We start from the raw sequence: 57,671 nt of genomic DNA on the forward strand, positions 1-57,671 counted from the left end.
ACGTGGTGCTGGCTGTCGCGACTGCATTGTTAAAGCGCGTGTCGGTGTAAAGCGCGCCTAGTGTCGTCGCACCGAACTGATAGTTGCCGCCCATACCGAGGGTCTGCATGCTGTGCGCGGTGGCATAGCCGCTGTAGATCGGGTTCGTCACCGGGTTCGTAAACGCCCCACCGGCTGTCGCCCCCGTGGCGCCGTCAAAACGCGTCACCGCCGGGTTGTTGACGTAGAGATACGCGGCCGCCAGCTTCAGCGGACCGTTCGCATAGCTCAGGCCGAAGCCGTACTGCCGCGACGCGCCGACCGAACCCGCCACGCCGCCAAAGCTATAGAGCGCGCCCGCCGTGATACCGTGATACGTCGGGCTCACATACTTGACCGAGTTGCTGACGGGATACGTGCCCCAGATTCCGTCCACGTCGCCCGCATGCGACGACAGCGAGCCGCCGAACGCCAGCGAAGAAGTCAGCGGCTGCAGATTGGTCACCATGAAGTCATACTGCCGCCCAAGGCGCACGCTGCCGTAGTTGCCGGACAAGCCCACATATGACTGACGGCCGAACAGCCGGCCGTTATAGCCGAGCTTGCCGCTGTTTACGTCATAGCCGCTCTCGAGCTGGAAGATTGCACTCGTGCCACCGCCCAGATCCTCGCTGCCCAGCAGGCCGAACTTGCTTCCGCCCAGACCACCGCTGAAAGTCTGGTAATTGGCATGTCCGCCCTGATTGTTGGTGTAGGTAATGCCATCGTCCGCGACGCCGTACAGGGTCATGCTGCTTTGCGCCTGAGCTGCCTCTGCAAGGCAGGTCATCGCCATTAGGACAACTATTTTTTTGCTCACGAGAATTCCTGTCGAATGAAAAATGGATCTGATCAAACGCTGAACTACAGAACGAACAAGGTTGCCACTGGAATGGCTTGTGATCCACGCGCAGCGCGCTCACGCATTGCAGCGCCGAGGTTCCTTACTTCTCGAAGCGGTGCCCGGTCTGCACGCAGGCCGGGCACCACCATCGCGACGCGGACCGTCAGGCCGCGTGCCCAATCAAAAATCCCACCAGCAATCCGAGCAGACCCGAACCTGCACCGACCAGCCAGACCCGCAGACCCGGTGTCGGGCCAGGTTTGGGCGTGACGGTGGACGGCTTCGTCCCGCCGTGCGCCTGACGTTGCACGCCGCCGGTCAGTGGCCCGTCGTCCGGCTGTGCCTGCGGCGCCGGCTCGATGACTTGCAGGGAGTCCACGAGCGCCGCCTCCTTTTCGATGTGCGCCTTCAGCGCGCCGAAGAAAGCGTCGAGATTCTTGCCCGCTGCGGACTGAATCAGGCGGGACCCCACGCTCATGAGCTTTCCGCCGATTTCGACATCCGCGTCGTACACGAGCACGGTTGCCTCGGCTTGCGGTTCGAGCTGCACGCGCGCAGTGACCTTGGCAAAGCCAACCGCGCCCGCGTTGCCCGTGCCGACAATCGTGTAAGCCCTGGGCGGATCAAGGTCCGACAGCTCCACATTGCTTTTAAAGGTCGCCGCCACCGGACCCACGCGAATCTGCACGGTCGACTCAAAATGCCGCTCGTCCAGCATCGCAAGCGATTTACACCCGGGCAGACACGCCTCGAGCACGGCAGGATCGTTCAGCGCACGCCACACGGCTTCGGGCCGTGCAGGGAGAATGCATTGATCAGCTAGCTTCATCGCCACACCTCAGCGCTCGTAGAGTTTGAACAGCGCCTGGGTGCCGTTGCGCGTAAAGCCTTGCTCAGCGAGTTTCTGATAAAGGCTGCGCACCAGATCCAGACCCGGCAACTCACGTCCCATGTGAGCGGCTTCCTCATGCGCAAGCCGCATGTCCTTGATGAAATGCTCGATAAAGAAGCCTGGCGCGAAATCGCCTTTCGCGATGCGCGGCCCCAGGTTATTCAACTGGAAGCCGCCCGCCGCGCCGCCGCCGATCGCGCTCAATACGGTCTGCGCATCCAGTCCGGCGCCGTGCGCATAGGCCAGGCCTTCGCACACGCCCAGCATCGTCGATGCGATCACGATCTGATTGCACAGCTTGGTGTGCTGACCCGCGCCCGGCCCGCCTTGCAGCACGATGTTCGTGCCGAGGCAGCGCAGCATCGGCTCGACGCGCGCGAGCACGTCGGCCGCGCCGCCCACCATGCTGGACAGCCGCCCCTCGCGCGCGCCGACATCGCCGCCCGAAACCGGCGCGTCCAGCATGTGCACGCCGCTGGCTGCAGCGTGCGCGGCTAGCTCTTCGGCCAGTTGCGGACTCGAGGTCGTCATGTCGATCAGCACGGCATCGCGCCGCGCGTTCACGATCAGACCGTCGTCGCCGAGGTACAGCGCGCGCACGTCGTCAGGCATGCCGACGATCGTGATGACCACGTCGGACGCTTCAGCGAGCGCCTTCGGGGTGGCGTGCCAGGATGCGCCCGCCTCGATGAGCGGCTCGGCCTTCGCACGCGTACGGTTATAGACGTGCAGCGGATAGCCGGCTGCGGCGAGTCGCGCCGCCATCGAGGCGCCCATGATGCCGAGGCCGATAAAGCCGACAGCGGGTTTGCTTGCAGATTGATTCATGATTGTCTGATCCGGTCAGATTTTGTCGCGCAACAGGTCGCGCAATAGCATGGGAGTCAAAGGATGACGGTCGGCGACCACGCCGAATGGCGCTAGCGCGTCGTTCACGGCGTTGGTCAAGGCACCGAGCGCGCCCATCACGCCGCCTTCGGCCATCCCTTTGATGCCCGCCGCCGTCGCGCGGCTAGGTGTATGCAACGGGATGATTTCGAAATTGGGTAATTCGGTCGAAGTGGCGATCAGGTAGTCGGCAAGCGAGCCGGTCACGTTCTGTCCCGTTTCGTCGTAGCGCGTATGCTCGAACAACGCGCCGGACAATCCCATCGCCACTGCGCCATGTTGCTGCCCCGTCACCACGGTGGGATTGAGCAGCGTGCCGCAGTCTTCGGCGATCACGTAGCGCGCAAAATGGATCGCACCGGTGGCTACGTCCAGCTCGATCTCGCATCCGTGCGTCGAATTCGAGTAGGTCATCGGCGGCGGATCGTAGGTCAGGTGAAACTCGAGGCCAGGCGTGAGGCCCTGCGGCAGCGAAGTAGGATCCATATAGGCACTCCGCGCCACCTCGGCGAGCGTTAGACCCGCGTCGACCCACGTGTCGCGACTACGGCGCTCGACGCGAGCATCGACAAGGCGCAGCGAGTCGCTATCGGGCAGGTCGAGACGACCGGCGGCAATTGCGAGCACTTTGCGGCGCGCATCGAGCGCGCACAAATAAAGCGCGCCGCCGCCCGCCGTGCCGCTACGGGCGCCGCGGCTGCCCATCCCGTATGGCGCGATATCGGTGTGGCCCAGATGAATACGCACGCTCGACGGATGCACGCCCAGGCCTTCGGCCACCGCATTGGCCATCGCGCTTTCGTAGCCCTGTCCGCTGGGGCCGAGACCCACCGACGCGTTCACGGCACCGCTCGGCTCGATACGGATCCAGCTTGCCTCGTGTCCCGAACCCGGAATGCCGGCTGATTTATAAAAGCGCGAACCGTACGTCGTCGGCTCGACGACATTGCACAGTCCAAGCCCAAGATAGCGGCCGGCCGCCCGCGCCGCTTGCTGGCGTGCGCGAAACGCGTCGTAGTCGAAGGCCGCCAGCACCGCCTCAAAGGTCTGCGATGGCGTGATGTCGGCCAGCAATTCACCGGTGGCCGTGCGGTACGGCAGTTCTTCCGGCGTCAACAGGTTGCGGCGGCGCACGTCGACCGGATCCAGCTTCAGTTCGCGCGCAATCGCTTCCAACGTGCCTTCCATGACCCAACTGGTGATGGACATCGGCGCGCGCATGGGTGCATTGCCGCATTTGTGACTGAGCACGACCTTCACGTCGAACGCATAGTGCTGCAGCCGGTACGGTCCGCTCAACACCATCGCGACGACGCGCGCGAGATAGTTCGCCGGAAAGAAGCAATACGCGCCGAAGTCTTCGCGGATCTCCAGATCGAGCGCGAGCAGCGTGCCGTGCTCATCCACCGCGGCGCGCGTGCGGCAGAAGTCTTCGCGCGAATTGGCCGCCGCGGTCAAGTTCTCGAGACGGTCTTCGCGCCAGCGCACCGGCCGCTTCAGATGACGCGCGAGTGCAGCGACGGTCAGCTCTTCGCGGTACAAGGCGATTTTCTGGCCGAACGAACCGCCGACATCAGGCGAAATCACCGTCACCTGCGATTCGCTGAGCCTGAGCCGTTGCGCGAGCTGAGTGCGCAAAGGATGTGGCACCTGGGTGCCGATGTGGAACGTCAGGTGGTCGCGCCCGGCGTCCCAGACTGCTGCGCAACCGCGCGTTTCAATGGGCACATGGGTCTGCCGCTGCTGCTGAAAGGTCGCCTCGACCACGCGGTAAGCGTGCTGGCTCACGCTCTGCGGGTCGCCGTTCGAGTACGTCTGGTGCGACACCAGGTTGCCGGGCACCCCGGGGTCGACTTGCGCAGCATCGGCTTCGAGCGCCCGCCACATATCGGTCACCACAGGCAACGGCTCGAACTCGACCATGACCTGCTCCGCCGCGTCTTCCGCGAGGTACCGGTTCGTGGCGACCACACACGCCACAAGATCGCCCTGAAAGCGCACGATGTCCGTCGGCATCGTCGCGAACTCGACCGGCAACAAGCCCTCGACCGGCGCGGCGACACGCATCGGCGTGGTCCACTGCGCCAGCTCCCGTCCGGTGACGACGGTTACGACACCGGGCATGCCGACAGCCGCCGCGGTATCCACCGAAACGATCCGCGCATGCGCATGCGGCGAGCGCACGAAGCTCACGTGCAGGGCGCCCGCGATGTCGATGTCGTCGAGATAGCGGCCATAGCCCGTCAGCAGGCGATAGTCTTCGGTGCGCGGCACCGCCTTGTTGAGATAACGAAACGATTGCTCAGACATCGGCGCTCTCCCCCCGCATCCGCGCGGCCGCGAGCAGGATCGCCCGCACGATGTTCTGGTACCCGGTGCAGCGGCACAGGTTGCCGGAAAGCGCCTCGCGCACCTCGGCCTCAGATGGGCTTGGGTGCTCGCGCAGATAAGCCTCGAAGGTCATCACGATGCCCGGCGTGCAAAAGCCGCACTGCAGACCATGACACTCATGCATCGCCTGCTGCAGCGGAGAGAGGCGGCCGTCCTGCGCGACAGCTTCGATCGTGGTGATCTGCACTTCGTCCAACTGAACGGCGTACGCGAGGCACGAGCGCGCCGGACGGCCGTCGATCAGGACGGTGCATGCGCCGCATACGCCGTGCTCGCAGCCGACGTGCGTGCCGGTCAGACGGCAGTCTTCACGAAGCGCATCGGAAAGGAGCTTGCGAGGCTCGCAATGCACTTCGTGACGGGTGCCGTTCACACTGAGATAAATTGCTTTCTTTTTCATGACTCACTTCGAGGTCGTGTTGGCAGACTGCGTCGCGCGTTGCAACGCGCGCGCCATGAGCGCCTTGACGAGATCGCGCCGGTAAGCGGCACTGATGTCCGGTTGGTCGTACGGATCGATAGCGCCGGCCACCGCGTCGGCGATTGCGGCAAGCGTCGGCGCATCGACCGGGGCGCCGGCGAAGTCAGCTGCGAGTTCGTCCAGCACAAGCGGGACGTCCGCCACGCCGCCGAGGCCAATGCGCAGGCTGGAGAATCTGTTGCCGTCGAGCACGGCGGTGAGTGCGCAAGCCGCAATCGCGAAGTCGCCGTGCCGCCTGCTAAAGAGTTCAAATGCGTGCCGCTCGCCCGGGCGCGCGACCGGGAAATGCACGGCACGGATGATTTCTTCAGCGGCGAGATCGGTCGTCATCACCGAAATCAGGAACGCTGCGGCCGGCACCTCGCGGCTGCCGTCCGGTCCGGCAATCTCGATGCGAGCGCCCAGCGTGCTCGCGATGAGCGGCATTTGCGCAGCAGGATCCGCATGCGCAAGGCTGCCCCCAAGCGTGCCGCGCTGGCGGATCGCGTAGTGCCCAATGGTCGCGGCCGCTTCCGCGAGCAGCGGACAAGCGGCGCGCACCGTGCTGCTGGTGGCCACCTCGTGATGGCGCGTCATCGCGCCAATGGATAGCGAATCACCCGCAAGCGTCACGCCGCTGAGTTGCGGCAACGCGTTGAGGTCGATCAGATGCGCCGGCTGCGCAAAGCGCATGTTCATCATCGGCGCGAGGCTTTGCCCTCCCGCGATGACTTTGGCGTCGAAGCCGTGCAGCGCGAGCAGCGACAGCGCATCTTCAAGCGTGTGAGGCCGGTGATACGAAAATACCGCGGGTTTCATGCGTTCTGCGCCTTCAGGTTCACACCGCTCGCCCGATCGAAAAGGTGCAGACGGCGGCGGTTGATCGACAGGGACACGCGTTCACCGACTTTGCAGGAACGCTCCTTGCCAACACGAAAAAACATCGACTGTCCCAAACATTGCAGGCCGATAAACTGATCGGAGCCGACCGGCAGCAACGAGGCTATGTCGCCTGTCAGCGAGCAATCGGTCGAGTCGCCATGCTCGTCGATGTCCTCGGCACGAATACCGGCCGACACTGCCCGGCCACTGCATCCTGCGAGCAGGCGCTGTGTCTCTTCATCGAGGGCGAGCGAAAGATCGCCGCTGCGAAAATGCAAACCGTGGTCGCCTTGCATCAGCACGCCGTCTATAAAGTTGATCGGCGGGCTGCCGAGGAAATTGGCGACGAATTTATTGGCTGGCCGTTCGTAGATGTCGTCGGGCGAGCCGATCTGCTGCACGACGCCCTGGCGCATCACGACGATGCGATCGGCGAGCGTCAGCGCTTCGGCCTGATCGTGCGTCACGTACACGAAGGTCGTCTGCATCGACTGATGCAGTGCCTTGATGCTCGCGCGCATCGACACGCGCAGCGCCGCATCGAGGTTCGACAGCGGTTCGTCCATCAGAAAGACGGCGGGCTGGCGCACCATTGCGCGGCCGAGCGCGACGCGCTGGCGCTGCCCACCCGACAGTTGCCCGGGCCGCCGGTCCAGCAGATGCTCGATTTCAAGCGACTGCGCGGCCGCGCGCACCCGCGCATCGATCTCCTGTTGCGGATATTTGCGCATCCGCAGGCCGAAGGCGATGTTGTCGTACACGTTCTTGTGCGGATACAGCGCGTAGCTTTGAAACACCATCGCCACGTCGCGCCGGTGCGCCGGCAAGCCGTTTACTTCGACGTCGTCGAACCGCAAGCTGCCCTGAGTGACCTCTTCCAGTCCGGCGATCATGTTGAGCGTCGTCGACTTGCCGCAGCCGGACGGTCCGAGCAGAACGAGAAACTCCTTGTCCCTGATCTGCAGATTCAGGTTCTCCAATGCGACATGCCCGTTCGCATACTGCTTGCCCACCTGCTGAAATTCGATTTGAGCCATGGCCTTTCCCTTTATCCCTTTACCGCACCGGCAGTCAGACCCGACACGATGTAACGCTCGAACACCACGGCGATGATCACCGGCGGCACGATCGCGACCACGCCGGCTGCGTTGATGAACGAAAAACTCGTCGTGAAATCCGACGTGAACGACGCGACGATGATCGGGACGGTCTGCGACGCGGCGGTTTGCGTAAACATCAAGGCGAACAGGAACTCGTTCCAGCTGGTCAGGAACGTGAACATGATGACGGCGACGAGCGACGGCACCGCGAGCGGCAAAAACACCTTCAGCAAAGCCTGAATCCGCGAGCAGCCGTCGACCCGAGCCGCCTTGTCGAGCTCGTCCGGCAGCGATTCGAAATAGCTAAGCAACATGAAGACGCTGAACGGCACCGTAATCGCCAGATAAGTGATGATCAGCGACCCGACGCTGTCGAGCAGGCCGAGCTTGCGCACGAACAGAAAGAACGGCACGACGAGTGCGATATCGGGAATCACGCGGGTAGCCAGCATGAAATACACCGACAGATCGCGGCCGATATAACGGATCTTCGCCATCGCATAAGCGGCGGGAACGCTGACGAGCAGATTCAGCAACACCACCGCAGCGGCGACCACCAGGCTATTGCGCAGCGCCGGCAACAGGTACTGCGCGGTGGACGGAATGAACGCGGCGTTGCCGTCGTCCGGCGCTGTGCCGGTGCTTGCCGCGACGATTGCCTTGAAGCTGGACAGCGTCGGCGGATGGGGAATCCAGTGTGGCGGAATCGACGTGATATCCGCTTCGCGCTGCAACGAAGACGACAGCAGCCACGCAACCGGTGCCAGCACATACAGCAACATCACGATTGAACCGGCCAGCAGCGCCAGGCGTTTGGCAAAGAGAGAAGACGACATCGCTTAGAGCCTCTTGCCGAGTAGACGAATGATGGTGTACGACATCGCAAACGTGGCAAGCGCGAGCACATACGCGACCGCCGCACCGGTGCCGAACGACAGGTTGCGGAACGTCTCGACGTAGATGTGCCAGGAGAGCACGTGAGACGCGTCGGCCGGACCGCCCTCTGTCAGAATGAAGAAGAGGTCGAAGTGCCGCACCGCCATCATCGCTTCGTAGATCATCACGAGCATGAAGCCGGGACGCATCGCCGGCAGCGTCACGTGCACGAATCGGCTCCACAGGTTGGCGCCGTCTACGCGTGCCGCCGCGTACAGGTCCGACGGAATAGACTTCATCGTCACAAGCAGCAGGATGGTCGCGAGCGGCACTTCCTTCCACACGAATGCGTTGCAGATCAGCGCCAGCGTCTTGTTCGTATCACCCAGCCACACCATGTACTGGCCGATCACGCCAAGCTGCAACAGCAGTCCGTTGAGCGCGCCGTAGCCTGAGTCGTAGATCCACTTCCACATCAGACCGTCGACCACATACGGAATAGCCCATGGAATCAGCAAGGCGGTCGACAGGATGCGCCGGCCGCGAAATTCCTGATTCAGCAATAGCGCCATCAGCGTCGCGACGACCATGATCGCGAGGACCGACACGACGGTGAACCACGCAGTGCGCTCGACCGCAGCCCAGAACATCGGGTCGCGGAAGGTCTGGATGTAGTTGCCCAGGCCGACGAACGACACGCGGTTCATCCGCGTCAAATGAATGTCGAACAGGCTCGTCCAGAACGAATAAAGCACCGGAAACACGGCGACTGCGAGCAGCACCAGCATCATCGGCGTCAGCAGCAGCATCGCGCTACGCTGATCGGAAGGCGCCACGGAATGTCTGGCAAGCCAGCGGCGGCCCAGGGCTTGAACGCTCATATCGACCTCAGGCTTTGCTCAACGCGGTCCACTTCTGCGCGGACGTCTTAAGCGCATCGGCGACGCTCGATTGACCGAGGATCGCGGCTTGCCATGCCGTCCCGTTGGTCTCGTCCCACTCGCCGAACCAGCGCGTGATCACATCCTTCTTGCGGGCCAGATCCTGCTGCTTCTGGAACATCGCGAAGTCGCCGTACTTTTCATATGCGGTGCGGACTTGCGGGTCGTTAAAGAGCGGCTTCACGCCGAATGCCGTGCCGGTGTCCAGGAACATCGCTTTCTGGAACGCGTACTGGCCGTCGAATCGTCCGCCGAACGCTTCGATCAGGCGCGTCGCCTCAGCGGCCCGCGTCTTGTTGGCGCCGGCGGCAGCGCTCATCGCGTGCATGCGCATCCACGCAACCGTGGCGTGCGAACCGTTCGGGCCGGCCGGCATCAACGCCTGTTTGATATGGCCCGCGACACGCGACTGGCGCGGATCGTTAAGTGCCTGAATCCGGTAGCGCGGCAACAACGCGAACGCGTGATTGCCCGACGCCACGGCCTTGAAGCCGTTCAATTCGCCCAACTCGACGCAGGCAGGCGAAACGATGTGGTGCTTGTTGACCGCATCGGCGACCCATTGCAGCGACGTGAGCGCGCCGTGCTTCGGATCGTCCATCACCGCCTTGCCGCTGTCGTCGACAAATCGGCCGCCGTTGGAAAACACCAGCGACGACATGAACTCGATAAGCCAGCTTTCGCGTGCCATCGACAGCATCAGCGGGTATTGCGAGAGACCCGCATTCTTGATCTTCAGCGATTGGGCGACCAGTTCGTCCCACGTTGCAGGAGGCGCCGCGATGCCCGCCTTTGCGAGCTTGTCCGCGTCGTACAGAAACGCCATGTAGTCGGTGTAGTACGTAAGACCGTACTGACGACCCTTGTAGCGCATCGATTGGGTGCAGAAGTCCTGCACGTCGCCGTTGTATTTGAGCAGTTGCGGATAGCCGTCGAGCGGCGCAAGCCAGCCCGCGTCGGCCCACTCGGGCAGCCAGCCGTCGGACACCCACAGCACGTCGATCGGCGCCTGGCCGACGAACTTCGTCACCATCGCCTCGCGATACTGTGCGAACGGAAGGTTGTTGTAGTTGACGTTCAGCCCCGATTCCTTCTGAAACGGTACGAGCATGCGCTTCACCGTATCGACGCCGGCCGACCAGGTATGGAGATTCACGCTGTCGGCAGCGAAGGCCCGTGACATCCCGCCCATCAAACCGGAAGCAGCGAGCCCGGCGCCCGCCGACAACTGTAGAAATCGACGACGACCGTTCCCGAATCTATTGACGACGTTACTCATGGTTCGCTCCGACCGCCTGCGCGGCGCTGTTCACACGTGGCGTAGCCGCTGATTCGGCTACCTCTTGAGACGCGAAGATATTCCCGAGAAAATAAATCGTCAACTGACGACATATGTTTGTTGTAAAAAATTTTCAATCGGCAGATGCCGCGGACCTGATGAGCACATCTCACTGTTTCGTCGGACTTTTCCAGCCATTTCATCCGATGAATTTCCCGGCTCGATCGCATCAACCATAGTCGTCGAACGGCGGATGACTGGACATACCTTGATGGCGGGCGACGCCGCGAAACCGCGATTTGACGGGGGTTCTGGCGAGGTCGGGCACGCGCAGAGGGCTGCCCAGGAAGAACGCGCGTGCTTCGCATACCCGATGAAGGTACGTCAGAAAGTGTCGGGCTGGCCGGGCGAATCCAGCGGACTGGCGGACTGCCCAGCGCGTCGCGCTCAGGCGTGTTCCAGCGCCGGCAGCAGCGAAGGCATGCTGGCCAGAAAGGCACGGACGTGCATCGCAATCACTGCGCCGGAAGGCATCGTATTGTCGTTCGAGTAGATACGGCGGCGAATCGCGAGGTGCGACACCGCCCCGTGCAGCAGCCAGCCCAACTCTGTCAGGTGTGCAGGCGCTGCGGCGCCTATCATTTAAAAAATATATCTTCACGTGACGACTTATGATTTGGTAGAGTATATCGTCAAGGCGTGAAAAGCAGCCCCGCCTGCCACCCGGCAGAGCCAGGTCTGTTTCAGGCTGTCGCGAAGCGAGCCCCATCTTTGACTGCTGACGACCGCATGCACGTCGACCGGCGGTGTCTGCGGGTCTGTCGATCAACGCCCGCTTCCGGTTCTTTGCCCATGTCTTTGTCAACCCGCCAGTCAGTCATGCCCGGCTTCAAGCGGTTCAGCAACGCGGCAGTGGTCATTGCCGGCGCCAAGCCGGCGCACCGCATCCGCAAAAGACAATTCGACTTTGTGGAACTGGGCTTCACGGAATCCGTGGTGCCCGCCGTTTTTGAGAGGCCCTGCCTACTGCACGATGAAGTGACCGACAGGCCGCTTCTCACATAGACCAGATATTTAAACCGGAACCCACCATTCATGTACTTCCTCTCTGCCTTCATCTTCAAACTCGCCACCGGGCACGCCTTCACTCGTGCGGAGTCGAGCACCACAGCAACGCGCAGAAAGAAATCGCGCTTTCCATGGCTTTAGTCGTCGATAGCGTTTCCGCTCGCGACGATGCGTTGAATTAGTTTGTTTTCCTCATCAACAGCCGAAGTTCGAATGCGACACCGGTGCGACCTTCGATTCGATACCGAAACGGCGCACTTCTTCGACTGTCATGATCGTGATCTCGGCAAGCTGCGTTGTAACCGCCATCGACGCACCCATCGACTAGCGTTGTGGTTGGCCGGTCATGGTGTCAAGAAACAACCTGGAGTTCCGAGGTGAGCCGAAGTCGAACATGTTATTGATTGTGCCGGCCATGACATCGAATGAACCTTGTCCAACGCGCACCCCGTTCAGCCAGTTGTCTTCGATGAAGCGCAGAATAGAGGTTTGGTCGGTCAGCGTATGGTCGACATAGTTTTCCTTCGCGTACGGCGAGACCACAAGCAGCGGCAGACGCGGACCATACCCGCAGCGGCCCTGCACCGGCACACCCGCTAGCCCATCGAGCGGTGTACCTCGGCCGCAAGTATTCGGACCGTTGAGCGCGTCCTGCGCGCTTGTCGATCCATTGACGACGTGAGATACATGGTCATACCAGCCGTCTGAATCGTCGTAGGCGAGCACGACTGCCGTGCTCTTCCAGTCGTCCTGTTGCTGGAGAAAGTTGACTACCTTCGTCACGAATGCCTGCTCATCGAGGGGGTCCGAATTGCCCGCGTGCGCATCCTGGTACGCCGGCGCCTTAAGGAAACTGACGGCAGGAAAATTCCCCGCGCTCACTGCCGCGTAGAAGTCATCGATGTCGTATTGATGGTTTGCGCCGCCGTCGCTGCTGGTGCCGATTGCCGCAACGGATGCAGGACGCTCGTGCCTCGGATTAGCGGTGGACGCGTAATACTGGAACGGCTGATGGTGCGGCACGTAGTCGGCCTTATAGCCCTGCACCACCGGTGAAAATGAGCTACGCGCGCAGTCCGTCGTTCCGTTCGCATTCTTCGCGCCGAGGTCGAAGCCGCCTTCAAACCAGCCCCACGAGATATTCTTCGCGTTCAGCAGGTCGCCCACATTCTTCCCCTGCATACTGATTGTCGTGCCCTTGGAGCAGACGTCGCCCGTCGGATCGAGGTCACCGACGATTGTCAGGCCGCTGGCGCCGTCGCTGACAATGTTCCGATTGTCCGTATTCGTGGGTGCCACCATCGCCCCATTCGTCTGCCCGGAGATCAGGTTCAGCGCGCCAGGCGTGGATGGGCCAAACGTCGTGTCGAACGAGTTGTCGTTTAGCGCGAAATGTTGCGCATAGTTCCACAGCGCGGTAACGGTGTTGCCGTCGTAATACCCCATCACGAGCCCCTTTGTGTACAAGGCACTCGAACCGCCTGTTGCCGAGGTGCGGCCGGTGTATTTTGGAAACAGGTCCATCGCGCCATTATCGAATGCCAATTGCTCCGGCTTGTAGGCGTGATCTTGTGACGCCGTAAGCGCCTGCGAGCGATCGAGACGGAATGGATCTGCCGCGTCGGAGCCGTTGGCGGCGTTCGTCGAATTCGGATTGGCCCTGAGTAGCCCGTCCAGCAACCCGTTGATCCGTCGCGTATTGGGCAATGCGCTGAAGGCCGGCTCACCGGCCGGGTTCAGCGCATTCGGATAGGTTCCAAAGTAGTGATCGAACGAAACGTTCTCGCCGAATATCACGACAAGATGTTTGATCGGGGTAGCCGTCTGCACTCCATCTTGGGGCCGCGGTACCGAGGCAGTTGCGACGCTCGATGTGACGCCGGCCTCACCATATGCTCCGAGCGAGATAGACAGACAAAGCGCTAGTGCAGTTGCCAAGGAAAATTGCCGACGAACGAACATCATGTCTATGTCTACCTGTTGAAGTGTTTCTCAATGCATCGCATTTCGAACGGAACACGCCCATTCTCGCTTGCACCGGTGTCGTGACTATGATCGTCACATGAAGATATATAGCGTACACAATTATTCGAATTTCATGTTGAAGTCGCATCAAAACAACATTAAATCGGCTGTTTTTTACAGCTCTTACGCCATAAAACAGAGCACACGTCGGCAAAAAAATGGTGTCGTCACATGACGACTACATTTCTATCCACATTGCCGTGATGACACGCTAGCGTCACAGTATCTCCGTAAAACGTCTCCCGCGTCGAAGGTGAACGCATCGGACATGCGATTCACGATGTCGATCCGGTCAACGCGGTGAGTACCTGCGCCAGTTAGGCGGCTTGGACCATTTTTAGTCATCCTATCTAGTTGTTACACGGCGCAATTTTCGATAAGGTGCCGAGATTTTCACAGTCCTGACACTACGAACGTGGGTAACCAGTCGGGATGTTTGCAACGATTGACGGAGAATCAACATGCCGCACAGGCATATGGCAGGGTTGTTGGTGGGATTGATGAGTAGCGCAACTTTGACCGTCGCACATGCAGCGGATATGGCGACATTGCGGGGTCACGTTTTGTCGAGCTCGGACAAGCGTCCGCTTGCCGGCGCTAAAATTCAGATTCGTGAGACGGGAACGAGCACCGTCACCTCGTCTGACGGCGCTTTTCGTTTCACCCGGCTTCCAGCGGGCCAATACACACTGGTCATCACGCCTACCCGCTCATCCGCGGTCGAACGGACTGTGGTGGCGCGCGCGGACAACACCACAAACAACGACGTCATCGTGGACGCACCCGTTGCCTCGCTCGACCACGTGACCGTCGCGTCGCAGCGCACCGCGAACGTCGTCGCACGCGCGACCCAGCAGAGCGCTCCGAACATGGTGACCGTCCGGACCGCCGACGACATCCGCAAGGCCCCCGACGTGAGCGCCGCTGAAGCCGCTGCGCGTATGCCGGGCGTATCGCTCGAGACGGACTCCGGCGAAGGCCGCTATGTCAACATCCGCGGCCTCGACACCAACCTGAACAGCACCACGTTCGGTGGCATCCACCTGCCGCCGACCAACCCGGCTTCGGCCCAGAACGGGGGACGTGCTGTCGCGCTCGATACGATTCCGGCCGGCATGATCGGGCAGATCCTCGTGACCAACACCAACAAGCCCGAACAGGATGCCGATGCGCTCGGCGGCACGATCGACATTTCGCCCCGCACGTTGCCCCCTTCGGGCAAGCCGTTCCTGGATGCCAAGCTCGGTTCAGGTGTCGAAACGCTGCGCGGGAGCACAGTTTCGGATGTCGAGATGACAGCGGGTGCGCGCTTCGGTGCGCACGGCATTGCCGGTCTCGGTTCGGGCATCACGTCATATTCCGACGCGCCGTTCACCTTCATCGGTACCTTTGCCTATAACCAGGACCACCGCGGCGTCGACGACGAAGAAAACGCCTATGTCGATGCGCCTGGCGTACCGAACAAGGCCTACGCGCAAACCGACCCGCGCTACTACAACTATCATCGCAAGCGCCTGGGCTACGGCGGCGAACTGGACTTTCAGCCTAACGCCGACAACAAGTGGTACTTCCGCTACTACAACTTCGGCTATACGGAGAACGTGAACCGGCAAGACCTCCAGACCAACTTCACTGGCAATCCGGTCCAGAATGCGAACGGCACGCTCACGGATACGGCAACCTATGCGAAGGGGTTGCGCGACGAGAAGGAGACGCTGCGAACGCAACTTTTTGCGCTGGGCGGTGAAAACAGGATCGGGCTCGGCAAGATCGATTATCGCGCCGGCTTCACCAGTGGAACCTACGACAAACCGTACGACCTGAACTCGACGTTCAACAACGGCACCCCGGCCACGGTGACGTATTACCCCGGCTCTGACTACGCGACGCAATCGATCGTGTCCGGTCCGAACCCGGCTAATCCCGCCGGCTACACGCTGGGCCAGATCGTCAACTCGTCGCAGTATGTCAAGACCAATGAGTGGTCGGCCAACGTCAACTACACGCTGCCGACTCACTTCACGAGTGCCGATGACGAACAGTTCAAGTTCGGCGCTGGCCTGCGCCGAATGACCTTCGCCAGCGCGCAGAGCAACTACACGTACTCGCCGGCCGGGGGAATCCCACTGTCGCAGGCGGTGTTCGGCGCGCCGAACGTCTTCTACAACGGCATGTACAACATCGGGCCGTCCATCAGCGATGGCGTCATGAGCGGCATTTATGGCGCCGCTGTGGCCAACGGCAACGTAACGGGTAACCCGTTGAAGGACGCCGCCGCGTTCTCGGCTATCAACGAGAACATCTACAGCATGTATGGCCAGTATCAGTTCGGCTGGGGCCGACTGGGCGTGCTCGCGGGTCTGCGCGGCGAATGGACGCAGGATACGTTCAGCGGCAATCTGATCAACGGTAGCTCCGTCACGCCGAACCAGACGGCGAACAACTACTTCAACCTGTTTCCGTCCCTGCAGTTGCGCTACGACTTCACGCCGACGCTGGTGGGTCGCGCGATCTATTCGAGCACGATCGCGCGTCCGGGCTTTGTCCAGAGCAGTGCGTCGGTCCTGGCCGATGCGGGAACGGGAACCGTGACCACCGGTAACCCGAACCTGAAGCCGACCACTTCACAGAACTTCGATATTCAGTTCGAGAAGTATTTGCCGCATGGCGGGATCATTTCGCTCGGCGCGTTCGACAAGTCGATGACCGACTACGTCGTGGGCCAGTCATCCACCGTCTTCAGCTCGCCGTATCTTCCGGGGTATTCGGGCCCCATCAAGCTCGTAAGCTTTGCCAATGTCGCGTCGGCACGTGTACGAGGTGTCACCGCCAACTATGAACAGCACTTCACGCAGTTGCCGGGGTTCCTGAGCGGCCTGGGCGCGGACGCGAACTGGACGTGGACCAATTCACACCTGGACATTCGCCCGGGTGAAGACCACACGCTGCCATCCGGTCCGCGCAATTCGTACAACGCCAGCGTGTTCTACGAGCGTGGTCCGTTGGACATGCGCCTGTCGGCCTCCTATGTGGGCAAGAGCCTGTGGGCGGTGGGCAGTTCTGCTGCAACCGATATCTACACCGCGTCGCGCTTCTCGCTCGACTTCGGCGGCAGCTACCAGATCAGAAAGGATGTGGGCATCTATCTCGACGTGCGCAACATCCTCAACACACCGTTGAAGTTCTACGAGGGCTCGCCGGACCGTCCGATCCAGCGCGAGTTCTACGGCCCGACCGTGATGGTCGGCATGACGATCCACGAATAACTTTCTTAAAACGGTTGAAAATAATGAAGCTTAAAACTTTTGTGCAAGCAGCAATGGCAGTCGGTCTTTCGTCGACGTTGTTGTGCGGCGCGCTGCACGCTGCACCGGTCGCCGGGCACGCGCAGTTCGAAGTCGCGAAGCACTATACGTTGGGTGGCACCGACGGCTGGGACTACGTTGGGTATGACCGGGTTCGCCATCACCTGTTTATCAGCCGCGCCAGCCATGTCCAGGTCGTTGATACCGACACGGGCAGGCTGGTCGGCGAGATCGAAAACACCGATGGCGTGCATGGCTTCGCGTTTGTCCAGGATAAGAAGCTCGGCTTCATCACCAACGGCCGTGCCGACACCATTACGGTGGTCGACCTCGACACGTTGCGAACCGTCGATACAATCAAAGCGGGTGGCCCGGATCCTGACGGCATCATGTATGCGCTCAACCTGAAGCGCCTCTATGTCAGCAATGGCCATGACAACAGCGTCAGTGCCATCGACCCCGCCACTCGCAAGGTCGTCGCGACGATGCCTGTCGGCGGCAAGCCTGAATCGCTCGCGGTCGACACCGACGGTCGAATCTTCGTCAACGTCGAAGACAAGGGTGAGATCGTGGCAATGGACGGCAAAGCGAACAAGGTGCTCGCTCATTGGTCGATCGCGCCTTGCGAAGGGCCGTCCGGACTCGCAATCGATACGAAGGCCGAACGGCTGTTCACCGTCTGCGCCAACAACCGGATGATGGTGATCGATGCTCGCTCGGGGCATCAGGTGGCCCAGTTGCCGATTGGCGGCCATCCGGATGCCGCCGCCTTCGACCCGGTGCTCAAAACCGCGTTCAGTTCGAACGGCGCGGATGGAACGCTGACCGTGGTGCATGAAGACGACGCGGATCACTACACCGTGCTGCAGAACGTGCCGACACAAGTGGGCGCGAAGTCGATGGCGCTCGACGACAACACTCACCGCGTATACCTGGTGTCTTCGAAATTCGGTTCGACTCCCGCTGCGACGGCCGACAATCCGCATCCGCATGCGAGCGTCGTACCCGACACGTTCAACGTACTGGTCGCACAACGCAAGCCGCAGAGCGCCGCCAACTAACGTAAGCCACTGCCTCAACCGCGCCACCGGCGGCATCGCAACGGCGATACCGCCGGTAACGTCGGAAGGTGACACATTCAAGACACAACGTAGAGGGTAGCACCATGCTTCGCAGCATTATCGATTCATCGGTTCAGTCATTCGGCTTGTTGCCTTTGATGGCACTGATCTTCCTGGCCGCGCTCGCCATCATCATCGAGCGCCTGATTTTCTTTAGCACCTCCGTGCGCCGAGGCAGCAGCCTGGAATACGATCTCAAGCAGGTCGGCCGGGCAAGGGTCGACGACGTCCAGAAACTGATTCACCATTACCAGGGATCGGTACAAAGCGAACTGATGAAGTCCGCGATCGAATTGCAGGGCCAACCGGCCGAACACTTCGAGCGCGAAGTCGAAGAAAGCATCATGTTCCAGATGAGAAAGCTCGACCGCAATCTGTGGGTGCTGGATACCGCCGTGACGCTCGGGCCGTTGCTGGGCCTGCTGGGCACCATCATCGGCATGATCGGTTCGTTCAACATTCTGGGCGCGTCCGGAACCAGCGACCCAATGGCGGTATCCGGCGGCATTGCCCATGCACTGATCGCCACTGCCTGTGGCCTGACGATTGCTCTCGTGGGCGTCGTGGCGCTGAATTACCTGAACAAGCGGGTGCGGATGGTTCTTCTGCAGATGGATCTGATCAAGTCCATGCTCGTCTCGCGGCTCGCCGCGTGAACCGCGACCACCCCACATACCGGAGAACACCGTGAGGAACCATCGGGCTCACTACTTTGGCAATGACGAAAAACCGCGGATCGAGATCATTCCGATGATCGACATCATGATGTTCCTGCTGGTCTTCTTCATGCTGGTCATGCTCAAGATGATCCAGGGCACTGGCCTCAAACTGGAATTGCCGCAATCGTCCACGGCTGCGCGGCTCGACACGGTCAGCGTGACCGTGGGCGTGGAAAAGGACGGAGAATTGCACCTCGACCGCAATGACATCTCTGCGCCGCAACTGACCGCACGCCTCAAGGACATGGAGGCCACGAAGCAGGTCAATGTCACGATCGCAGGCGACAAGGGGGTCGAATATGAAACGATCATCAAAACCATGGATCTGGTGCGCTCTGCGGGGATCAGTTCAGTCGCGCTCGCGACAGATGTGGACTAGCCTCCGGAGTCAATCAGAATGAACATGTGTATCCCCGGAAAAGCCCGCGGCGCGCTGTGGCCGACCGAGACGTCATGGCCACGGGCCGGCAATGCGATGTCGATCGCGATTGTCGCTGCGCTTGCGATCGAGGGCGCACTGGTAGCGGCCGTGATGTCGATGCGGGTGCCGGCGCCTACGCCAGCACCCGCGGCGCCCGTTATGCAAATGCGGTTCGTAAAAGCCGTTACACCGCCTCCGCCCCCTCCACCGCCGCCAGTCATCAAGAAGATCGTGAAGCGGCAATCGGAGGTGCCGGCGCCCAGACCCATTGCGCGACCGGCCGCGCCAGCACAACGGCACGTTGCTTCGCCAACCGTCGCGCCGGTCCCGGTCGCAACGCAGGAGGCGCCCTCCAATACGCAGGCTGCGCCAAGCATGCCCGGCCCCATAGCCGCGGCGTCCGGCAACACGACGGCGGCTCCCGCGGAGCCGGCCGACATTGCAATCGTTTGCCCCGTCCAGGCCAAGCCGGAGATGCCGCCGCGGGCACTCGCCGAGGGAATTGTCGGCGCAGTAACGGCGCGCGCCACGATCAAAGGCGGCAAGGTCGTCCATGTCGACATCGTCAAGTCGACGCCCCCGGGCGTTTTTGACGCGTCGGTACGGCGCGCGATGACTCAGTACCAATGCAAGGTCGACGGCGACGATCAGGTTGTCGTCGAACAGTCCTTTGATTTCACCCAGACAGACTAGAAAATCGCGCCCTGCGTTTGGAACATGAACTTCGACAGCGACACTAACGTGGTCGAAGTCGCCACTCTAAGGCTGCGGACAAAACTTGACGACAATTATCCCGTGAAGCTGATCTATTCTGTGCACCGGGCCGGTTACGTGCCCGAGTCGAAGGACGTGACCTGATGCGGGGCCGCTCGCTTACCGCGATGCTCTCTCTCGCGTTCGGCGGCACGACGCTCGCGGTGTTCGTGCTGGTGGGCAGCTTTGTGTATGTTGCGCTCGATCGTCAGGTCAAGGCGCAGGACGATCTCGATATCGTGCTCGCCGCGCGTCACGCGCAACGACTCGCGCGGGAAATCGACACCATCGCTAGCATCCGCGAGCATGCCGATCGCCTGACCAGCGTCGTGCTCGGGAATCAGGCGATGGCGATGGAGATGAAAGATTCCAGTGGACAGGTCCTGATCGAACACAACACAGCGGACACGATCGGCGCTGCAGCAGCATCGACCGCGCGCGGCAGCGCGGCCGCCAACCTCAAGCGAGTCCCGGCGTCGGAGCACATCACCGATGCGGCGATCGCCGAATGGCATGCCCGCAACGGAGAGCCGATTCGCGGCGTGGTCGCGGACGTGCTGTTGCGCGACGGCGAAGTAGCGACCGTGCTCGTCGCGCGTAACATGAGGGACCGCTGGCTTCTGCTGGATCACTATCGTGACAACCTCCACGTCGCCGGTGCCTTGGGTGTGCTACTGGTCTTTGTCTTGAGCTATCTGCTGAACCGCGCCTTGTTGCGACCGCTGCGCGACATCGCGGCGAGTGCGGGCCGGGTGACCGTCGACCGCCTGGATACCCGGATTGCCGGCGAATCCGTGCCGCGGGAACTCGAGACGCTAGTGGCTTCGCTGAACGCGATGCTCGCGCGGCTGGACAGCGGCTTCCGGCATCTGTCCCAGTTCACGGCAGATCTTGCCCACGATATGCGCACGCCGCTCGGCAATATGCGCGGCGCGACCGAGGTCGCGCTCGCACGGCCACGATCGAGCGACGAATATCAGACGCTGCTCGAGTCGAACCTCGAGGAATGCGACCGCCTGTCCCGGATGATCGAAAACGTGCTCTTTCTCGCGCGCGCGGAGCATCCGCAGTTCGTCAAGAATACGCGCGTGTTCAACGTCGGGCAGGAGTTGACGCGCATCGCCGAATACTTCGAAGGCCCCGCCGAAGACGCAGGCGTTATCGTGCGGGTGGTCGGCGGCGGCCGGCTGACTGCCGACATCGAACTGTTCCGGCGCGCGGTCAGCAATCTGCTCGCCAATGCGTTGCGCTATACGCCGCGCGGCGGCGAGATCGTGCTCGAAGCCAACGATGCAAACGACGAACTGCGCGTCCTCGTCGCGAACCAGGGGACGCCCATCGATGCCGCACATCTCGAGCGGATCTTCGACCGCTTCTATCGGGTCGACCCGTCGCGCACCAACCCGCCGCAATCGGCGGGGTCGGGCTGCTACAGCGGATCAGCCGGACTGGGGCTCGCGATCGTTCGCACGGTCATGGAACTGCATGGCGGCACCGTTCACGCCAGGAGCGACGCAAACGGTACGCGTTTCATCCTGACGTTTTTGCGGTGTGGTGGGGATTGTCAGGAACACGCCGCGCCCTCACTGCCTTCGACGCCTCATGTCGCCCGTGTCAGCGGACGCTGAGCACCTGGAGTCCGGCCTCCGCTGCCTGGGGGCCTTTCGTGTGAACGACGTACAACCTCTGTAGCGACGGAATATAGATCGAGGTCTTGCCACCGAGAGTGTCGATATGCTGCTCGATGGCGTAACGGTTCGAATCGACCTGTTTAACGACATCGAGGCCGCCGGCGCCTGTCACGTAGAGGCGATGATGCAGCGCGTCGAACGTCATGTCGTCCGAGATGTTCACGATATCGAGAGACTGTATGACCGAGCCATTACTCGCGTCCATGACGAACAGCTTGCCGGGGTTGCGTGAGCCGATGAACAGGCGCCTGGTTTTCGGATCGAATGCCATGGCCGAATTGAGGCTTGGACCGGGAACATGCCAGATACTCGCCAATTTGCGGGTATTCAGATCGATAACGCCGATTTCGTTTTTCTCGCGCATGTTCACGAACAGGCGGTGGGTGGAACGGTCGATGACCATCGCCTTCAGTTGTCCCGCGGGAACATCGATTCTCCCGACGACGGAATCGTCGGCAAGCGAAATCAAGCTGATGTAGGCATTGCCCTTATGCGATTGCACACCTCCGTTGCCGACGTAGAAAATGCCGCTCTGTCGATCCGCGATGCCGGAATCCGGCTGCGGCTCGAGCGGAACGACTTTCCCGACTTTGAAGGTTTTCGTGTCGACAACCTTGACGTTCGCCTCGCCCGCATCCGCTATAAGCAGTTCCTTACCGTCGTTCGCCAATACTATCTTGTGCGGCGCCCTCGCGACCGTCTTGACACTTGCAAGGTGCTGGCCGTCCGGCAATCTGAAAACCTCAATGGACCCATACTTCTCGGCTGACACGTACAGACGGGAATGAGCCAGATCGACTGCAAAGTGATCGAAGTCGCCGCCGGTGACATCTGGCAGCGGCGTGGTGGAGAGCACCGCCAGGGGGCTGGCCGACGGTCTTGCTGCAAAGGATATCGACGCAAAGCAGAGGCATGCAAGGGCAAGTAGACGGACGGTGATCGGCATCATTTCTGTCGGGTAGGTGGGGAGCGGAATTCAAAATGACACGCTACCGCACAGTTCCCAACCACACGGTGACGAATGGATTACCAACTTGAAATATGGGTCCGCTACCCAAGTACGGCCGTATGCTATCGAACCTGCTTATCTTCGGCTCTCAATTGATTTAGCGAAATACCTGAGCGCCTTCGTCCATGCCATTTGCGCCAGAGTTTTGCCAACGAGAGTCACCCGCCTAGCACGGCCTTCGCCATCATCCCGAGCGCCACGCAGATCAACACCCCCGCAAAACCTACCTGCACATGCAGCGCGGAGAGACGCTGTGAGACCAGCCGCCCGGTCACCATGCCGGCGGCCGTCGCCAGGCTGAACCAGAGCGTCAGCTCGAGCGGCAGCGGCGCACCGTGCAGGACCGTCGCGACAACACCGCCGCTGCCGACCAGCGCGATCACCATCAGCGACGTGGCGACGATCCCATGCATCGACACGTTGGTCAGCTTGCGCAGCATCGGCACGATGATGAAGCCGCCGCCCACCCCGAGCAGTCCTGTCATTAGCCCGGTCAACGCGCCGGTCGCCGCAAGTGCGGCCCCGGTCGTCCACGACCAGATCAGCCGCCCGGTGTCGGGATTGATGTGGCCGACGCAAAACCGCGAGTCCGCGCGGTCCGGGCGTGCGTGCCGCAAAGCCTGTGATAACAGCCTTCCGGCCACCACTAGCATGACGGTGGCAAACAGCGCCAATAGCACGCGTTGCGGCAACGCGTGGGCAAGGCGCACGCCGAGCGAGGTCAGCGGCACACCCGCTGCGGCCATGAACAGCGCGGCGCGGTAACGGACGAGCCGCTGCCGGAATGCTTCAAGCGCGCCGATCGCAGCGCTGCCCGCCACGGCAACCAGCGCAACCGGCGTCGCCTGCTGCATCGGCCAGCCCATGCCGGCCACCAGTGCCGGAACGGCGAGAATGCCGCCACCCGCGCCGGTCAGGCCGAGCACCGCGCCAACGATGGCGCCGAGGATAAGTGAAGTCAGCATGAGGAATCCGACAGGTTGTGAGCCACCGCTGCGCTAGCCCACGAGTTCAGGCTGCGCCAGCCACTCACGCCCCTTGAGCATCCCCTGCCAGTAAAGCGGCGGCAGGATGCGCTCCTTGAGCAACCACGCGAGGCGCGACGGGCGCTTGCCGTCGATCAGCCAGGTCGGCAGCGTCGGCGCGATCTTCCCGCCATAGAGGAATTCCGCGAGCACGATCTTGCCGCGTTCGACGGTCAGCGGGCATGATCCATAACCGTCGTATGCTGCCTCGCCCCGGACCTTCCCGAGAGCGGCAAGCACGTTGTGGGCGACGACGGGTGCCTGCTTGCGCGCGGCGGCGGCGGTTTTCGCATTGGGCGTGTTCGCGGCATCGCCGAGCGCGAAGATATTTGAGTAGGTCTTGTGGCGCAGCGTCGCCTGGTCGACGTCGACCCAGCCCGCCTTATCGGCCAGCGAACTGACGCGGATGAAGTCCGGTGCCTTCTGTGGCGGTACCACGTGGATCATGTCGAACTCACTGGTCACCGATTCCACGCTGCCGTTCTCGAGTGTGCGCCTGAATGTCGCGCGCCTGGCCGGCCCGTCTATCGCGCTCAGGTTGAAGCCGAAGTTCAGCGCGATGTCGTAACGCCTGACGTACTCCATCAATGCCGGGACATAGTCGGCCACGCCGAACAACACCGCCCCGGCATTGAAGAACTGGACATCGATCTGCTCGAGCCGGCCTGAACGCCGCCAGTGATCCGAGGACAGATACATCGCCTTTTGCGGCGCCCCGGCGCATTTGATCGGCATCGGCGGCTGGGTGAACAGCGCGCGGCCACCCCTGAGCTCACGCACGAGCTGCCAGGTATAGGGCGCAAGATCGTAGCGATAGTTGGACGTCACGCCGTTCTGGCCAAGGGTCTCCGGCAACCCGTCGATAGCATGCCAGTCCAGCTTCAATCCCGGACAAACGATGAGCTGCCTGTAGCTCACCACCCGGCATCCTTCGAGCACAACCGAATTCTTTTCCGGCTCGAACGCAGCCACCGCGGCCTTGATCCAGTGCACCTTGCGCGGGAGCACCGCGGCCATCTCGCGGGCGGTGGTCTCGGGATCGAACACACCGGCTCCGACCATGGTCCAACCTGGCTGGTAATAGTGGACGTCGGCGGGGTCGATGATGGCGATGTCGAGGTTGCGCTCGCGCGCAAGCAAGCTCGCGGCTGCCGCCACGCCGGCGGCGCCTGCGCCGATGATCACAATGTCGTGACTGGCCACGGCGACTTCGACGGGCACCTTGCCGCCGTTGGCGATACGCCGCGCCAGCGCAGACAGATCATAGCCTGCTGCCCTGGCAGCGGCGACGATGTCCGGCAACGCCCGGCGGGGCGCTTCGGACAGCGCCCACAGCGTCGCGGCACGCATCCCGGTGCGGCAATAGGCGAGCACCGGCTTCGGCAGTGCCTGCATCAGTTCGCCGAACTGCGCAGCCTCGCCATCGCCGACCTTGCCAGATTCGATTGGCAGGTAGTGGGTCTCGATACCCTGTTCACGGGCCGCCGCCTCGATCTCGCTAAAGTTGGGCTGATCGGAACCTTCGCCGTCGGGGCGATTGCAGACGACGGCGCGAAAGCCAGCGTCCGCGATCGCACGCAGGTCGGATGCGGCAATCTGCTGTGATACCGCCAGTTCAGCCGTCAGTTTCTTGATGTCCATCGACTTCTCCTGTTGCTTCTACTCACTACGTGCACCGGCTCAGATTGCATTGAGGGGAATCTTGAGATACGGCACTCCGTTATCTTCCGGATCGGGCATATGTCCGGCGCGCATGTTGACCTGCACCGACGGCAGCATCAGCACCGGCATGTTGAGCGTCGCGTCGCGCGCGGTGCGCATCGCAACGAAGGATTCCTCGTTGATACCGTTGCGTATATGGACGTTGTGTTCGCGTTCCTCGGCTACCGTGCTGACAAACTGCAAAGGCCGCCCGCCGGGCTGGTAGTCGTGGCACATGTACAGCTTCGTGTCCGCCGGCAGGCTCAACACCTTGTTGATTGACCGGTAGAGCGTACGGGCGTCGCCGCCGGGAAAGTCGCAGCGCGCGGTGCCGTAGTCGGGCATGAACAGGGTGTCCCCGACAAAGGCTGCGGTCTGCACGCCGTCGCTGACCACAAAGGTCATGCAGGCCGGCGTATGCCCCGGGGTATGGATGGCGCGCGCCTGCAACGCTCCGACGGCGAATGTTTCGCCGTCGGAGAGCAGGTGATCGAACTGGCTGCCATCGCGCGCGAATCTCGATCCCGCGTTGAAAAGCTTGCCGAACACGTCTTGCACGTGCGTCACCTGCGCGCCGATCGCAATCGTTCCGCCGAGTCTTTCCTTGAGATAGGGCGCGGCGGACAGATGGTCGGCGTGCACGTGGGTTTCGAGCAGCCACTGGACCTTCACGCCAAGCTCGTGGACGCGAGAGACGAGTTTGTCGGCGGTCGTCGTGGAGGTACGGCCTGACTTCGGGTCATAGTCGAGGACGCTGTCGATCAGTGCACAGTCGCCGGTGCGGACATCCAGCAACAGGTAGCTGATCGTCCAGGTAGCGGGGTCGAAGTAACCTTCGACCAGCATGGGGCTCGTGGTATTCAACTTCCTCTCCTCAAACGAATGGATCTTGCGAAGCAGCAAGGCCGGCCAATCGTTACAAGAACCGTGCCATCGCAGTGTTATTTGACCTCCGTTTACATAACACTTTGATTTTTATCAAAATTTCCGTTCTGTCGGGTTGAATCGCACACCCTCGTCAGGACGTCCGGGAACGAAGGCTGCCAGTTCTGGCAGTCAGGTGGCAGTTGTGGCAGTGCCGACGTATAGTGGGGTCTACTGGAGCCGCCACCGTGAAACCCCCAAAGCCGTCCATACCCATCACACCCGTCGCAACGACCTCGGTCGGGTCGCCTCAAGCGCCGGATGTCGACGCCCTCGTGTCGTATCTGGAGCACGACGCTCAACCGATGATCGTGCTCGATCCCGAGTACCGCATCCTTGCCGCCAACACCGCTTATCAACGTCAGTTCGGCGTCGCCAGCCAGCCTCACGTCGGACGCAAGTGCTACCAGGTCTCGCATCACTACGACGTGCCGTGCGACCAGGCGGGCGAGCACTGCCCAATGAGGCGGGCGTTTGAACTGCGCGGCCCCGACCGCGTGCTTCACATTCATCACACGCCTCGCGGGCCTGAGCATGTCGATGTCGAGTTGCGGCCGATATTCAATGCGCAGCGGGAGGTGGTGGCTTACGTCGAGCGGCTCTCCACGGTGCGCGGCGCGTCCGCCAAGCCGAGCGAGGAAGGTCTGGTCGGGCGTTCGACGGCGTTCAACGCGGCGATCTCGGCGCTGCATCGCGTCGCGCCTTCGATGCTGCCGGTCCTGCTGCTCGGAGAATCTGGAACCGGCAAGGAACTGTTCGCGCGCGCCGTTCATGAGGCAAGCGAGCGCGCGCAACACCCTTTTGTCGTCGTCGACTGCTCCGGCATCACGGAGACCTTGTTCGAGAGCGAACTCTTCGGCTATGAAAAGGGTGCGTTCACGGGCGCAGCCGCGCGCAAACCCGGTCTGGTCGAGACCGCGCAAGGAGGAACGCTGTTTCTCGACGAAATCGGCGATGTGCCACTGTCGATGCAGGTCAAGCTGCTGCGCCTCATCGAATCCGGCTCGTTCCGCCGGGTCGGCGGCATCGAGACCTTACGCGCGGATTTCCGACTGGTGGCGGCGACGCACAAACCCGTGCGGGAAATGATCGACGACGGCCGATTCCGCCAGGACCTCTACTACCGCATCAGCGCATTTCCGATTCACTTGCCGGCGGTGCGCGAGCGCCCAGATGACATCGCACTGCTCGTCGAGTCGATACTGCAGCGTATTGGTAGCGCGCGAGGTGCGGCAGGCAGCGCGGCAGGTCGCAAGTTCAGCGTTACGCCGGATGCTCTCGCGAGGCTCCATGCCTATTCCTGGCCGGGCAATATCCGGGAACTGCGCAACGTGCTCGACCGGGCGTGCCTGCTGGCCGACGACGGGGTGATCCGGATCGAACATCTGCCAGGCGACATGGTGGCGGGAGAGTCGGCACATCTGGAAAGCAGCGCGGGCTCGACGTCGCTTCCGGTGCCCGGCGAGCTCACCGATCGTGAGCTTGTACGGCTGGTGGAGGGATTTACAGGGACACGCAGCGCGCTCGCTGCGTACCTCGGGATGAGTGAGCGCACGCTGTATCGGCGACTGAAGACGCTAAGGCGAGTACGCGCCGGCAGGTAGCCTGGGTTTCCATGGCCGGTGACAGCGGGGCCGGAAATGTTGGCGGCAAGCACTTATGCCGCGTCGACCATCCGCAGACCAAACGATCGCGGTACCCGCACAGCCTGACCCTTATCTCCTGTGCTGATCACGCCCGCTTCAGAAGCGCGCTATCGACCGGCAACGCCCGAATCCGCGTGCCTGTCGCATTGAAAACCGCGTTGCAGATCGCAGCCATTGTCGGCGGCACACCGGGTTCGCCAACACCACCGGGCGGCGCAGCGCTCGGCACGATATACACGTGAGTTTCCGGCACGGAGTCGATACGGGCGACCCGGTAGTCGGTGAAGTTCGACTGCTCGGCCGTCCCCTGACTGAACGTCAGTTCGCCGTATAGCGCATTGCCGAGTGCCATGACCACCGCTCCTTCGAACTGCGCAATCACGCGATCGGGATTGACGATGCGCCCGCAGTCGACCGCCAGATCGACACGCGTCACCCGCACCGCACCATCGTCGGCCACCTGCACCTGCGCGACCGCCGCGACGTACGTCAGAAAGCTGCGGTGGACAGCGATCCCGCGCCCATGGCGAGCGGGCAACGCTGCGGACCAGTTCGAACGCACCGCCGCCGCGCGGACCACTGCCGCATAGCGTGCGGTATCGATCGGGTACGCGTCGATCGACGCGCCGTAGTTTGGATAATCGACCCCCAGCGCATGCAGATCGACATGGCGCGGACTGCCCAGCAGCGCGAGCAGATGCTGCACCGGATCCTGTCGCGCGGCAGCGGCAAGCTCGTCGACGAACGAGCCCAGCGCGAAGCCGTGCGGAATGTTGTACACCGAGCGATACCAGCCGATACGGGTATGCGCCGGCGCCGCTCCGTTCTCGCACTGCACATTGGCAATTTCATAAGGCATATCGGTCACACCCTGACCGAGTTCGCCCGCCGAGCCATAAATCACGTTCGGCGTGAACGTCGAACCGATCGACGGAAACACGCTCCGGTGCAACCACGCAATCGTCTTGCCCTGCGCATCGAGCCCGCCTTCCATGTGCTGCGCACACACGGCATGGAAGTATTCGTTACGTATGTCGTCCTCGCGTGTCCACGTCAGTTTGACGGGTGCGCCGACTTCGCGCGCCAGATACGCGGCTTCGGCTACATAGTCCGGCTTCGACTTGCGGCCGAAGCCACCGCCGAGCAACGTGACGTTGATCGTCACAGCCTGCTCCTGCACGCCGAGTATTTGCGCGACGGTCGTGCGCGCTTGCTGCGGGTTTTGCGTGGCGGTCCAGACCGCGACTGCGCCGTTCGCAAACGATGCAGTCGCAGCCAGCGGCTCCATCGCCGCGTGCGCCAGATGCGGCACGTAATAGTCCGCCGACACGTGTCGTGCGGCGTTTTTCAGTGCGCCCGCGGTATCGCCGTTGTTGCGCACGATCTTCCCAGGCTGCCGCGCGGTGTCTTCAAGCGCCTTGCGATACGCCCGGCTATCGTACGTGCCGTTCGGACCGAGGTCCCATTCGAGCTTCAGTTTCTGGCGCCCTTGCAGCGCGGCCCAGGTGCTGGTCGCGATCACCGCGACGCCGCCCAGCGGACGGAATCCGGCGGGCAGCGGCGTGGAAGCAATGCGCACCACGTGAAGCACACCCGGCACCTTCATCGCTTCGGTCGAGTCGACGCTTTTGAGCGTTGCACCGTATACGGGGGAACGTTCGACCGACGCATACGTCATCCCGGGCAACACGACATCGATGCCATATGTCGCGCGGCCATGAACGATGTCGTCGAGATCGACGATCGGCAGCGACTTGCCGATATAGCGCCACGCGTCCTCGTTTTTCAGCTGCAGCGTGTCGCGGCCCGGCACCGGCTGATGCGCTGCAGCCTGCGCGACCGCGCCGTATGAAAGGCGCCGCCCGCTCGCCGAATGCACCACGTGGCCGGGTTCGGTCCGGCAACTCGCCGGGCTCACGCGCCACCGCGCAGCGGCGGCCGCCACCAGCATCTGCCGCGCGGAGCCGCCCGCCTCGCGCAGTGGCTGGAAGAACTGGCGGATGCTGCGCGAGCCATCGGTATTCTGGTCCCCGTACTTCGCATCGCCTTGCGCCTGCACAACCTTGACGGTCTTCCAGTCGGCATCGAGTTCGTCGGCGAGAATCATCGCGAGACTGGTGCGGATGCCGGTGCCCATCTCGGAGCGATGCACGACCAGAACGATCTCGCCGGACGGCGCGACCGACACGTAGACGTTCGGCGCAAACACCGTTTTGACGCCGCTCGCCGAGGCGAGCGGGCTCGCCGCAAACGCCATGGGCGCGTCGCCGACATGTAGCCCCAGCACCACCCCGCCTGCCAAGGTGCCCTTCAGTACCCGGCGCCGGCTCAGATTGACGATCTCGCTCATTACGCCTGCTCCGCTGCTGCCTTGATGGCAACCTTGATGCGTTGATAGGTCCCGCAGCGGCAGACATTCCCGGACATCGCTTCGACGATCTGCTCGTCGCTCGGCTTCGGCGTCTGTTTGAGCAGCGACGCCGCCTGCATCATCTGGCCGGGCTGGCAGTAGCCGCACTGCGGCACGTTCGCGGCTTTCCACGCTCGCTGCACGACATGCTCGCCGCCTCTGCCCAATCCTTCGATCGTCGTTACGGACTTGCCCTGTACATCCGCAAGCGACGTGACGCACGAGCGCACTGCCACGCCATCCAGATGGACGGTGCACGCGCCGCATGCCCCCACGCCGCAACCAAACTTGGTGCCATGCAGTCCCAACAGGTCCCGCACCGCCCACAGCAGCGGCATGTTCGCGTCGGCGTCGACGTTGTGATGCACGCCGTTCACAATCAGTTCCATCCGTTCACTCCTTGTTGTCGACGCGCGTCACGCCTGCTGGCGCGGCCTGCTGATCGCCTTACCTGCGCACGCCGTTCATGCTCTTGCCTGATACGCCTTGCACCATCCCGCGCCGCTCACCTGCTTGGCGCCGAACAGCGCGCAGAGCGCGTTGGCGTCGGCTGGCTTACCCTGGTAGAACTGACAGTTCGCGCAGCGCTGGTTGTTGCTGAAATGGGGGTATTTCGTGTGGTCGACCTGAGTTGCATCGGCCTTGTACCCGAGCGCCTGCGCAGCGGGATCGCTATCCTGAAGCTGCGGGGGTGCCGCCCAGACGGAGCGTCCGGTGATCGCAAGCGCAGCGGCGCCGATTGAATGGATCATGAAGGTGCGTCGATGGGTTAGCATGTTCGATGACTCCCTGTCACGCTACGAGCACGCGTTCCGGCGGCGCCATGAATTCCGGCCCCACAGGATCCTTGACGAACTGCGCGACAATCGCGTCGATCTGCTCGAACGCCTTCTGATCGAGGCGCCAGCCGAACACATCTTCGATCCCGTCCAGCTGCGCCGGACGACGTGCGCCCCAAAGTGCGATCGTCGGGCCGCGATCGAGCACCCAGCGAACCGCCAGCGCGAGCACCGATTTGTCGAAGTTATCGCGCGCGAACACGTTCAGCGCTTTCACGGCCGCGACATATTGCTCGCGACGCGGCTCGCGAAACTTCGGATCGCGCTGGCGCAGATCGTCGCCCTCGAAGCGCGTCTCGACGCCGATGCGCCCCGCCAGCAGTCCACGGCACAGCGCCCCATAGGCAAGTGCGACGAGCCCATGCTGTTTTGCGTACGGCAGCACGTCACGGTCGATATCGCGCTCGAACAGGTTGTACGGCGGTTGCGTGGCCGACAGCGGCGCCACACGCCGGAACGCATCCATTTGCGAAGGCGAGAAGTTGCTGACGCCCAGCGCCCGCACCTTGCCCTCCTTGCGCAGATCGTCGAGCACCGCAGCGGTCTCTTCGATCGGCACCAACGGGTCGGGCCAATGGACCTGATACAGATCGATGTAATCTGTCCGCAAGCGCCGAAGCGTATCCTCTACTTCTTGACGAATGCGCTCGGGCGACGAATTGCGGAATACCGCACCGTCGTGCCATTCCAATGCGACCTTGGTCGCGATGACTGCCTTGTGCCGATACCCATCGGCCAGCGCCTTGCCGACGATCTCCTCCGACGCGCCGAAGCCGTACACCGGCGCTGTGTCGATCAGATTGACACCGCTGTCGAGCGCCCGGCGGATCACCGCGATCGAGTCTTTTTCGTCGGTGCCACCCCACATCCAGCCGCCGATTGCCCAGGTGCCAAGGCCGATGCGTGAGACGGGGGTCGTTAAACCTTCAATTGCGATTGTTTCAATAGTCATGTGAAGCTCTCTAATCAAAGCATTACGTAAAGCACCGCATCCGGGTCGAATGCGATCTGACAAACGGCGACGAGCCCATCGGACGGGCAGGCGAACCGATTATTTCAGCGGCATCCGGCGATCACAAGAAGGCACCTGAAGGTTTCATACTTTCCCCATGGAAACTAATTGCTACGACGGCGCTTACGCGCACGACAACCCGCAAAAAAAGACCGACGACCTGGCGCGCAACATCATCGAGCAAATCGCGGACAAGTGGACGATCCTCGTCATCGACGCGCTCGGCACGCACGGCGAGATGCGTTTTTCGCGGCTGCGCGAAGTGGTCGAGGGCGTGAGCCAGAAAATGCTCACCAAGACACTGCGGCAGCTCGAGCGTGACGGCCTCGTTACGCGCTACGTGCATCCGGTGATCCCGCCGCGGGTCGACTATCAGCTGACGCCATTGGGGCGCAGCCTGCTCGACAAGATCTGCGGGATATGGAACTGGGTCGAAGTCCACATGAGCGAAATGGAATTGGCACGGCGCCAGTTCGACCAAGGCGAAAAGCGGGTCGATCATCTGCATCCGCGTGATGTGCCCGTAGCCGCCGCCACGTGAGGTCGACGCTGACCGCCACCATCGAGCAGCCAGCAGAGCTGTGAGAAATTGCCCATAATTGCGCACAGTCTTCGAGCAACCGTTGGGACGTTTGATGAAAGCAGCTTCTGACGCATCACAATCCCCGATCGCATTTCTGGCCGTAGCGTCGGCGTTCGCGATCAACATGACAGGTACAACGCTACCGACGGCAATCTATCGGTACTACCAACTGCAGTATGGTTTTACACCGACCGTCATCACCCTGATCTACGCCTCCTATGCAATCGGGGTGCTGGGTGCGCTGCTGCTGATCGGCAACTGGTCCGATCAGTTGGGCCGCCGTCGCATGCTGCTGGCGGGCCTGTGTGCGTCGGCCGCGTCGGCGCTGACGTTCCTGCTCAGTGACGGGTTGGCGCTTCTGATGCTGGGCCGCCTGCTGTCGGGAATTTCTGCCGGCATCTTCACAGGAACCGCCACCGTAGCCGTGATCGAACTCGCGCCGCCTGCGTGGCGCGGCAAAGCCATGCTCGCGGCTACCGCGTCCAATATGCTCGGACTGGGTTGCGGTCCTTTGCTAGGCGGCATCCTGGTCGAACTATTGCCCTGGCCGACGCAGTTGCCCTATGCGGTGCATCTGGCGCTGGTCGGCGTCGCCGCACTCGCCGTCCTCGGCGTGCCGGAGACCGCCACGATTCCCGCGCGGGTGAAGCTCGGCATCCAGAGAATTTCGCTTCCTGCCGAGGTACGCCATGTGTTCATTCCTGCCGCGCTGGCGGGGTTTGCCGGTTTCGTCGTGGTGGGCTTCTTTGCGGCGGTCGCCCCTCAACTGATTCGGGTCGTGCTCGGCTTTCACAGCGGCATCGTGACCGGCTCGATTGTGTTCCTGTTGTTCGCGTGCTCCGCCCTCGGGCAGATCGTCCAGACGATCATTGCTGCCCGGTGGCGGCAGGCGGCCGGCTGCATTGGACTCGTCGTGGGACTGACGTGTGTCGGCCTGTGCGTGCCGGAGCGCTCGCTCGGCACGCTTTTGCTCGGCACCGCCCTGGCAGGAATCGGGCAAGGCATCAGCTTGCGCGCCGGGTTGGGCGAGATCGCGTCCGCGGCGCCCGTGCACCGGCGCGCGGAAGTCACGTCCAGCTTTTTCGTCGTGCTCTATGTGGCGATCTCACTACCGGTGATCGGCCTCGGCATCGCCGTGCAACTCGCCGACATTCAACGCGCGACGTTGCTCTTTGTCGGCTTGACGATAGTCCTTGTGCTTATCGCGCTGCTCCTGCTGATGCGCGGGCAAGCGAACCGGGAGCAGGACGCCGAAGCGATCGGTGACTGAACACGAAACCCCTTGCGGCTCGAACTCAGGAGCCTTCCAGCGCCGGAAGCAGCGCTGGCGCGCTCGTGAGGAAGGCGCGCACGTGCATCGCAATCACCGCGTCGCTGGGCGTGGTGTTGTCGTTCGAATAAATACGGCGGCGAATCGCAAGGTGGGATACCGCGCCGTGCAGCAGCCAGCCCACCTCGGTCAGATGATCCGGATCGGCCGGTACGCCGCGTCCCAATTCGTGCGCCGTCTCAGTGACAATGATCTCGAGCGCATGCGTCACGACGGCATTCGTGTACGTCGGCGCCATTTGCAGATCTTCAAGCGAAGAGTAGAGGAACAGGCGCAGCCACTGCCGCGTCAGCAGGGTGTCGTAGTACTCGCGATAAAAAGTATTGAGCCTGCTTTCAATAGGCACACTGCGGTCTTTCAGTTGAACAAACCACATCGCCTTGAAGGTCCCCACGATTTCGCGCTTGTAAACTTCGTCGATCAACGCAGCCTTGCTAGGGAACAGGCTATACAGCAAACGTTGCGACACGCCACAAGCCTCGGCAATCGCGCGCGTCTGCGCGTTCAGGCCGTGCTCGGCGAAATATTCGGCGGCCTTCTCCAGCACGCGCGCCTGACGCTCGGCGCGTGGCAGACGCTGCGGTGCTTTCTTCATCGGCCGCTTGATCGGCGCGCGACCCGCTACGGTCTTGCTACCCGGCTCTGCAACATCCATCAGTTTGGCCTTCATAACGCTCCCGTGTCCATCGTTTTTAAAAAATAAGTCTTCACATGACGACTTATGGTTTGGTAGAGTATATCGTCCGGGTATGAGGAAGAGTCTCGCCAGGCACCCGGGCGCAGCCATTCATTATCTCAGGCTACCGCGAAGCGAGCCCCATCTTTGATTGCCACCGACTGCAAACGCCTCGATCTGAAGCGTTTGAGAACCTGTCGCACAACCCGGATTCCGTTCTCCGCTCATGTCTTTGTCAAGCCGCCAGCCAGTCATCATCGCGCTGATCGTCGCCAGTGCCTATTTCATGGAGAACCTGGATGCGACGGTGATCGCGACCGCACTGCCTCACATGGCCGCCACGTTCGGCGTCACACCCGTGAGCCTGAGTATCGGCATGACTGCCTATCTGCTGGCGCTCGCGGTCTTCATTCCAATCAGCGGATGGGTGGCCGACCGCTTTGGGCAACGGTCGGTGTTCGGTGGCGCGATCATCGTGTTCACCGGCGCCTCGATACTTTGCGGGCTGAGTAACGGCCTCGTCGAATTCACCATTTCGCGGATCCTGCAGGGAATCGGCGGCGCAATGATGGTGCCGGTAGGCCGCCTCGCCGTGCTGCGCAGCACCGAGAAGCGTCACCTGATGCGCTCGATCGCCTATATCACGTGGCCCGGCCTCGCTGCACCGGTGTTGGGTCCAGCGCTAGGCGGGTTTATCTCGACTTATTTCAACTGGCGCTGGATCTTTTTGCTAAACATACCGATCGGTTTGCTGGGTCTGGCGCTAACCGCCCTATTCATTCCGAACTACCGCGAACCCACCCGCCGTCCCTTCGATGTGCCGGGGTTCGTGCTGAGCGGTATCGCGCTGACTTGCCTGATGTACGGCATGGTCCTGGTCGGACAACTGCATAGCGATTGGCGCATCACGACCGCCGCGCTGATCTGTGGCTTTGTCGCTGCACTCCTGGCCATACGGCATTTCGGCCGCGCCGAACACCCTCTGATCGATCTTTCGCCCTGGCGAATTCCGACGTTCCGCGTGACCCTCGACGGCGGTTCGTTATATGTCGTTTCGGTTAGCGTCTCACCCTTCCTGTTACCACTGCTGTTCCAGTTGGGCTTCGGGCTGAATGCATTCGCTGCGGGTTTGCTGGTGCTCGCGTACGCGGCCGGCAATCTGGGCATGAAGACCGTCACCACGCCGATCCTCAAACGCTTTGGCTTTCGCAAGGTCATGATCGTCAACGGGTTGCTTACCGCCGGGACAATCGCGTTGTGCAGCCTGCTTTCGCCGGACACGCCGCGCGCGCTGATCATGCTGGTGTTGCTGGTCGGCGGCCTGTGCCGGTCGATGCAGTTCACAAGCATTAACACGCTCGCGTTCGCGGACGTCCCGCCGGCGCGAATGAGTTCGGCGAGCACGTTCTTCAGTATGGTCCAGCAGATGACCATCGGCCTGGGCATCGCATTTGGTGCGATCGCGCTGCACGCTGCGGTCCTGGTTCATGGAAATCACGCACAGCTCTCACTGGCTGATTTCCGGGTCGCTTTCCTGCTAGTGGCCGTACTGGTGCTGATCTCGGTCCTCTACTTTATCGGCATAGAACCGGATGCAGGCCGGGAGGTGAGTGGTCATACGCGGGCCGCATCGCGATAGCGCGACATTGCACCGGGCGAATTCGCATGTCCTGATGGACGTAACCGTGGAAGTTGAACAGAGAGAGAGTCCGTGCAGGAAAAGAACGGTACCCCGTCCGCAGCACGACCGGCCGCCTCGGCCGGTGTCGTGCCGACAGTAGACGTAGCGGCCCCCCGTAGCGCCTCGCAGCAGATGCTGATCCTCGTGGGCATTTGCATCGCAGTGCTCGTGCTGCCGCTGAATTTCGGCGGTGCGGCCGTGTCCGCGCCGGCCATCGGCACCGCCTTGGGAGGCAGCCCAGTGGCGGTCAACTGGATTCTCAACGCCTTTATGCTGAGCTTCGGCAGCAGTCTGATGGCCTCGGGAGCGCTTGCCGATCTGTTCGGACGAAAACGTGTATTCGCCATAGGCGTGGTGCTCTTCGCGCTGACGTCACTTGGAATCGCCGCGGCGCCGACTCTGTTGTGGGTCGATTTTCAGCGTGCGCTACAGGGCATTGCCGCCGCATTGGTCCTGGCCGGCGCGTCGGCAGCGCTCGCACAGGAGTTCGACGGACCTGGGCGCGCCCGCGCGTTCAGCATGCTCGGCACCACCTTCGGTCTCGGCTTGGCGCTTGGCCCACTACTCGCCGGGTTTCTCACGGAGACGTTCGGTTGGCGTTCGTTCTTCCTTGTGGATGCCGCAATCGGCTTGACCGGGTTTGCACTCGGCGTTCCGAAGCTAAGAGAATCGTACGACCCCAATGCCATAGGCCTCGATTGGCCTGGCGCCGCCAGCTTTACCGCCGCGCTGACACTCTTCACATTCGGGCTGTTGCAGGGGCCGGAAAGCGGCTGGAACAGCCCGCTCATCATTGGACTGTTCTCGGGCGCCGTAGCGGTATTCATCGCGTTCGTCTGGATCGAAAAACGTGCTTCCCGGCCAATGCTCGACCTCTCGCTGTTTCGCTATCCGCGCTTCGTGGGTGTGCAAGTGCTCCCGCTAGCGACGGCATTTTGTTACGTTACCCTGCTTCTGGTCCTGCCCACGCGATTCATCGGAATTGAAGGACATTCTGCGATTGACGCCGGCTTGATGATGGTCTCGCTCTCGGCGCCGATGCTCTTTGTGCCTATCACGGCTGCATTTCTCACGCGATGGATGTCGGCCGGTGTCATTTCAGCGGTCGGCCTCGTCGTAGCGGCCGTCGGTATGCTCTGGTTCAGTGGCATCGCGCCTGACGCGCCATCCGGTGCCCTGACGCTGCCGCTTTTCGTCATCGGAGTCGGAGCCGGCCTGCCGTGGGGCCTGATGGATGGCTTGTCAGTCAGCGTCGTTCCAAAGGAACGCGCGGGCATGGCAACCGGCATCTTCAGCACGACGCGTGTAGCCGGAGAGGGCATGACGCTCGCAATCGCCGGTGCGATATTGGCGGTCCTCACACGTCTAAGGCTATCCGATGCACTCGCTGCGTTCCCGCTCGTTTCGCGCGATGCCGCCGCGGAAGCCGCCCAGCGCGTGGCAACCGGCGATCTGCCACACGCCGTCGCTCTTCTGCCCGTGCTGGGGCAGCCCATTCTCGCGCAGGCGTACGATGGTGCGTTCCGCATCCTGCTCCATATTCTTGTGGCAATCACGCTGGCCTCCGCGCTCGTCGTGCTTGGGTTTCTCGGTCGCACGCCATCCACTGCCAGCCCGAACGATACCGGCCCCACGCTTTTGGGTGGCGAAGGGGCGGTCGACTGAGAACACGTCCGGGGCGGATTGGTGATCGGTAAGAGTTTCGACAGTCATGCGCAAGGGTGACCGAAGCTCAAGACGAGCGGATCAATCACGCTCCGCTGGCAACGAACCGCGTATCCGGAAAGCGCCGACTGCGCTGCGCAACGCAAAGGCCTGCTCTTCCAGTGATCGCGTAGCCGCCGATGCCTGTTCAACCAGTGCGGCATTTTGTTGCGTCGCTTCGTCCATTTGCACGATGGCCTGTCCGACCTGCTCGATGCCGATGCTCTGCTCTTCCGACGCCGCGGCGATCTCGGCCACGATCTCGTTGACCTGCCGTACAGATTGCAAAATCTCGGCCATCGTCGCCCCGGCGTCGCGCACCCTGAACGACCCTGCCTGGACACGCTGGACCGATTCATCGATAAGCGCCTTGATTTCCTTTGCAGCGGTCGCTGCGCGCTGCGCGAGCGAGCGGACCTCGCTCGCGACAACCGCGAAGCCACGCCCGTCCTCGCCCGCTCGAGCAGCTTCCACAGCTGCATTGAGCGCGAGAATGTTAGTCTGGAACGCGATGCCCTCGATGACCGAAATGATCTCCGCCATCCGCTCAGACGATGCCGAGATTCCGTCCATCGTTTCAACAACGCTTTGCACAGTTTGACTGCCGCGCGTGGCTATCTCCTCCGCCGCCGTCGCTACTGCACTGGCTTGCCTGGCGCTATCCGAATTCTGTTTGACGGTGCCGGTGAGTTGATCCATCGACGCTGAAGTCTGTTGCAGCGACGCAGCTTGCGATTCGGTGCGCGTCGACAGATCTGCATTGCCCTGGCTGATCTGAATACTTGTCGTCGAGACGCCGTCGGCATGCTGCCGCACGCTTTCGACGACCTCATGCAGTGCGTTGCGCATCCGCTCCATGGTCGCAAGTATGCTGTCGCTGTCACCAGGTCGTACCCGCACCCCCTGGAACAGGTCGCCGCTGCGGATCGCGTCAGCGAGATGCTTGACCTGACCCGGTTCGCCGCCAAGCGCCCGCGTGATGTCATGCGTGATCCAATAGGCAATCACACCGCCTATCGAGATTGCCAGCGCGGTCAGCACGAGCATGAGCACCTGGAATGTGCGCCCAACTTCCCGCGCCGCGTTTCCCTGTGCGCCGTTCAACTGCGCTTCGAGATCGATGAAGCGATCGATGGCGTTCAGCCAGTCGACGAATGCCGGCCGGGCCTGATCAAGCAGCACGCGCTGCGCACCGGTTGTGTCCCCCGCCTGCTGCCTTGCAATCACGTCGGCCATCAAGGGCAGCGTGCGAGCCTCGTCGGCCTTGATGGCTGTCAGCGCCGGCTGCTCGTCGTTATACGCCGCGCCGCGCGCGGCAACCATTTTGTCGAGTGGACCGGCTGCTTGCTGGTACGCTTCGTTCAATTCCTTGATACGTGACAGCACCGATGGAAGTTCTCCCGGCGGCACGAGCACCACGTCGCGCAGCGCTATTGCGCGGTTGTGGACACTTCCGCGGAACGCAATCGCATAGGTTTCCTTGACACTGTTAATGTCGTTGATTGTCGTGAGGCTCGCATTGATCTTGTTGACTCGCGTGATCCCTACAATCGTTAGCGCGACGAGCGCAAACAGAATCAGACCAAAACCCACAGCAACCCGCGTACCGGTGCGAACATTCTGAAGTTTCAACATCGCTCCCTATGCGACCACTCTCACTACCTGTGTACCTGCTTGCTAACGACCAACGTGCCCGAGCTTTGCGAACAGCCGACTCACGACCTTATCGCCCGCCAAAGAAGTCCCGCACGACGGTGAGCGCAGCCTCGACGGCATCCGCGGAGACGTCGAGGTGCGTAACCCAGCGCTGCTGCGTCGTGCCGTACACAGACGTGACGGCAATACCGTGTGCTGCCAGGTGACCGGAAAACACCCCTGCTATCTCTTCGGCGACATTGACGAAGACGATATTCGTGTCGGGCGCTGACACGGTCAAGCCGGGGAATGCCGACAAACCCTGCGCGAGAATCCTGGCATTGGTGTGGTCAACCTTTAACCGATCGACGTTGTGCTCAAGCGCATACAGTCCGGCTGCCGCCATGATGCCGGCCTGCCGCATGCCTCCGCCAAGCATCTTGCGCAGCCGCCGCGCCCGCGAGATAAAAGGAGCCGAACCGGCAAGCACCGACCCGATAGGCGCTCCCAATCCCTTTGACAGGCAGACGGATGCGGAGTCGAACGGTGCGACCAGCGTCGCCACCGGCACGCCCAGTGCGGCGGCCGCATTGAACACACGCGCACCATCGAGATGGCATGAAAGGCCATGCCGGCGGGCAAGTGAAGTGGCGGCGTCGACATAGGCCAAAGACAGGGCCTTCCCGCCGATTGTGTTTTCGAGCGCGAGCAGACGCGTGCGAGCGAAATGTGGATCATCTGGCTTAACGGCCTGTTCGATATCAGCGAGCGACAGCGTCCCATCCGGCTGATTGGTCAACGGCTGCGGCTGAATACTCCCGAGTGCTGCGGCCCCACCGGCTTCCCAGCGATAGCAGTGGGCTTTCTGACCGACGATATACTCGTCGCCGCGCTCGCAATGCGACATGAGTGCGATAAGATTGGCCTGCGTGCCCGACGGCACAAACAGGGCGGATTCCTTGCCGAGGATTTCGCAGACTGTTGCTTCCAGTCGATTGACGGTCGGATCGTCTCCGAGAACGTCGTCGCCCACTTCGGCCTCTGCCATTGCGGCACGCATTTGAGGGCCGGGTCGGGTAACGGTGTCGCTGCGGAAGTCGTAGCAGATTGCAGAGCTCATCAGATTTCCTCCAAAGAGCAGCGATCCTGGCATTCCGATAGCGTTAGGCCAATACACAGCAAAGGCGAATCTGTTAGATAACAGATTCGCGGCGATGAATTGAACAGCATGCAGGCAACCAAATTCGTTTTGCCACGATATAAACGACTCGCCCAGCAATTGTGGGAAGGAATCGTCCACGCAGGACTACACGACGGCAGTCGCATACCGTCCGTGCGTACGCTGGCCGTGCAACACGACGTGAGCTTCACTACCGCAGTGCAGGCCCTGCGCTGGCTGGAAACGCAGGGTCATATCGAGGCTCGCCCCCGATCCGGTTATTTTGTCGCCAGGCGACCGGAGCACTCGTGCCCCGCGCGAGCAACAGCGTGGCCCAACCCACCGCCAGAACTCGATGCCCAGGCCCGTGATCACCTTGCAATGGTAGGTGCGCCGTGTGCGGTTCGTTTGGACCTCGCTGTCGGGGAGCCTTCGCTGTATCCGGTCGACAGGCTGAGCGTCCTGCTACGCCGCCGTGCGTACCAGCAACCGGACTTGCTCGGTGCGCATGCGCGGGGGGCGGGACACCCTGACCTGCGGCGAGAGATCGCTCGTCAGGCGATGCAGTATCGCTGCGAACTCGCCCCGGACGAACTGGTTGTTACCAACGGCTGCATCGAAGCGCTGAATCTTGCACTCAGGGCCGTGACGCGACCCGGCGATGTCGTGGCAGTCGAGTCGCCGACTTATTTCGTGTTGCTGCAAATGTTGGGCGCCCTCGAACTGCGGGTCCTGCCGATTCCGTGCCGGACCGGCACCGGGATGGATCTCGACGCGCTGAAAAATGCGCTCAATGAGACGCGTATCAATGCGGTCGTCACGATCGCAAACGCCAACAACCCGGTTGGCAGCATCGCGTCAGACGCGGACAAGGCGGCGCTCGTGAGGCTGCTGCAAGCGCGCAACATCCCTTTGATCGAGGACGACATTTTCGGAGACGTCTGCTATGACGAGCCGCGGCCGCGTCCGGCACGGGCCTTCGATACGTCCGGCAATGTGCTTCTATGCGGCGGCTTCTCGAAGAGTCTGTGTCCCGGCTTGCGCCTTGGCTGGATTGCGGCGGGAAAGTTTAGCGATAAAGTTCGGGCACTGAAATACACCACCAGCATGGCCACGGCCGAATTACAGCAGACCGCAGTCGCCGGGATGCTCTCCAGCAGTGGTTTCGCCTTGCACCTGAGACGGCTCAAAGGTGCGCTGCAGGACCAGCAGAATGAACTACGCGATGCTGTCCTCCGTCACTTTCCCGACGGCACAGAAATGAGCCACCCACGCGGTGGATTCGTTCTCTGGCTAAAGTTGCCCGCCACCGGCCACCTTCGCGTCAGCACACGCCCAATGTTTGAGCAGGCACGCACCGAGGGTATCGGTTTTGCCCCAGGACATCTATTCGGCCAGGGCGGCGCCTACGACGATTGTCTGCGATTGAACGCCGGCTATCGGTGGACGAACAACCTGGAAAAAGCGGTCGAGCGTCTCGGCGCGCTAGCACGGATCGCCGTCGCCGCGTCGGAGTAGCAGCGCGCGACAGAAAACACTGGCAACCGGCTCCAGCTCGCGGGCAGTCCCGCTGACGGCCTCAAGCGCAGCAAGTCGTCAAGTGAAGACTTGTGTGATAATAGAATAAATCGTCCGTGGGCGCGAGCCGCTGACTCACCCCAATCCACTTATCGAGACATCCTGATCTTCGTGGGCGTGTCACGCCAGATTTCTGGAATGGCCCGAGATCCACGCAAGTTACAGGAGCAAGTCTGCCCGCGGACGACACCCCTTCTACAAAACGGCATGTCACAACACCTGAAAACAGTACGACCGCTCGTTATTGCATCGGTCATGGCGTCAATGGCAATGGTCGCTATCGAAGCGACCATTGTGTCTACAGCGATGCCGCAAATCGTGACTCAATTGGGCGGCCTGCATCTTTATAGCTGGGTCTTCTCCTCGTTTCTGCTCACGCAGACCGCGATGACGGTCGTATTCGGCAAGCTCGCCGACCTGTACGGTCGTAAGCCCACCATGCTCGTTGGCATCGCCATCTTTCTGGTGGGATCAGTGCTCGCGGGTTTTGCACGGTCCATGCCCGCAATGATCGCGTTTCGACTGATTCAAGGTGTCGGCGCCGGTGCGATCCAGCCTGTTGCGCTCACTATCGTGGGCGACCTGTATCCGGCACGCGAACGAGGGAAGATCCAGGGTTATCTCGCCAGTGTCTGGGCCATCGCTGCGGTCGTCGGACCGATGGCAGGTGGCGTGCTCATTCGCGACCTTTCATGGGCCTGGATCTTCTGGATCAATATCCCAATTGGCCTCGCCTCCGCCGCCGGCTTCATCGTCTTTCTACACGAACAGGAAAGGCGCGAACGCCCTTCGATCGATATCGTCGGCGCAACGCTCTTCGCCGCATGCATCGGCGCTCTCATGGTGGCGCTGACGAATGTTGGGACATCCGTCAGTAGCCGCACCATCCTCGAGTTTGCTCTGTTCGTGATATGCGGCGCGCTCTTCGTTCTCCAGGAGCGACGGGCCGCCGACCCCATGATTTCATTTTCCTTGTGGGGGCACCGGCCAATCGCGGCCTGCAATGCAGCCACTGTCCTTTCGGGAATGGCGCTAATGGGGCTGACCAGCTTCCTTCCCATGTATGTACAGGGCGTCCTGGGCAGGTCCCCGGTGGTGGCAGGCCTCGCGTTGACTATGATAATGGTCGGTTGGCCAACGGGCGCTACCATTGCAGCACGCTCCTTCCACCGGCTCGGACTGCGGCGCACCCTCATCGGCGGCAGCATGTTTTTGCCGATTGGCGCCGTGGTCTTCGCAGCACTGACCCCACAGAGCACGCCGCTGTTTGCAGGAATCGGGTCGTTGATTATGGGCTTGGGGATGGGAATAGTTAGCGTGAGCTCACTTATTCTGATCCAGGAAATAGTCAAGCCGTCGGAACGCGGCAGCGCGACGGCGTCCAACCTCTTCTCCCGTAACCTCGGCAGTACGCTTGGTGCAGCCGTGTTTGGTGCGGTTCTGAATTATGGGCTGACTCATTCGACCGGCACCGCAGCGGTTACCTCCGATCAGTTGCGACAGCTTCTTGGCCCGGTACCAGGCGACGCTATCGTCAACGCTGCGGCGAGACTTGCGCTCCACCAGTCGCTCCATCTCACGTTCTCTTCCATCCTGATGATATCGATCGGTGCGGTCGTCTCCCTGATGCTTGTACCCACTATCAATCTCGTGCACAGGAGCGAACCCGCAACCAATTGATACGCCGGCCCGTTCCTCACCAAATCATCTTTGGCCCAGCGCATGATCAGCGATTTCTATCGATTGCCCGGGCCACTTTCGATTATCTCCGCTCAGATCCGCGACCCTATACTCAATATCAAGCAGCACTGAACGGTCGCCTGAGGCGTGGCAGATGACCGGTTCAACCATCGCCGATGCGCAACGCGCCGGGCGCGTATCTGACATACAAATAGCGACGAATCAGGAGAACAGGCATGAGCAGAGCAACTGCAGCGGTCGTGGCGCACGCCGAGCCGAAGACATCGGTTCGCTGGAAGATTTTTCTCATCATGTTGCTGCTGGTTACGGTCAACTACATCGATCGTGCATCCCTGTCCGTCGCGATGCCGATGATCGCAAGCGAGTTCACGCTTACGCCGGTCATGCAAGGCCTCATTATGAGTTCGTTCTTCTGGTCGTACACGCTGATGCAGATTCCAGGCGGCATGGCAGTCGACCGCTTCAAGCCGCGGCTGGTCCTCGCGCTGTGCACTTTGCTCTGGGGTGCCTTCCAGGGTCTTGGCGCGCTGGCGACCAATGCGATGTTCCTGCTCGCCACGAGGCTCGGACTCGGTGTCGCAGAAGCGCCCGTGGCCTCGGCGGGCGGTGCGCTCAATGCGATGTGGCTCACACAGCATGAGCGGGTCCGTGGCGCATCGCTGATGGATGGCGGTTCGCCGCTCGGCGCGGCGCTCGGATCAGTGCTGATCACCTGGCTGATCGTAGTCGCGCACTCATGGCGCACGGCGTTCGCGATCGCCGGCGTCGGCACGGTCCTATGCGGCGTAGGCGCCTGGTACTACATCAAGAATCAACCGCGCGATCACGCCGGGGTCAATGAAGCCGAAGCGGAACACATCGAGCGAGCCCGGCGCAAGGAAGATGAAAAGGAAGCGAAAAACCTGTCAGGCAACTCGCTCGATTTCTTCAGGTATCGCTCAGTGTTGCTGATGTTCGTCGGCTTCATGTGTTGCACGACGCTTTACTACGGCCTGTTGACATGGATGCCCACCTATCTGCAGAAAGTGCAGGGCTTCAACATTCAGCAGATGGGCGGCGCCAGCTTCGTGATCTTCTTCTGCGGGTTTATCGGCGAACTCTTCGGTGCCTACGTCGCCGACAAGTGGCTCGCCAGCGGCGCCGCGCCGAACCGCGTCATGCGCACGATCTTCGGCATCGCCGGCGTGGTTGCCACGATTGCGGTGTTTTCAGTGGCACATGCGACGAGCCCCACGATGGTCGTGATCCTGCTGTCCATCACGCTCTTCTTTCTGCGGTGGGGCGGTCTGTACTGGTCGATCCCCGCGATGCTCGCCTCGCGCAACAAGGTGGGCGTGCTCGGCGGTCTGCTCAACTTCGGTGGGAATCTCGGCGGCATGGTGATCCCGATTGCGATCGGCGCGATCGTTCAATTCACGGGCTCCTATTTCCTCGCACTGATGTGTTTCGCCGCAATGGGCGTCGGCCTGCTGCTCTGTTCGATCGGAATCGATTATGAAACGAAGATTCCGGTCTGAGCGATCGTCGCGTTTCGCATGAACAACGTTGCTACTGAGATTGGATAATGGGAATAGCAAAAGTCGAAGACATCATTGGCCAAACCGTCCGGCGCGACATTGGCCGCATGAAGCGGTTCGTTGAAGGGCAGCTGGAAGCGGCCGCACGCTCGATCATGAGCACGCCGAACGCCCACGTCGGTATCGTGACCGGCTTCTTCATACGCAATGCCGTCCCGCCGTCGCCGGAGACGGACGGGCTGGGCGGCATGGCCCATCTGGCCGCCGCACTTTCGAACCTCGGCATACCGGTAACGGTGATCTCGGACGCGCCATGCTGCAAGGCGGTCTGGGCAGTCACCACGGAATTGCCGAAAGACGTGGCGTTCGAGATCACCTCGGTGAGCACGGCATCGGTCAAGTCGCTGAGAGCCCGGCTAAGCGAGGCTGAACGTCCGATCACGCATCTGATCGCGATCGAGCGGGTGTCGCCCGCGAGCGACGGCAAGCCGCACCGCGAGTACGGCGCGGATATGTCCGACGATACCGCTCCGCTGCATCTTCTGTTCGAGGATCCCGAGTGGCCGCGTCCGTGGGTCACGATCGGCATCGGCGACGGCGGCAATGAAATCGGCATGGGCGTGTTGCCCGAGGAAATCGTCCATCACGACATTCCCAACGGCCCGTTGATCAGCGCAGCCATTCCCGCGGACTATCTGATTGTTTCCAGCGTCTCGAACTGGGGCGGCTGGGGTTTGGTATCCGCAATGGCGATGGTCGCGCCCCGAGACGCAGCGGCGCGACTGCTCACCGACTTCACGCCGGAGCGCGACCGGGCGTATCTCGCGGTGGCCGTCGACGTCGGGCAAGCGGTCGACGATAGCCGCATCGACCGCCCCGCGACACCGAAGATGAGCGTCGACCGGCTGTCGTGGGAACAGCATGCACACGTGCTGGGCCAGCTCAGGGCACACGTCGACGGATACCTCGCAGAGCCTTCGCACTCCTGAGGGCGCCGCCCTTTTCATTTCTTAACGTACCAACCATGTCCGACCTTTCGAGTACCACGCTTAGACGCGCGCCGTCGTGGGCCGTCAGCTTGCCAGAAGAATTGCAGACACCGTGTTTCATCGTATCCGAGCGCGGCATCGTCGATAACCTGCATGCGACCGCTCGTGCGTGTGGAGGGGTGGAGCGGCTCATGCCGCATGTGAAGACGCATCGCGCCGGATGGATCGTCGAGAGGTTGATTCGCGAGGGCGTAAGCGCATTCAAGGCCGCTACCGTAGCGGAAGTGGCGATGGTGCTCGAGGCCGGCGCGAAACACGTCGTCTGGGCGTATCCAACCGTGAACCACGCTCATATCCGTACCGTGCTCGCGCTGGCGCACGCCCATCCGGACGCACAGGTCGACGCGCTCGTCGACTCGGCGGCAGGCGTAGCCGCGTGGCGTCTCGCGACGAACGGGGTCCCGTTGACCAATCTCGCGCTGCTCATCGATCTGGATGCCGGCATGGGCAGAACTGGAGCGCCGATAGCAGCGGCGACACTGCAATTGGCCCGCGAGCTGGCCACGATCGGCTGCTTTGGAGGATGGCATGTCTACGACGGCCATATCCATGATCTCGACAGTGCCGCCCGCCGCACGCGGGTGGCCGCCATCGTGGAGAAAGTGACGGCGTTGACGGGCTCAGCCGATGCAGAGGGACTGTCGACGTGGCTCATCGCCGGGGGCAGCTATACGTTCGATCTGTGGCCGCGCACGCTCGCCAACTTCGTGTCCCCTGGCAGTTGGACCTATTCGAGCGCTCAACACGACCTGGAATTGCCCGCGCTCGGCTGGACGCCGAGCGCATATGTGCTGGCAACGGTAATTTCACGCAACGGCACAACCGCCACGCTCGACGCGGGCTCGAAGGCCATCTCGCCGGACAAGCCGCTGGCCGAGCGGTTTCGCTGGGACGGCAAGATCGTCATGATGAGCGAAGAGCATGTCGTGGTCGAAAACACCGATCTGGCTGTCGGCGACCGGGTGATGTTATTGCCGCGTCACGCTTGCACGACTGCTTATCTCTACCCTCGCGCGATGGTGCTTAACGCCGAAGGCTCGTGGGAAGTGCGTGAGCAACTCGGGAGCCGTCGATAGGACGCGAGACCCGCAGCGGGTAGGCGTCGATTGAAACGCTACAACGCGACGCAGCCACGCACGTCATGCGGCAAATCGAAAAACACCAGATCAAGGCGAAGGGAAAAACATGAACGACAATGGCACGCCCCGTGCATTGCGCGGCGTCAATCCGACCGACCTCAAACCAGGCGGGCACTATTCTTCCGCGATGATCGCGGGCGACTTCGTCTTCCTGTCCGGCCAGACGCCGCGCGACGCCGACCGGAAGGTGATCGGCGACACGATCGAAGAGCAGACCCGTGCGACGCTCGCCAATATCGAGCGGGTACTGACCGCCGCCGGCGCGGGACTGGAGGACGTCGTCAAGGTCACCGTCTATCTAACCGACTTGACGCTCTTTAGCCGCTTCAATGCGCTCTATGCGAGCTGGTTTGCCCAGCACAAACCGGCGCGAACGACCGTGGAAGCCGGTCTGCAGGGTGTGCTCGTAGAGATCGACGTGGTTGCCTACATCGGCAAGCGCTAAAGCAGGCGGCGCGGTGCGCCGCACGCACGCTAGAAGCCGTAGAGCCTTGCAGGATTTTCGACGAGGATTCGATGCCGCGTCGATTCATCCGGTATCCACAGCGTCAGATCGTCCAGCAAGCGGGCAGCGTCCGGCTTGTTGCCGGCCGCTTGCGTCGGGTGAGGCCAATCCGATCCCCACAGCATCCTGTCCGCGGCAAGCTGGGCAAACCTGAACGCGACCATGCCGGCGTCGGCGTAGACCGGCGCTCCGCTTCGCGACACGAGATAGGGTCCGCTCAATTTGACCCAGGTACGGCCGCCGGCCAGCAGCGCCTCGACCATCCGGAACGCGGCATGCTCCGCGCCGCCCGGTTGCGGGATCTGCCCCATATGATCGATCACGAGCGGCGACGACAGACTCGCAAGCAACTGCCGATGCGCGAGTAGCTGCGCAGCGGTGGCATTGACTTGAATGTGCCAGCCGAGCGGTTCGATCCGCTTCGAGAGCGGCTCCATCATCGATACCGTGACGCCGACCAGGTATTCGAGGTTAAAGCGCAGCCCACGTATGCCCATATCGTGAAGACCGGCCAGCTCACCGTCCGTCACGGTGACGGGCACGGTCGCGATACCGCGCGCGGTCTTTCCGAACTGCGACAGGGCATCGAGCAGGCAACGGTTGTCGGTTCCATACGTAGACGGTTGAACGACGACATGTTGCTCCACGCCGAGCCTCCGCTGCAGCACGCGATAGTCGGCGACCGTCGCGTCGGGCGGCTGCAATTGCGCTGACGGATCGACTGGATACCGCGCATCGTAGATGTGGTGATGACTATCGGTCGCCTTCGGTGGAACGGGAAAGCACGGCTGACCGATGCCGCCGACGCGTGCCCGCTCCTCGGGAAAAGCAGGAATGGTCAATGACACACTATGTTCCGGCGCAACGAAAAGAGTGGATCAGTATACGCATGCAATTTTTCCGGGAGATAATCAAAGTCAGCGACGCCACCTGATAGAAACCTTCGATCATGCGCATTTCTCTTCAGCAAATTGAAACCTTTTATTGGGTGGCGCGATTAGGCGGTTTTCATGCGGCGGCGCGTCATCAGCACCTCACGCAGCCGACCATTTCGGCGCGCATCCAGGAGTTCGAGGAACATCTCGGCGTACAGCTCTTCAGGCGCAGCCGGACCCGCTCCGAACTGACACTCGCAGGCCGCGACGCGCTCACCAATGCGGAACAGGTGTTAAAGCTCGCCGAAAAGCTCGAACAGATTGCGAAGCGTACCGACCCCATGTACGGGCTTCTACGTCTCGGCGCGATCGAGTCCATCGCCCACGCGGGGCTTGCAGATCTGCTGACGCAACTCAAGATGCGATATCCGCGCATGAAGATCGAACTCACGATCGATGTGGGCGTGGCACTCGGACGCAAGCTTGGTGCGCACGAACTGGACATAGCGATACTGAACGATTCCACCGATGCGCCCCACGTGGTCGAGACCGCCATCGGCTTCACCGATCTGCATTGGGTTGCGTCGCCGCAACTCGTGCCCAACTGCAATGTCACGCCTCACGATCTTGCTTCGGTACCGATCATCACCGTCTCGCAACCGTCATCGAACCATTCACTCGTGATGAACTGGTTCCGCAGCGCCGGTTGCAATCCGGATAACATCAGCTCATGCAATTCCCTGTCGATGATGTCGCGGCTGGTCGCGGCCGGACATGCGGCGGCCGTGTTATCGCCCGCGATCATGCGCGCGGAGATCGATGCCGGGCTGATTCACGTGCTTAACACTGAACGGCCGATCACTCAGCAAGGGTTTTTTGTCGCCTATCAGGAAGAGTGTCGTAGCGGCGCGGATACCATCGTGGAGCTGGCAAAAGAGGTGCTCACACGCAGTCGCGTGCTGATTCCGGGGTAATAGGCGCGAGCGCGACCATGAAACAATCGGAGCACACAGCCATGAGCGCATCACCGGTGGTGGTATCACGCACCTATGCGATGCCTGAGCGAAGCGATCGCCTGGATTTCTACATTCGCGACCAGGCGTCGCGCCCTGCGATTAGCGAGCCGCACAAGCACGAATATTTTCAGATTCAGATCAACCTCGGCGGAGACACCGAGCAGCACATCGGCGGAGTGCGCAGGCCATTTCCTGCGGGTGCGGTCGCCTTTATCCTGCCGCATCGCTTGCATCTGATACCGCACCCCGCGCATTCGCGCTTCATTGTCATCAATTTTACGCAAGCGTTTCTACGCGCCAATACGGACGGAATCGCGGATCCCCTCGACCTCGAGGACGTGTCGATCACGCAGGCGCCCGAACTCGCCCCATTCAGGCTTCAGGAGTACATCGACTTCATTCTGGAGGACGCCGATCTCGTCGAAATCGAGCCGGTTCTGTCACGCATGCTGAAGGTCGACGAGACGCGGCGCTTCGGTTCGACCGCTCTTCTACGCGGCTACCTTCTTCAGCTTATCGGGATCGTATGCCAGCGATACGCGGATCAGCTACTTCGGCTCTCCTCGCGTAACGCCCAAAGACTCGGCCGACGAGACGCTCTGGTCCGTGTCGACCGTCATGTCAATGAGCATCTCGCGAGCGACGCACTGTCTCTGACCTCTGCCGCCGCCGCTGCGTTCCTATCGCCGAACTATCTTGCGCATCTGATCAAGAAAGAGACGGGCCGGACATTTGTCAAGTGGGTGACCGAGCGACGCATCGCACGTGCAAAGGATTTGTTGGCAAACGACAACCGGCGCATCAAGGACATTGCGTTTCTGGTCGGCTATCGCGACGAAGCCTATTTTTCGAGGCGGTTTCGTCAGTCGGTCGGTCAATCTCCGAGCGATTTTCGCGACATGCAGCGCAGTGCGGGGCAACGAAACGGTGGCGCAACCGCGCGCAAAGGAGCACCGTAAGATCGTCCTGGTGTTCAGCGGATTTGTCCTGCACGGCGTGTTCGCAAGGCGATATCGTAGGTAGGCCACTACTACTCGCGAGGCTTACCATGACCGAATACTCAGTGACACCACCCACGATCACCTCCGTTGCTGTCAGCGGCTCGACGAGCCGCTTTCCCGTGCGCCGCGTGTTCTGTGTCGGGCGCAACTACGCAGAGCATGCGCGCGAAATGGGTGCCAACCCGGACCGGGATCCTCCGTTCTTTTTTTCCAAGCCTGCCGATGCCGTCGCGCCAGCGACCGGCGTGCTGCCGTACCCGCCCCTTACCTCCGACTTGCACCATGAGATTGAACTCGTCATTGCGCTCGGCAAGGAAGGAAAGAACATCGCCCCCGAGAACGCACTCGATTTTGTCTGGGGTTATGGAGTCGGCGTCGATCTGACACGCCGGGATCTCCAGGCGACGGCGAAGAAACTGAGCCGCCCGTGGGACTGGGCGAAAGGCTTTGACGCGTCTGCGCCGGTGAGCGAGATCAAGCCGGCGTCCGAGTTAGGACATCCATCCAGCGGACGGATCTGGTTGTCCGTGAATGGCGAAGTCCGCCAGCAAGGCGATCTCAGCGAGATGATCTGGCCTGTCGCAGACATCATCAGTTACGTGTCTCAGGCCGTGACTGTGAAGCCGGGAGACCTTATCTTCAGCGGAACACCCGCCGGCGTCGGCGCACTCCGCCCAGGCGACAAGGTCGCAGGCGGAGTGGATGGCGTTGCGAACTTCAGTTTCGAGGTGGGCCCGCTGGCCGAATGAACGAGGCGACCGCCTGCTATAACGCGGGCGGCGCAATCGTCCCGACGATGGACCGCCGCACTCAATCGATCCGGAGCGGATCACCGTCGAATTCGACAAGGCAGCCGAAGCCGCCATGAAACAGCGCTTCGCGCGCATCTTCCGCCCTGCCCATTGCCGCGATCTCAGCCGCGTGCAGTTCGGCATCATCTTCCGGCACGAACCCGAGATAGCGCACGTTGGCGTTGTCCCAGCGATTGCGCGCGTTATTGGATACGCCATACACGACCGCGAAGTGGAAGTCCGGATAGTCGATACAGCGGCGCGCCACCTGCACCATGTCGCGATGGCTGATCCATGTGAAGAGGTGCCGCGGTGCGGTTGGCCGGTCGTCCGGGCGGAACGAGCCGATCCGGATGCACGCGACCGACATGCCATGCTTGTCGGCGTACATCCGGCCAAGCGCCTCGCCGAACACCTTCGAGATGCCGTAGCGGCTATCGGGGCGCGGCTCGACGGTATTGTCGATCATCCGGTCGCGACGATGAAAACCCACAGCATGGTTCGAACTCGCGAACACCACGCGCTTGACGCCCGCTTGCCGCGCCGCTTCGAACACGTTGTAGCAACCCTCGATGTTCATATCGCGGATGCGTTCCCAGCGATCCTCGTCAGGAATGCCCGCGAGATGCACGACGACGTCGACACCCTCCATGGCCGGCAGAAGATCCTCCAGCCGCGTGATGTCCGCGGTCACGATTTCCTCGCCTGCCTGCGCCTCCGCCTGCGGCGCAATATCGGCGAGGCGCAGTGCATAGTGGCCCTGGAAACCGGCGCGGAGCACACGTCCGATGTGACCGGCCGCGCCGGTAATCAGTACTCGAGTCATTGATACCCTCTCTGTGATTCAGGTAAATACGGTTATTCGGTTTCGCCCTTCTGTACCGCGTAGCCTACCGAGCGGCGGTGGTGCGCTTCAAGATACGCATCGCGCGATGGCACCAGGTGCTCCCGGCATAACTTGATCAACGATTCCCGGTCGCCGGTTCGGAGCGCCTCGATCATCTGGTGATGCTCGGCGCGCGCCTTCTCCAGATACTGAGGAAACACGATAGATACCGAACGGATGGCATGCGTGCGGCGTTCATACTCGTGAATCGCCTCGGTTAGAACCTGGCTTTCCGACAACGCAAAGAATGCATGGTGAAAAGCCATGTTCGAGCGGAACACGCGCCGCAGATCGCCGGCGACGGCCGCTTCGTCGTGCTCTGCCTGAATTGCCTCTAACGCATCGAGCGCTTCGCTAGTGACCGGAAAAACGATGCGCCTCGCCGCGTCTGCTTCCAGCAGTTCGCGTAGCGCATACAGTTCAGTGACCTCGCGCGGTGTAAACGACTTGACCAGCGCGCCTACATTCTTGCGGCGCTCCACCAGGCCGCGCCGCTCCAACTCCGCCAGCACCTGACGTGCGACGTGGCGCTTCAGGTTGAAGCGCTCGCACAGATCGTCTTCCACCAGCCGTTCGCGCGGGTGCAGAACGCCAAGGACAATCTGCTCCTCGAGCTCGTCCGAGACGCTTCGCAGCATCTCGTCGATATTGCGGTCGCGCTCGACCGTCTTCGCAGTGGGCGTATCGGAGCGTTTGGGCCTGGCAGCGTTGCTCATAAAAATGGTCCGCAAAATGATCTAAGCCGCGAGCCTATACGAAAATATGACCTTTAACCCTTGTTTCCGTCGCCGGGAACGGTCGCGGTGATCCGGGTCGCTTGCAGAAAGTCAAAGTCGCAGCCCTCGTCGGCCTGAGTGATCGTCGTCAGGAAGAGTTTGCGATAACCACGCTCGTCGGGATTGACCTGACGCGCCGGCAACGCCGTGAGACGAGCTGCCATTTCCTCGTCGCTGAGGGCAAGTTCGATAGACCGTTCTGCCACGCTCAGGCGAATCCGGTCGCCGGTTTGTACGATCGCGAGCGGACCGCCGATAGCCGCTTCAGGGGTGACGTGCAGGACCACTGTACCGGACGCCGTGCCGCTCATGCGGCCATCCGAAATACGTACCATGTCTTTCACACCCAGGCGGCCTAGCTTGCGCGGGATCGGAATGTAGCCGGCTTCCGGCATCCCGGGTGCACCGACCGGACCGATCCGCTTGAGCACGAGTACGTCATGCGCTTCCACGTCCAGTTCCGGATCGTCGATACGGCGAGCCAGATCCTCCGCATCCTCGAAGACGACGGCCCGCCCTTCGTGCTCCATCAGGCTGGCGCTTGCCGCTGATTGCTTGATGATCGCGCCGCCCGGCGCGAGATTGCCACGCAACACCGCGATACCGCCTTGCGGAAAGATCGGGCGGTCAAACGGGCGGACCACTTCTTGCGGGAAGCTCGCCGGGGCAAGATCCAGCTCCTCGCCGAGCGTACGGCCGGTCACAGTGAGCGCGTCGAGATGCAACAGGCCTTTCATCTCGCGCATGACCGTGGTCAGGCCGCCGGCGCGATGCAGGTCTTCCATGTAGTGCTGTCCAGACGGTTTCAAATCGACGAGGACCGGCGTCTCGCGCGCCATCCGGTCGAGCTGCTCAAGGTCGATGCGAATCCCGAGCCGGCCCGCAATTGCCGTGAGGTGAATGATGCCGTTGGTCGAGCCGCCGATTGCGAGCAGCACCCGCAACGCGTTTTCGATCGCCTTGGGCGTCAGGATGGCCGCCGGACTCAGGTCTCGCCCGATCATCGCCACGGCCTGCGCGCCGGTGCGCTCCGCAATGCGGATGCGATCGGCAGTCACGGCAGGCGCGGACGCGCCACCCGGCAGCATCATGCCCAAGGCTTCCGCAATGCAGGCCATCGTGCTGGCTGTTCCCATCACCGAACAGGTCCCGACCGTCGCGACGAGCTGATTGTTGACCGCTTCGATCTCGGCTTCGTCGATCTGGTCGCCGCGAAAACTCGCCCAGAACCGACGGCAATCCGTACATGCCCCCACCCGTTCACCGCGATGCGAGCCCGTGAGCATGGCACCCGTCACCAGTTGAATTGCCGGAACGCCCGCCGCCGCCGCGCCCATCAACTGGGCCGGGACGGTCTTGTCACAGCCGCCGATCAGCACCACCGCATCCATCGGTTGGGCCCGAATCATCTCCTCCGTGTCCATCGACATCAGGTTGCGCAGGTACATGCTGGTCGGATGCGAAAAGCTCTCGGCGATCGAAATCGTCGGGAATTCGACAGGCAGTCCGCCAGCCAGCATCACGCCGCGTTTTACCGCCTCGATCAACTGCGGCGCGTTGCCGTGGCAGGGATTGTAGGCACTGCCGGTGTTCGCGATGGCCACGATGGGACGCGACAGCGCGTCGTCGGTATAGCCCGCGCCCTTGATGAACGCCTTGCGCAGAAAAAGCGAGAAACCTTCATCGCCGTAGTTCGTCAGGCCCTGCCGCAAGCCGCTTTTCTTCTCGCCCATTACCGCTCCTATATCTTCAATGAGATTATCAATAATCTTGACGGGAATGTTACCGATACTTATAGTCTCTCTGCAAGCGAATCTTTTTTGTCGCGGTCGATGCCGCCTATCCACTCTCTCTAACAGCATTCCGCCGAGGTCTTCATGAAGCATGTCGTGGCCTATCGTTCGTTGCCTCCTGCCGTGCTGGGGCTTCTTCGTGAGCACTGTTCCGTCGAGCTGGTCGACGTTTCCTCCGGCGACCTCGCGCCGTTCAGGCGCGCCCTGGGCACGGCTCATGGAATGGTCGGCAACAATCTCAAGATAACGCCTGAGATCCTCGATGCAGCGCCCTTGCTTGAGGTCGCGTCCACCATTTCGGCCGGCTTCGATGCGTTCGATGTCCCCGAACTCTCGCGCCGCGGCATCGTTCTGACGAATACGCCGGAAGAAGTCACCGAAACCACCGCCGACCTCGTGTTCAGCCTGATCCTCGCGACCGCCCGGCGCATTGCCGAACTCGCCGACTGGACGCGGCGCGGCCAGTGGACGCGCACTGTCGGCGAGGCGCAATTCGGTGTCGACGTGCATCACAAAACGCTGGGAATCGTCGGGCTTGGACGCATTGGCAGCGCGGTCGCCAAGCGCGCCGCCCTCGGCTTCGGCATGGACGTGATCTATTCCAATCGGTCCCGCAACCCCGAAGCAGAGGAGCGCTACGGCGCGCAATGGCGGCCACTTCCCGAATTGCTCGCGACCGCGGACTTCGTCTGCGTGCTTGTGCCGCTATCGCCCGCCACCGAACGCCTGATCGGCAGCGCCGAACTCGGGACCATGAAGCCGTCGGCCATTCTCATCAACTGTGCTCGCGGACAGGTCGTCGACGAAGCCGCCCTCATCGCGCACCTCCGGGAAGGCCGCATTCTCGGCGCCGGTCTCGATGTGTACGAACGCGAACCGGTGTCTCCGGACTCGCCGCTGCTCCAGTTACCGAACGTGGTAGCGGTGCCGCATATCGGTTCCGCTACGCAACAGACGCGCGAGAACATGGCCATGCGCGCGGTGCGCAATCTCATCGACGCACTCGACGGCCAGCTCTCGTCGACCTGTGTCAATCCCGAAGCGCTCCACGCCCGCTCGTCCGCGCAACAGATCGCCGGCTGAACGGCGCGAAACACCCTCACCCCAATCAAAAGGAACACGCGATGACCTCAGTCAACCGGCCCCGCGGCGTCTACTCGCCCGTGGTCACGCCGTTTACAAGAGACCTTCTTCCCGACCACGACCGCTATGTCCGTCATTGCCGATGGCTTATCGAACAGGACGTCGGACTCGCTGTTTTCGGCACCAACTCGGAAGCGAATTCGCTCGCCGTCAGCGAGAAAATGAAGCTGCTCGAAACCTTGGTTGGCGCAGACATTCCGGTCGATCGCCTGATGCCGGGCACCGGCTGCTCGGCACTCACCGACACAGTCGAACTGACACGCCATGCGCTTTCGCTGGGCGTGAACAATGTGCTGACGCTGCCGCCGTTCTTCTACAAGGGCGTCACCGACGAAGGCCTGTTCCGCAGCTATGCGCAGATCATCGAGCGCGTGGGTTCCGACGCCCTGCGCATTTATCTGTATCACATCCCGCCCGTGTCCCAGGTGCCGCTCAGTCTCGCGCTCATCGAGCGGCTGCTAGCAGCTTTCCCGGGCGTGATCGCCGGCGTGAAGGACAGTTCGGGCGACTGGAGCAACACGCAGGCGATGCTCGAGCGCTTCCAGCCGCATGGCTTCGACGTGTTCGCCGGCAACGAAAACTTCCTGCTGGCCACCATGCGTGCGGGCGGCGTCGGCTGCATCACGGCAACCGGAAACGTCAATCCGGCGGCTATCGTGCAGTTGTATCGTCACTGGCAATCGGCCGACGCCGATGCCCGTCAGGCAGCCCTGGATTCCACGCGTGCGGTGTTCGCCAAGTTCCCGATGATCCCTGCGCTCAAGGCAGCGATCGGCGTATATTCGAACGATTCCGACTGGGGCGTCGTACGCCCGCCTCTCGTCGATCTGACGCCAGCGCAATGCGATACGCTCGCCACCGCACTCCGCGAGATCGGCTTTTCGATGCCGGGC

50 protein-coding genes and 2 pseudogenes (2 of these 52 cut by a window edge) are annotated in these 57,671 nt (G+C 61.9%); 24 read left to right on the forward strand and 28 right to left on the reverse strand.

The window, feature by feature from the left end:
* The 11 genes from SB772_RS11140 to SB772_RS11190 form a co-directional block, all read right to left on the reverse strand.
* Positions 1-838, reverse strand: partial view of a porin gene (locus SB772_RS11140; protein WP_410833311.1) — the 5' portion only. Its footprint begins 302 nt before the window's first position; 838 of the gene's 1,140 nt are visible here — the first part of the coding sequence; its start codon is at positions 836-838; the stop codon falls past the left edge of the window.
* Between the two features lie 187 nt (positions 839-1,025).
* A complete protein-coding gene (locus SB772_RS11145; protein ID WP_410833312.1) occupies positions 1,026-1,691 on the reverse strand; it encodes a CoxG family protein in 666 nt (221 codons plus the stop codon).
* A gap of 9 nt (positions 1,692-1,700) precedes the next feature.
* Positions 1,701-2,582, reverse strand: coding sequence for an NAD(P)-dependent oxidoreductase (locus SB772_RS11150; protein ID WP_410833313.1), 882 nt, complete (start codon positions 2,580-2,582; stop codon positions 1,701-1,703).
* 15 nt (positions 2,583-2,597) lie between these two features.
* Positions 2,598-4,952, reverse strand: a complete 2,355-nt coding sequence (locus SB772_RS11155; RefSeq protein WP_410833314.1) for a xanthine dehydrogenase family protein molybdopterin-binding subunit — start codon at positions 4,950-4,952, stop codon at positions 2,598-2,600.
* Entirely contained in the window at positions 4,945-5,433 is a 489-nt protein-coding gene (locus SB772_RS11160) for a (2Fe-2S)-binding protein (RefSeq protein ID WP_410833315.1), read from the reverse strand. Before SB772_RS11160 ends, SB772_RS11155 begins: the two co-directional genes overlap by 8 nt.
* A 3-nt stretch (positions 5,434-5,436) precedes the next feature.
* Positions 5,437-6,312 (reverse strand): FAD binding domain-containing protein, encoded by an 876-nt coding sequence (locus SB772_RS11165; RefSeq protein WP_410833316.1) that lies wholly within the window; start codon positions 6,310-6,312, stop codon positions 5,437-5,439.
* The gene (locus SB772_RS11170; RefSeq protein ID WP_410833317.1) at positions 6,309-7,412 is read right to left on the reverse strand and encodes an ABC transporter ATP-binding protein; all 1,104 of its coding nucleotides are present in this window, start codon (positions 7,410-7,412) and stop codon (positions 6,309-6,311) included. The genes SB772_RS11165 and SB772_RS11170 overlap by 4 nt, the downstream gene beginning before the upstream one ends.
* A gap of 11 nt (positions 7,413-7,423) precedes the next feature.
* Entirely contained in the window at positions 7,424-8,311 is an 888-nt protein-coding gene (locus SB772_RS11175) for a carbohydrate ABC transporter permease (protein WP_410833318.1), read from the reverse strand.
* 3 nt (positions 8,312-8,314) lie between these two features.
* Entirely contained in the window at positions 8,315-9,232 is a 918-nt protein-coding gene (locus SB772_RS11180) for a carbohydrate ABC transporter permease (RefSeq protein WP_410833319.1), read from the reverse strand.
* Positions 9,233-9,239: 7 nt separating this feature from the next.
* Entirely contained in the window at positions 9,240-10,571 is a 1,332-nt protein-coding gene (locus SB772_RS11185) for an extracellular solute-binding protein (RefSeq protein WP_410833320.1), read from the reverse strand.
* 447 nt (positions 10,572-11,018) lie between these two features.
* Positions 11,019-11,177: a hypothetical protein gene (locus SB772_RS11190; protein WP_410833321.1), complete on the reverse strand. Its 159-nt coding sequence runs from the start codon at positions 11,175-11,177 to the stop codon at positions 11,019-11,021.
* Between the two features lie 273 nt (positions 11,178-11,450).
* On the opposite strand from SB772_RS11190, the gene SB772_RS11195 reads away from it, so the two are divergent.
* Complete coding sequence (locus tag SB772_RS11195; RefSeq protein WP_410833322.1) at positions 11,451-11,636, forward strand: hypothetical protein; 186 nt, start codon at positions 11,451-11,453, stop codon at positions 11,634-11,636.
* Between the two features lie 204 nt (positions 11,637-11,840).
* Here SB772_RS11195 and SB772_RS11200 read toward each other — a convergent pair.
* Positions 11,841-11,933 (reverse strand): annotated as a pseudogene (locus SB772_RS11200) (phosphate acyltransferase); the annotation flags it as partial.
* Positions 11,934-11,963: 30 nt separating this feature from the next.
* Positions 11,964-13,601: a phospholipase C gene (locus SB772_RS11205; protein WP_410833382.1), complete on the reverse strand. Its 1,638-nt coding sequence runs from the start codon at positions 13,599-13,601 to the stop codon at positions 11,964-11,966.
* A gap of 563 nt (positions 13,602-14,164) precedes the next feature.
* Between SB772_RS11205 and SB772_RS11210 the strand changes: the two genes are divergently transcribed.
* The 7 genes and pseudogenes from SB772_RS11210 to SB772_RS11240 all read left to right on the forward strand — a co-directional run bounded on the left by SB772_RS11210 (position 14,165) and on the right by SB772_RS11240 (position 21,611).
* On the forward strand, positions 14,165-16,930 hold the full coding sequence (locus SB772_RS11210; protein WP_410833323.1) for a TonB-dependent receptor: 2,766 nt from the start codon (positions 14,165-14,167) through the stop codon (positions 16,928-16,930).
* Positions 16,931-16,983: 53 nt separating this feature from the next.
* The gene (locus tag SB772_RS11215) at positions 16,984-18,030 is read left to right on the forward strand and encodes a YncE family protein (protein ID WP_410833324.1); all 1,047 of its coding nucleotides are present in this window, start codon (positions 16,984-16,986) and stop codon (positions 18,028-18,030) included.
* A gap of 104 nt (positions 18,031-18,134) precedes the next feature.
* Positions 18,135-18,746, forward strand: a complete 612-nt coding sequence (locus SB772_RS11220; protein WP_410833325.1) for a MotA/TolQ/ExbB proton channel family protein — start codon at positions 18,135-18,137, stop codon at positions 18,744-18,746.
* 31 nt (positions 18,747-18,777) lie between these two features.
* Positions 18,778-19,188, forward strand: coding sequence for an ExbD/TolR family protein (locus tag SB772_RS11225; RefSeq protein ID WP_410833326.1), 411 nt, complete (start codon positions 18,778-18,780; stop codon positions 19,186-19,188).
* Between the two features lie 18 nt (positions 19,189-19,206).
* On the forward strand, positions 19,207-19,923 hold the full coding sequence (locus SB772_RS11230) for a hypothetical protein (RefSeq protein ID WP_410833327.1): 717 nt from the start codon (positions 19,207-19,209) through the stop codon (positions 19,921-19,923).
* A pseudogene (locus tag SB772_RS11235) lies at positions 19,924-20,088 on the forward strand (winged helix-turn-helix domain-containing protein); the annotation flags it as partial.
* Positions 20,088-21,611, forward strand: a complete 1,524-nt coding sequence (locus SB772_RS11240) for a heavy metal sensor histidine kinase (RefSeq protein WP_410833328.1) — start codon at positions 20,088-20,090, stop codon at positions 21,609-21,611. The pseudogene SB772_RS11235 and the gene SB772_RS11240, both read left to right, overlap by 1 nt.
* Here SB772_RS11240 and SB772_RS11245 read toward each other — a convergent pair.
* From SB772_RS11245 to SB772_RS11260, 4 genes are all read right to left on the reverse strand, one after another.
* A complete protein-coding gene (locus tag SB772_RS11245; RefSeq protein WP_410833329.1) occupies positions 21,598-22,623 on the reverse strand; it encodes a YncE family protein in 1,026 nt (341 codons plus the stop codon). The genes SB772_RS11240 and SB772_RS11245 overlap by 14 nt on opposite strands.
* Before the next feature lie 218 nt (positions 22,624-22,841).
* The gene (locus SB772_RS11250) at positions 22,842-23,648 is read right to left on the reverse strand and encodes a sulfite exporter TauE/SafE family protein (RefSeq protein WP_410833330.1); all 807 of its coding nucleotides are present in this window, start codon (positions 23,646-23,648) and stop codon (positions 22,842-22,844) included.
* 33 nt (positions 23,649-23,681) lie between these two features.
* Entirely contained in the window at positions 23,682-25,349 is a 1,668-nt protein-coding gene (locus SB772_RS11255; protein WP_410833331.1) for a TIGR01244 family sulfur transferase, read from the reverse strand.
* A gap of 39 nt (positions 25,350-25,388) precedes the next feature.
* Positions 25,389-26,255, reverse strand: coding sequence for an MBL fold metallo-hydrolase (locus SB772_RS11260; protein WP_410833332.1), 867 nt, complete (start codon positions 26,253-26,255; stop codon positions 25,389-25,391).
* 383 nt (positions 26,256-26,638) lie between these two features.
* Between SB772_RS11260 and SB772_RS11265 the strand changes: the two genes are divergently transcribed.
* A complete protein-coding gene (locus tag SB772_RS11265; protein ID WP_410833383.1) occupies positions 26,639-27,937 on the forward strand; it encodes a sigma-54 interaction domain-containing protein in 1,299 nt (432 codons plus the stop codon).
* Between the two features lie 127 nt (positions 27,938-28,064).
* Here SB772_RS11265 and SB772_RS11270 read toward each other — a convergent pair whose 3' ends face one another.
* The 4 genes from SB772_RS11270 to SB772_RS11285 form a co-directional block, all read right to left on the reverse strand.
* Entirely contained in the window at positions 28,065-30,329 is a 2,265-nt protein-coding gene (locus SB772_RS11270) for a molybdopterin cofactor-binding domain-containing protein (protein ID WP_410833333.1), read from the reverse strand.
* Entirely contained in the window at positions 30,329-30,778 is a 450-nt protein-coding gene (locus SB772_RS11275; RefSeq protein WP_410833334.1) for a (2Fe-2S)-binding protein, read from the reverse strand. Before SB772_RS11275 ends, SB772_RS11270 begins: the two co-directional genes overlap by 1 nt.
* A gap of 75 nt (positions 30,779-30,853) precedes the next feature.
* The gene (locus SB772_RS11280; RefSeq protein WP_410833335.1) at positions 30,854-31,165 is read right to left on the reverse strand and encodes a high-potential iron-sulfur protein; all 312 of its coding nucleotides are present in this window, start codon (positions 31,163-31,165) and stop codon (positions 30,854-30,856) included.
* A 16-nt stretch (positions 31,166-31,181) separates the two neighbouring features.
* Positions 31,182-32,180, reverse strand: coding sequence for an aldo/keto reductase (locus SB772_RS11285; protein WP_410833336.1), 999 nt, complete (start codon positions 32,178-32,180; stop codon positions 31,182-31,184).
* Between the two features lie 157 nt (positions 32,181-32,337).
* On the opposite strand from SB772_RS11285, the gene SB772_RS11290 reads away from it, so the two are divergent.
* Positions 32,338-32,781 (forward strand): winged helix-turn-helix transcriptional regulator, encoded by a 444-nt coding sequence (locus SB772_RS11290; protein ID WP_410833337.1) that lies wholly within the window; start codon positions 32,338-32,340, stop codon positions 32,779-32,781.
* A 94-nt stretch (positions 32,782-32,875) separates the two neighbouring features.
* On the forward strand, positions 32,876-34,093 hold the full coding sequence (locus SB772_RS11295) for an MFS transporter (RefSeq protein ID WP_410833338.1): 1,218 nt from the start codon (positions 32,876-32,878) through the stop codon (positions 34,091-34,093).
* A gap of 25 nt (positions 34,094-34,118) precedes the next feature.
* Here the strand turns inward: SB772_RS11295 and SB772_RS11300 are convergent, their stop codons facing one another.
* A complete protein-coding gene (locus SB772_RS11300) occupies positions 34,119-34,940 on the reverse strand; it encodes a TetR/AcrR family transcriptional regulator (RefSeq protein WP_410833339.1) in 822 nt (273 codons plus the stop codon).
* A 115-nt stretch (positions 34,941-35,055) separates the two neighbouring features.
* On the opposite strand from SB772_RS11300, the gene SB772_RS11305 reads away from it, so the two are divergent.
* Together SB772_RS11305 and SB772_RS11310 are read left to right on the forward strand one after the other, a co-directional pair.
* Positions 35,056-36,468, forward strand: a complete 1,413-nt coding sequence (locus tag SB772_RS11305; RefSeq protein ID WP_410833340.1) for an MFS transporter — start codon at positions 35,056-35,058, stop codon at positions 36,466-36,468.
* A gap of 72 nt (positions 36,469-36,540) precedes the next feature.
* Entirely contained in the window at positions 36,541-38,175 is a 1,635-nt protein-coding gene (locus SB772_RS11310; RefSeq protein WP_410833341.1) for an MFS transporter, read from the forward strand.
* Positions 38,176-38,256: 81 nt separating this feature from the next.
* Here the strand turns inward: SB772_RS11310 and SB772_RS11315 are convergent, their stop codons facing one another.
* Both SB772_RS11315 and ltaE read right to left on the reverse strand, forming a co-directional pair.
* Positions 38,257-39,849 (reverse strand): methyl-accepting chemotaxis protein, encoded by a 1,593-nt coding sequence (locus tag SB772_RS11315; RefSeq protein ID WP_410833342.1) that lies wholly within the window; start codon positions 39,847-39,849, stop codon positions 38,257-38,259.
* Positions 39,850-39,937: 88 nt separating this feature from the next.
* Entirely contained in the window at positions 39,938-40,969 is a 1,032-nt protein-coding gene (ltaE, locus tag SB772_RS11320) for a low-specificity L-threonine aldolase (RefSeq protein ID WP_410833384.1), read from the reverse strand.
* Positions 40,970-41,077: 108 nt separating this feature from the next.
* Here ltaE and SB772_RS11325 point away from each other — a divergent pair, with 108 nt between their 5' ends.
* From SB772_RS11325 to SB772_RS11350, 6 genes are all read left to right on the forward strand, one after another.
* Positions 41,078-42,526 (forward strand): PLP-dependent aminotransferase family protein, encoded by a 1,449-nt coding sequence (locus SB772_RS11325; RefSeq protein WP_410833343.1) that lies wholly within the window; start codon positions 41,078-41,080, stop codon positions 42,524-42,526.
* 267 nt (positions 42,527-42,793) lie between these two features.
* The gene (locus SB772_RS11330; RefSeq protein ID WP_410833344.1) at positions 42,794-44,266 is read left to right on the forward strand and encodes an MDR family MFS transporter; all 1,473 of its coding nucleotides are present in this window, start codon (positions 42,794-42,796) and stop codon (positions 44,264-44,266) included.
* A gap of 236 nt (positions 44,267-44,502) precedes the next feature.
* On the forward strand, positions 44,503-45,804 hold the full coding sequence (locus SB772_RS11335) for an MFS transporter (protein ID WP_410833345.1): 1,302 nt from the start codon (positions 44,503-44,505) through the stop codon (positions 45,802-45,804).
* A 47-nt stretch (positions 45,805-45,851) separates the two neighbouring features.
* On the forward strand, positions 45,852-46,793 hold the full coding sequence (locus tag SB772_RS11340; protein WP_410833346.1) for a glutamate cyclase domain-containing protein: 942 nt from the start codon (positions 45,852-45,854) through the stop codon (positions 46,791-46,793).
* A gap of 35 nt (positions 46,794-46,828) precedes the next feature.
* A complete protein-coding gene (locus tag SB772_RS11345) occupies positions 46,829-47,929 on the forward strand; it encodes an alanine racemase (RefSeq protein ID WP_410833347.1) in 1,101 nt (366 codons plus the stop codon).
* A gap of 109 nt (positions 47,930-48,038) precedes the next feature.
* Positions 48,039-48,437 carry a RidA family protein gene (locus tag SB772_RS11350; protein ID WP_410833348.1) on the forward strand — a complete coding sequence of 133 codons (399 nt, stop codon included), beginning with the start codon at positions 48,039-48,041 and terminating at the stop codon, positions 48,435-48,437.
* Between the two features lie 29 nt (positions 48,438-48,466).
* Here SB772_RS11350 and SB772_RS11355 read toward each other — a convergent pair whose 3' ends face one another.
* Entirely contained in the window at positions 48,467-49,345 is an 879-nt protein-coding gene (locus SB772_RS11355; protein WP_410833349.1) for an amidohydrolase family protein, read from the reverse strand.
* A gap of 101 nt (positions 49,346-49,446) precedes the next feature.
* Here SB772_RS11355 and SB772_RS11360 point away from each other — a divergent pair, with 101 nt between their 5' ends.
* From SB772_RS11360 to SB772_RS11370, 3 genes are all read left to right on the forward strand, one after another.
* Positions 49,447-50,346, forward strand: a complete 900-nt coding sequence (locus SB772_RS11360; protein ID WP_410833350.1) for a LysR family transcriptional regulator — start codon at positions 49,447-49,449, stop codon at positions 50,344-50,346.
* Positions 50,347-50,387: 41 nt separating this feature from the next.
* Positions 50,388-51,347 carry an AraC family transcriptional regulator gene (locus SB772_RS11365; protein WP_410833351.1) on the forward strand — a complete coding sequence of 320 codons (960 nt, stop codon included), beginning with the start codon at positions 50,388-50,390 and terminating at the stop codon, positions 51,345-51,347.
* An 89-nt stretch (positions 51,348-51,436) separates the two neighbouring features.
* Entirely contained in the window at positions 51,437-52,138 is a 702-nt protein-coding gene (locus tag SB772_RS11370; protein WP_410833352.1) for a fumarylacetoacetate hydrolase family protein, read from the forward strand.
* A 61-nt stretch (positions 52,139-52,199) separates the two neighbouring features.
* On the opposite strand, the gene SB772_RS11375 is transcribed toward SB772_RS11370, so the two are convergent.
* Genes SB772_RS11375 through SB772_RS11385 form a run of 3 tightly spaced genes read right to left on the reverse strand, consistent with a single transcriptional unit; the run spans position 52,200 to position 55,575 of the window.
* Positions 52,200-53,006 (reverse strand): NAD-dependent epimerase/dehydratase family protein, encoded by an 807-nt coding sequence (locus SB772_RS11375; RefSeq protein ID WP_410833353.1) that lies wholly within the window; start codon positions 53,004-53,006, stop codon positions 52,200-52,202.
* Between the two features lie 32 nt (positions 53,007-53,038).
* On the reverse strand, positions 53,039-53,782 hold the full coding sequence (locus SB772_RS11380) for a GntR family transcriptional regulator (protein ID WP_410833354.1): 744 nt from the start codon (positions 53,780-53,782) through the stop codon (positions 53,039-53,041).
* Positions 53,783-53,835: 53 nt separating this feature from the next.
* Positions 53,836-55,575, reverse strand: coding sequence for an IlvD/Edd family dehydratase (locus SB772_RS11385; RefSeq protein ID WP_410833355.1), 1,740 nt, complete (start codon positions 55,573-55,575; stop codon positions 53,836-53,838).
* 144 nt (positions 55,576-55,719) lie between these two features.
* Between SB772_RS11385 and SB772_RS11390 the strand changes: the two genes are divergently transcribed.
* Both SB772_RS11390 and SB772_RS11395 read left to right on the forward strand, forming a co-directional pair.
* Positions 55,720-56,718, forward strand: a complete 999-nt coding sequence (locus SB772_RS11390) for a 2-hydroxyacid dehydrogenase (protein ID WP_410833356.1) — start codon at positions 55,720-55,722, stop codon at positions 56,716-56,718.
* A gap of 41 nt (positions 56,719-56,759) precedes the next feature.
* Positions 56,760-57,671, forward strand: partial view of a dihydrodipicolinate synthase family protein gene (locus SB772_RS11395; RefSeq protein ID WP_410833357.1) — the 5' portion only. Its footprint extends 18 nt past the window's final position; the window shows 912 of its 930 coding nt (coding positions 1-912); its start codon is at positions 56,760-56,762; its stop codon lies beyond the right edge, outside the window.

Origin of the sequence: Paraburkholderia sp. SIMBA_030 (assembly GCF_046535245.1) — a bacterium.
GTDB lineage: Bacteria > Pseudomonadota > Gammaproteobacteria > Burkholderiales > Burkholderiaceae > Paraburkholderia.

Bases quoted from the DNA above. Each gene is read 5' to 3' on its own strand.
- SB772_RS11345 (WP_410833347.1), top strand. From the start codon at position 46,829: ATGTCCGACCTTTCGAGTACCACGCTTAGACGCGCGCCGTCGTGGGCC.
- SB772_RS11255 (WP_410833331.1), bottom strand. From the start codon at position 25,349: ATGGACATCAAGAAACTGACGGCTGAACTGGCGGTATCACAGCAGATT.
- SB772_RS11165 (WP_410833316.1), bottom strand. From the start codon at position 6,312: ATGAAACCCGCGGTATTTTCGTATCACCGGCCTCACACGCTTGAAGAT.
- SB772_RS11170 (WP_410833317.1), bottom strand. From the start codon at position 7,412: ATGGCTCAAATCGAATTTCAGCAGGTGGGCAAGCAGTATGCGAACGGG.
- SB772_RS11160 (WP_410833315.1), bottom strand. From the start codon at position 5,433: ATGAAAAAGAAAGCAATTTATCTCAGTGTGAACGGCACCCGTCACGAA.
- SB772_RS11365 (WP_410833351.1), top strand. From the start codon at position 50,388: ATGAGCGCATCACCGGTGGTGGTATCACGCACCTATGCGATGCCTGAG.
- SB772_RS11245 (WP_410833329.1), bottom strand. From the start codon at position 22,623: ATGATGCCGATCACCGTCCGTCTACTTGCCCTTGCATGCCTCTGCTTT.
- SB772_RS11350 (WP_410833348.1), top strand. From the start codon at position 48,039: ATGAACGACAATGGCACGCCCCGTGCATTGCGCGGCGTCAATCCGACC.
- SB772_RS11260 (WP_410833332.1), bottom strand. From the start codon at position 26,255: ATGCTGGTCGAAGGTTACTTCGACCCCGCTACCTGGACGATCAGCTAC.
- SB772_RS11385 (WP_410833355.1), bottom strand. From the start codon at position 55,575: ATGGGCGAGAAGAAAAGCGGCTTGCGGCAGGGCCTGACGAACTACGGC.
- SB772_RS11205 (WP_410833382.1), bottom strand. From the start codon at position 13,601: ATGTTCGTTCGTCGGCAATTTTCCTTGGCAACTGCACTAGCGCTTTGT.
- SB772_RS11390 (WP_410833356.1), top strand. From the start codon at position 55,720: ATGAAGCATGTCGTGGCCTATCGTTCGTTGCCTCCTGCCGTGCTGGGG.
- SB772_RS11335 (WP_410833345.1), top strand. From the start codon at position 44,503: ATGAGCAGAGCAACTGCAGCGGTCGTGGCGCACGCCGAGCCGAAGACA.
- SB772_RS11270 (WP_410833333.1), bottom strand. From the start codon at position 30,329: ATGAGCGAGATCGTCAATCTGAGCCGGCGCCGGGTACTGAAGGGCACC.
- SB772_RS11315 (WP_410833342.1), bottom strand. From the start codon at position 39,849: ATGTTGAAACTTCAGAATGTTCGCACCGGTACGCGGGTTGCTGTGGGT.
- SB772_RS11290 (WP_410833337.1), top strand. From the start codon at position 32,338: ATGGAAACTAATTGCTACGACGGCGCTTACGCGCACGACAACCCGCAA.
- SB772_RS11155 (WP_410833314.1), bottom strand. From the start codon at position 4,952: ATGTCTGAGCAATCGTTTCGTTATCTCAACAAGGCGGTGCCGCGCACC.
- SB772_RS11300 (WP_410833339.1), bottom strand. From the start codon at position 34,940: ATGGCTGCGCCCGGGTGCCTGGCGAGACTCTTCCTCATACCCGGACGA.
- SB772_RS11295 (WP_410833338.1), top strand. From the start codon at position 32,876: ATGAAAGCAGCTTCTGACGCATCACAATCCCCGATCGCATTTCTGGCC.
- SB772_RS11215 (WP_410833324.1), top strand. From the start codon at position 16,984: ATGGCAGTCGGTCTTTCGTCGACGTTGTTGTGCGGCGCGCTGCACGCT.
- SB772_RS11150 (WP_410833313.1), bottom strand. From the start codon at position 2,582: ATGAATCAATCTGCAAGCAAACCCGCTGTCGGCTTTATCGGCCTCGGC.
- SB772_RS11280 (WP_410833335.1), bottom strand. From the start codon at position 31,165: ATGCTAACCCATCGACGCACCTTCATGATCCATTCAATCGGCGCCGCT.
- SB772_RS11360 (WP_410833350.1), top strand. From the start codon at position 49,447: ATGCGCATTTCTCTTCAGCAAATTGAAACCTTTTATTGGGTGGCGCGA.
- SB772_RS11285 (WP_410833336.1), bottom strand. From the start codon at position 32,180: ATGACTATTGAAACAATCGCAATTGAAGGTTTAACGACCCCCGTCTCA.
- SB772_RS11370 (WP_410833352.1), top strand. From the start codon at position 51,437: ATGACCGAATACTCAGTGACACCACCCACGATCACCTCCGTTGCTGTC.
- ltaE (WP_410833384.1), bottom strand. From the start codon at position 40,969: ATGAGCTCTGCAATCTGCTACGACTTCCGCAGCGACACCGTTACCCGA.
- SB772_RS11380 (WP_410833354.1), bottom strand. From the start codon at position 53,782: ATGAGCAACGCTGCCAGGCCCAAACGCTCCGATACGCCCACTGCGAAG.
- SB772_RS11230 (WP_410833327.1), top strand. From the start codon at position 19,207: ATGAACATGTGTATCCCCGGAAAAGCCCGCGGCGCGCTGTGGCCGACC.
- SB772_RS11220 (WP_410833325.1), top strand. From the start codon at position 18,135: ATGCTTCGCAGCATTATCGATTCATCGGTTCAGTCATTCGGCTTGTTG.
- SB772_RS11330 (WP_410833344.1), top strand. From the start codon at position 42,794: ATGTCACAACACCTGAAAACAGTACGACCGCTCGTTATTGCATCGGTC.
- SB772_RS11145 (WP_410833312.1), bottom strand. From the start codon at position 1,691: ATGAAGCTAGCTGATCAATGCATTCTCCCTGCACGGCCCGAAGCCGTG.
- SB772_RS11250 (WP_410833330.1), bottom strand. From the start codon at position 23,648: ATGCTGACTTCACTTATCCTCGGCGCCATCGTTGGCGCGGTGCTCGGC.
- SB772_RS11265 (WP_410833383.1), top strand. From the start codon at position 26,639: ATGATCGTGCTCGATCCCGAGTACCGCATCCTTGCCGCCAACACCGCT.
- SB772_RS11185 (WP_410833320.1), bottom strand. From the start codon at position 10,571: ATGAGTAACGTCGTCAATAGATTCGGGAACGGTCGTCGTCGATTTCTA.
- SB772_RS11210 (WP_410833323.1), top strand. From the start codon at position 14,165: ATGAGTAGCGCAACTTTGACCGTCGCACATGCAGCGGATATGGCGACA.
- SB772_RS11195 (WP_410833322.1), top strand. From the start codon at position 11,451: ATGCCCGGCTTCAAGCGGTTCAGCAACGCGGCAGTGGTCATTGCCGGC.
- SB772_RS11240 (WP_410833328.1), top strand. From the start codon at position 20,088: ATGCGGGGCCGCTCGCTTACCGCGATGCTCTCTCTCGCGTTCGGCGGC.
- SB772_RS11175 (WP_410833318.1), bottom strand. From the start codon at position 8,311: ATGTCGTCTTCTCTCTTTGCCAAACGCCTGGCGCTGCTGGCCGGTTCA.
- SB772_RS11305 (WP_410833340.1), top strand. From the start codon at position 35,056: ATGTCTTTGTCAAGCCGCCAGCCAGTCATCATCGCGCTGATCGTCGCC.
- SB772_RS11340 (WP_410833346.1), top strand. From the start codon at position 45,852: ATGGGAATAGCAAAAGTCGAAGACATCATTGGCCAAACCGTCCGGCGC.
- SB772_RS11180 (WP_410833319.1), bottom strand. From the start codon at position 9,232: ATGAGCGTTCAAGCCCTGGGCCGCCGCTGGCTTGCCAGACATTCCGTG.
- SB772_RS11275 (WP_410833334.1), bottom strand. From the start codon at position 30,778: ATGGAACTGATTGTGAACGGCGTGCATCACAACGTCGACGCCGACGCG.
- SB772_RS11375 (WP_410833353.1), bottom strand. From the start codon at position 53,006: ATGACTCGAGTACTGATTACCGGCGCGGCCGGTCACATCGGACGTGTG.
- SB772_RS11325 (WP_410833343.1), top strand. From the start codon at position 41,078: ATGCAGGCAACCAAATTCGTTTTGCCACGATATAAACGACTCGCCCAG.